This window comes from Caballeronia glathei (genome assembly GCF_000698595.1).
GTDB classification, from domain to species: Bacteria; Pseudomonadota; Gammaproteobacteria; order Burkholderiales; family Burkholderiaceae; genus Caballeronia; species Caballeronia glathei.
In genome coordinates this window covers 57,672-109,828 of the sequence record NZ_JFHC01000021.1, presented here as the reverse complement: position 1 = coordinate 109,828, position 52,157 = coordinate 57,672, and the positions used below count along the sequence as shown (strand labels likewise).

Below are 52,157 nucleotides of genomic sequence, written 5' to 3'. Positions count from 1 at the left end.
CGCGAAGAACAAGCTCGTCGACCAGTCGAGGAACTAAGGCATGAGCACGACAGCGGCGGAACCGGGCACCGTGACCGCATCCCGGGTATTGACGATAGAAGACGACCGGATGGCCGGCACCGAGATCATCGCGGAACTCGAAAAGTCCGGCTTCCTGGTGGACTGGGAAGACGACGGAAGCGAAGGACTCGCGCGCGCGGTCTCGGGCGGCTACGACGTGATCATTCTGGACAGGCTGCTGCCCGGCCTCGACGGACTCACCATTCTCACCACGATGCGCACCGTCGGCGTGCACACGCCCGTGCTGATGCTGAGCGCGCTCGGCGATGTCGATGAACGCATTCGCGGCCTGCGCGCGGGCGGCGACGACTATCTTACGAAGCCCTTCGATCCCGACGAGCTGACGGCGCGTCTCGAAGTGTTGCTCAGGCGCCGCCGCGAGCCCTCGGCACAGCCCAAGACCCGTCTGAGCGTCGGGCCGCTCACCGTGGACCTGCTCACGCGCAAGGTCACGCGCGACGGCGCGGACGTCGCCCTGCTGCCCACCGAATACCGCATCCTCGAATTCATGATGCGCCACGCGGGGCAGCTCATCACGCGCACGATGCTGTTCGAGGCCGTGTGGGGCTATCACTTCGATCCGGGCACGAACCTGATCGACGTGCACATCGGCCGGCTGCGCAAGAAGATCGACACGCCCGGCGTCGAACCGCTCCTCCAGACCGTTCGCGGCTCCGGATACATCCTGTCGTAGCGCCTTGACCGAAACGCGCTCCGCCCCGCCCCCGGCCGAACCGTCACGCCGCTGGCACACCACGGCCTTCAGATGGCTGTCGGTCTATGCGCTGATGTTCGCGCTCTCCGTGATGGCCCTGATGGGCTTCATCGGCTGGCTCGTGACGACGACGATGGAAGGCGACACCGACGTCGTCATGCAGTGGCAGCTGTTCTACTTCGACTCCGTCGCAGATGAAAAGCTGGCCGATGCCATCGAACGCCGCATCGATCTCGGGCAGATGCATGCGAACTTCTATGGCCTCTTCACCGCCGACGGCCGCCACATCGCGGGCAACATCCTCGCCGTCCCTCGCGGACTGCCGCCCGATCGCACCGGCCATACGTTCGACCGCACGCTCACGCTCGTGCCGGGCGAGCCCGTGCCCGTGGTGCGCGCCATGGCCGAGCTGCGCCGCAACGGCCAGGAACTCGTGCTCGCGCGCGACCTCACGCACGTGCTGCGGATTCGCCAGACGATGATTCACGCGCTCGTCGGCGCGGGCGTCTACTGCCTGTCGATCGGCATCGCGAGCGGCTTTCTGCTGAGCTTGCGGCAGATGCGCCGCGTGCGCGCGATTCGCCGCGTCACGCTGAAGATCGCACAGGGCGACCTGAATCAGCGGCTGCCCGTGGGCGACCGCGACGAGCTCGACATGCTCGCGCAACTCGTCAATCACATGCTGGACGAAGTCGAGCGTCTGATGAACGAAGTAAAGGGCGCATCCGACGGCATCGCCCACGACCTGCGCACGCCGCTCGCGCATATCCGCACGCTGCTCGCGCGCATCGCCGAGCGCACCGGCTCGCTCGACGACGCGAGCATCAAGGGCATGGTCGAGCAGGCCCGCACCGAAACCGACTCCCTCCTCGACCGCTTCCGCGCGATGCTGCGCATCTCCGAGATCGGCGCGCTGAAGCGCCGCGCGGGCTTCGGCACCGTCGACATGTGCTCGCTCATCGGCGAACTGTGCGAGCTGTACGAGCCGCTTGCGGAGCAGCGCTCGATCCAGTGGATCGTCCATCTCGATCCGGTGCAGCCGATCCAGGGCGACCGCGCGCTCCTGTTCGAAGCATGCAGCAACCTGCTCGACAACGCGATCAAGTTCTCCCCCGATGGCGGCATGGTGCACATCCAGCTTACCCAGGCCCCGTTCGGGCCGCGGCTCGGCATCACCGACAACGGCCCGGGCATTCCGGTGCACGAGCGCGAAGCCGTGCTGCAGCGGTTCTATCGGTCCGACCATACGCGGCACATCAGCGGTTCGGGGCTCGGCCTCGGCATCGTGACCGCGGTCATGCGCGTGCACGACTTCGTGCTGCGCATCTCCGGCGAGTTTCCCGGCACGACGATGACGGTGGAATGCTGGCCTCATACGCTTCAGTGACGGCGACGCATCGTCGCGCGTTCAACTCCCTGTAATTCCCGATGCGAGTTCTACTGGTATCCCGTTCACACGCCGACGAGGCGTATCTCCACAAGGCGCTGCGCGAAAACGCGCACAGCCTTCAGGCGACGCATGATCTGCACGACGCGCGCTACGTCGCCTCGCTGGATGCGTTCGACGCCATCGTCATCGTCGCTCTCGAACCGGATGCCGTCGCCACACTGTGCGCCCTGCTGCCCGAGTTCGGCCGGCAGCCGGGCATGCCCGCGATCATCGTGGTGCTCGCGCAGGCCACCGCGCCGGAGCGCGCATGCATCCTGCGCGCGGGCGCCGATGCGTGCCTCGTCCAGCCCTACTCGTTCATCGAACTGCACGAGCGCATGGTCGCGCTGCATCGGCTCGCCGCGCGCGAGGGCGCTGCAGGCGACGGCGCCGCTTCGATGTCGCTGCGGCTCGACGCGCTCACGCACGAACTCGTGGAGGACGGCAAGCGCGTAACCGCCACCTCGCGCGAGTATCTGCTCGTCGAATGCCTGCTGCGGCAGGCGAACTCGCCGGTCGCCCGCGATCAGCTCATCCGCTATGCGTGGCCCGATCGCGACGACGTGGATCCGTCGAGCGTGAACCTGCTCGTCTCGCGCCTGCGGCGCAAGCTCGCGGGCAAGTCGTTCGCCGCGCAGATCGAAACCGTCAGCCGCTATGGCTACCGCCTGACAACCTCGTCAGCAACGCGTTGAGCCTGCAGCGCGGGTCACTGCCCGAAGAACACGGTGCGGTTCAGGTCCCGCATCTCGCCGTCGTGCTCCGCGTGCACGAGTTCGCGATATACGTCCGCGCGGGTCTTCGCGGCGGGCGCCGCCGCGCTTCGCGCAGCGCCCTGGTCCGCCTGAGCGAACGAAGGCGCGGCGCCTGCAGCGGCCTCTGCGGTCGCTGCAGGCGCAGGGTCGTCCTGCGAAGCCGACTGGGCGAACGCAACGGGCGTGGCAAAAAGCGCGACGAGCACGCCGATGATGAGAGTCTTCATGTCGCTTTCCTCGATACTGACTGAACGGACCGCCGGGCGGCGGCACGCGAAGCACTGTCGATATGAGATTAGCCAGCGGGCCCTGTCGGAACGCTGGCACGCACATGAAAACTTATTCATCGGATGGGAAGCGGTGCCGCCCACAGCGTGCCGCGTCGGGACCATCGAGGGCGAAGCGCATCCGCGCGTCTAACACGCGCGCTACCCGAACATGAAGATTCTTTCAGACCACGCACCATAAAGGTGTGATTTACTGATTCGGCCCGTGCCCTCACGCACGGGGATCACGGGTGCAGCGACAGACCCTTGATCGCCTTGTCGACCCCGTTCTTCACGCCTCGTATCGCCAGACCGACAAGGTCGGGGGCGTCGGGCGGTTCGCGCCTGAATGCCTCCCGGTTCGCCTCGTCATGGCCGGTGGAGAACATCGCACGAACGTAGACGGCGCGGGTCAGCTCCCGCTCGATACTCTGACGATATGCCCGCAACAATCCAGATGCATTTGCCTTGTAGATCATCATCGGCTGCCCGAGCAGCCGGGCGTGGGTGCGCCCGCTCGCGTCCTCGTACGGCGCGCCGAGCGCATGCGGCGCCGCCCCTGCGATGCCCGTCGCGAGAAACGCCGTGACATTCAGCTTCTGCCATATCGCGAGATCCTCCAGCACGATGACCGCGACTTTCGTATCGAACTCCATGTTGCTCTCCATGCATTGCGTGCGCCTCGCCGCGTACGTCCGCAAAGGCGCCTGATTCAGGAACGACTCGAGCACGATGATATTGATGAACTGCCGGCCGATGCTTGTTTTCGGCGAAAAAACGAACGGCGTTAGCCGATTGGCCTCGGCTGATGCGCGCTCGCCTGCGCGGCGCCGAACGTTGCGCAAGCGGAATTGATCAGACCGCCAATGCTCCGGCGCGCGTTGCATGGCGCGCGTGCGCGAACGAGACCGGCATGCAAGCCCGCCTGCGGCCGGTTCCGCGCGGCGACGCCCGCGTCACTTTCAACTTCATTAGTTAACCCAACATTCCGGTGTCAGCAAACGTTTTCGATCGACGTTACACTGCGCTCGCTGCGAGTACCAGCAGACATATGCAGCACGTATCGGATCGAAACATCACGCGAGGATTTACGTCGATGAGCGCCGCAGACTTACCCAGCATGCTTCCCGATTTGCTGCCGAGATTGTGGGCGTTTGCGCTACGAATTTCTCGCGATCAGCACGACGCCGAGGATCTGGTGCAACGCGCCTGCCTGCGCGCGCTTGAACGTTCGCATCAGCTGAAGCCGGACACGTCGCCGCTCAGCTGGATGTTCTCGATCGTGCACTCGACATGGATCAACGAACTGCGCGCGCGCAACGTGCGCAACCGCACCAGCATGGAGTGGGACGACAGTTTTCTCGAGACCGTCGCGGACCCGGCCGCGCGCAATCCAGAGACCGACGTGATGAACCGGCAGGTCGTCTCAGCCGTAGAGCAATTGCCTGAAGCGCAGCGCGCCGTTATGCTATTGGTAGCCGTCGAAGGACTCAGTTACCACGAAGCAGCGGAAGTCCTCGATGTGCCGATCGGGACGGTCATGAGCCGTCTGTCACGTGCCCGGCAGGCCGTCGGGGCCCGATTCCTTACGAGAGAAGATCGGAAAGTGAAAACTGCTGCGAAAAGCAAGGACGCTGCGTCATGAACATAGACGATACGCTGCTGATGGCCTATGTCGACAATGCGCTGTCGCCTGACGAGCGCCAGTGTGTCGAAAAGAAGCTCGATGGGTCCGCCGAAGCCGCCTCGCACGTCGCGCTGCTTCGTGCGTCCCGGCTGCCGTATCAACAGGCTTTCGCGCACCAGAAGCTGCCGCCGGTGCCCGAAAACCTGAAACGAAAGATCGAACAGATGGTGCGCGCTTTCGCAAGCAACGACGAAACCATCGAGCAGTACGGCGGCGGCATCGCGGTCCCGATGCAGGGCCGCTGCACGCCGCGCGTCGCGCCCGCATGGCTTGCCGTCGCGTTCGTCGCGGGGGCCTTCGGCTGGGCCGGGCTATTGCGTCTCGGACCGGGCGCCACTCCGGACATCATGTCCGCTTCGGCGTCGCTCGAATCGCAGGGCGCATCGCCGTGGGTGCGGGCGGCGGCAAACTATCAGCAGCTCTATACGCGCGACACGCTTGCGCATCTCGACCCGGACCTCCGCTTATCGGAGCGCATCGTCGACGAGATTCGCCGCGACGACGGCATCGCGGTGAGCATCCCCGACCTGAGTTCAATGGGCCTCGAGTTCAAGCGCGTGCAGCGTCTGCGCTTTCACGACAAGCCGCTCGTGCAGATCGTTTACCTGCCGAAGAGCGGCGGTTCGCCCGTCGCGCTGTGCGTGACGAAGGAAGCGAAGCCCGACCACGCCATCGCGGCGCAGGATATCGACGACATGGACGTGGTCACCTGGCGACAGGCGCAGCAAGGCTATGCGCTGATCGGCAAGACGGATGGAATGGACCTGAACATGCTGGGCAAGCAGCTGTCCGAGGGCGGCGGCGAACAGTTGTATTGAAGGGCGCGTTGCGCTCTTTTTTCTTGTCGCTCGCCGCGGGGGAGCGCTGCACAATCTTCCTGCAAGCTCTTCCAGCAACGCCGTTTCGATTCGGGCGCCATTCGTTTCGACAGGGACGGCCACCCCGGCGTGGCATCCCTTCTGCGTGCCTGCGTACGCACGAACCGCCGCTTGCGCACGCACATTGGTGATACTCGATGCTCAGGCGCCGATGCTCTCCGCCAGATCGGCGCGCCACCGATGGCTCGCCTTGCGATCGCCTTCCAGCCAGCGGCGCACGGATACCGCCATCTCGCGCGCGATATCCGAAGCGTCTTCGTGATCGACCGTGAATTCGAGCGTCAGCCCGTTGGGGTCCTTCACATACAGCGACGTGCAGAAGCCGTGCCTCAGCGTGAACGGACGAAAGCCCGCATCGGTCAGGCGGCTCTCGATCTCGTCCTGCGTCGAACGCTCGACGAGCAGTGAAATGTGAATGAAGATCGAGCGCTGCTTCGCCTTCCACGCGGCCTGCTTTTCGGTGTCGGCGAAGTTGAAGAAGGCAAGCGCGCTGCCGTCGCCCAGTTCATAAAAGGCATGGCCGAGATCGACCCATTCGTCGTCGAGAAGCTCGCGTTCGATATCCATGTCCGCAAGCGGAAGGCCCAGGACCTCTTCGTAGAAGTAGCGGGTCTTCGCGTGATCGTCCGTCGTATAGGCGTGGTGATGCAGACGCATTGGAAGCTTCTTCAACGGCTTTGCTGCCTTGACTCTTGCCAACTGATTCATGCTTCAACTCCTTTCCTTTCCTTACCGCAATAAGCGCACATTGGGCGATAGCTGGAATCCTGCCGACCGGGCTTCCATGGCGGCCATGCCGAGCCTCGCGCTTCGACATTGCCACCACGGTAAAGCTGAGGGGCTTCCCCGTAAACACGCCGGTTGCTCGAATATTCCGCCTCTGTATACAAAGACGCGGACCGTTTCATCGATGCCCCGACTCATGCCGCGCGCTCGCGGATCGCGCACAGGAGTGTGCACAGCGCAGGGGAATATCTGCGTGGCTCGCACGTTATCCGAGTGACACATGCGAGGGGCAATCGGCCCGGCTTACGGATGGAGCGTCACATGAACTCGGATCAACGCATATTGATTTACTACGACGGCTCGGCCGAAGCGAAGTCGGCGCTGGTTCGCGCGGGCCGCATGGCCGTCGCGCTCGATGCGCACACGCATGTGCTGACGGTCGTCGACACGGGCACTTCTGTCGTATCGACTGCTGGCCTGCTGTGCGACCTCGCGTACGTCGGCATCGAGAACACCACGCGGGACCTGCTGAAGGAAGCGCTCGATCAGATGAGCGAAAGCGGCATCGTCGTGAGCGGGCATATCGCGGTGGGCAACGTCGTGGAGAGCATCGCAAGACATGCCGAGATGCTCGATGTGGACCTGCTCGTCGTCGGCTACCGCAACCGCCGCGGCTTCGCGCGCTGGCTGGGCGGTGCCGCGACATACACCGGACTGGTCGAGCGCGCGAAGGGCCGCACCGTCGTCACGGTGCCGCTGGAATGAACCGGCAGCCTGCGCTCGATGACGCATGGCGCCGCTCGCAGCGCTACGTTCATCGCTCGCATACGCGCGCGAGTGCACGATCGAGCGCAATGACGCTCAGCGTGTCCAGTCCGCGCTCTTTCGCGTAGGCCGCAACGGCCGTCGCGAGCATCGTCGCGCCTTCGGGGTCCTCGCGCAATGCGCGCGTCGCGGCGAGTTCCCGGACGAGTTCCTCTTGCAGACGATCCAGTTCCGGCCGCACATCGCGCTTCAGGTCCGGGCGCGGTTCGTCGGGCGCGGCGCCGCTGCGGCGCCATTGCGCAATCAACGTGTATTGCACGAGCTTGTTGGCTTCGATCTGGTCGGTGAAGAAATGCGTGGCGAACACGCGGGACAGACCATGCGACGCTCCGGCGAGCGCCGCGGCGGAGATCACGGCCGCTTCACGCGCGCCGTCCTCGACCACCTGCTGCGCATGCCACTTCGCGAGCGCGACTTCGCGCGCGAGGGCAAGCCGTGTCGCGGACATCTCGATCAGGGGAAAGAACTCGTCTCCATGCATGTGTTGCGCTCCGGAAGATAGGCGCGGCGAAGGCCGGCGCCGGTGCGAGCTTGCAACCCATCGGCACGCGCATGGCACTGTGCTATCGATCGGCACGCTCCGCGCGAAGCAGAAGCGCGGGAAAGGTGCCGCGCGTCGGATGATCGCGAGGGCTCGCCGAACGAACAACACCTGCGCGTGCCGATTATTCCCGTCCGGTTCGTGCAGCATGGCGGCGGCGAGCCGTTGGGCATGTCACTCGCACGCGCCGCCCTTGTCCGCGAGCGAGGGATGAAACAGCAGTTCCGGGCGCCCCTCGCGGTCCACGAACACGACCGCGTTCTGTTCGAACTCGACCATCAGTTGCGTGGCCACGTCGCTGTCCGCACCGAGCGCGAGCAGGCTCGCCTCGCCGGGCCACGCGCCCAGCGGGTCGAGGCCGGCGCCGGGGATCGTCGCGAGCGACAGGCCTTCGAGACGCACGGCGAGCGCCTGCTGGCGCGCAGCGTTGTCCGCGTCGCTCGACGGGTGGCTGAAGGGATTGAAGGCCGTCACGAAGACAGCTGTCTCCACGCCGTGGCGTGCAAGCAGTCGGGCGATCGCCGGGCTCGTCTCGCCGATGCGCATGTCGACGGGCGGGTCCGTGAAGACGCGATATCGCGCCGCCCTGTACGCCGCCAGTGTTTCGCCCTTCACGCGAACTCCGGTTTCATCGTTTGCCACCTATACTTTCAGAAGCGTTGCCGCGCGAGGCGCGCGCGTGCATGACAGGGTCTTGACGAACGGCTCGTGGCGCATCGATGCACGCAGATTCGATGACTCAATCGTATGAGGAGGACGTCATGACGCGCAAATACATCGATTGCCGCGAGGTGCCGAGCGACATGAACTGCTCGGTCGCGCTTTCCGCGGATTCCGACGACGAACTGCTGGAAGCAGCCGTGCAGCATGCGGTTTCGGTTCACAAGCATGCCGACTCGCCGGAACTGCGCTCGCAGCTGAAGACGTTTTTCCACGACGGCACGCCGCCCGCCGACGCGCCGCGCAAGGCCTGATGCATCGGCAGTCCCGGCCTCAGCCCAGCTCGAACGTCGTCACACCGTACACGCGCTCGACGGGCACACGGGGAGGCTCGCCCGTGTACATCCGCGCGGTTTCGAACACGCTTTTCATGTCGCGGCCCACCGCCAGCGCAACGGCCGCCGCGTTGACCTCGGGCACGTCGAGAAAGACCGTCTCGCCCGGCACCGCGGCGACGAGCGCGTCGTGGAGTGCTGCGGCGGTCGCGCTGTCGTCGGCGAATAGCGGACCGATCTTGTAGCCGCTGCGGCACGGCCGCAGCACGCCGTACCCGCGCAGCCCGCCGTCCTTCATCGCCGCCCGCGCCACCGCGCCGGGATGATCACACCAGGCCCGCAGAAACGCCGGGCGCGGCGCGGAAAACATCAGGCTGTCATAGTCCACCAACTGCCCGAAAGGCACCGCTGGCAATTCGACGATACCCGGCGGCACGCCTCCACCGGCGCTGCCCTGCGCCGTGCCCTCGAAGCGGATATTGCGGTAGGCCAGGCGAAAACCCGAGCGGCGGTAGTTGGCCTGCTGCGCGACGACGCCATCGAGCCCGATGTTGCGATCGCCGAGATACGCCATGCCGGCCTCCCACAGCCGCATGCCGAGCCCCTTGCCGCGAAACTCCGGCTTGACGATATAGAGGCCGATGAAGCCGAAGCCGTCGCCGTAGGCAACCGCCGACACGCACCCCACGGGCTCCCCGCCCTGCTCGCCGATAAAGAAGCCCTGAGGGTCGGCGGCGAAGAAGCAGCGCGCGTCGTGGCGGCCCGGATTCCAGCCTTCGGCGGCGGCCCATTCGAGCGCGAGTTCGACGTCGCCGGGCGTCATGCGGCGAATCGAGAACGCAGGGTCCGTGTTGCCGGTTTCTGTCATGCGGTCACCTCGGGCGCCGTTGGCAATGCGTCAAGTGTCGCTCCATTCGGCGGGCGGCAGCAAGGCGCCTGCGGACCGGCTCGAGAGCGGTGACCGCATCTCGCGCGATTCGCGCCGGCTCGAGTTTGGGCGGCCCGCGCAGCCATGTCCGCCCTGTCACGGAAATCGACGTTCTCATCCGGCGCAGCGTGCCGCGGCGTCGGCGCGGCAGCATCGGCTCGGGCTGACGGAGGGCAAACAGGCAGATCGGCGCCGGCGTGGCAAGGCGTGGCGGGCATCGGCGGCGCGGCATTGCCGGCTGTGGCCCCGTGAAGGTACGGAAAGGAAGGATGAGAGTGCGCGCCGGTGACTCCGGCATCACCGCGCGGGCGGCGTCACGCCGCGCAAGGACGGCTCAGAGGTAGCGCTGGGAGCGCTCGGTGCGGCGCCAGCTTTGTTTCGACTTCCAGTCCTCGGCGCGAAGTACGTATTCGCCGTCTTCGCGAGCTTCGGCTTCCGAGCCGAATCCTTCCTCGCTGAAGGCGACGACCTTCATTCCGATTCCGGTCGGCCTATCGATGGTGATACCCCAGTGCCACTCGCCCTCCTGCTCGAAGACGTGAAGCGTCGGGTCCGACGACTTGAGCGCTGCGTCCATGTTCAACTCCTTCCGACAAGCGGTTCCTCCGTGCGGCGTCCGCATGGCAACGGACGAAAAACCAGGGTGGCCGAAAGCCCTCTTCGCCTCGAACCGAGGCCCGGGATCCCGCCCAGCCGATACAGCATACGCGGGAGGATGTTGCGTTGCAACAATGGCCATGATTGCTGCGTGGCAAGAATCCTACGAACGGAGGGTCCGCTCACGCGGATGAGCCCGCGAAGCCCCGCGATACGGGCATTTCAGCCAAATAGACGCATGTTCGTGAAACTTTTTTTATCCGGCGGGATCGTGTCCGGCCGTGCGTCCGAACTACAAGGGTAGTCGCGCGTTGCGCGGCGTCAAGGCGCTGAGCGATCCACGGCCGCGAGCCAGTCGCCGATCGCCTGGCTCGTCCAGTCGGGGTCGTCGTGAGGCAGGTCGTGGCCGGCCCAGGGATGCGCGGCGTGCGACGCATGCCACTGCGACGCGATGCGCACAGAGCACACCGGATCGACCAGCCGGTCCGCCGCCGACGACAGCAGAAGCGTCGGACAGCGCGGCGCCGCAGCGTCGGCTCGAAAGCGCGCCGCCGCCAGCAGCTGGCGCACGCCGTTCGCCGCATTCACGCGCGCACTGCGGCGGATGTCGGCCCAATGGGCGATATCGGCGGCGGCGGTATCGCGCCGGTTGCAGGTCAGCGCGTGGATGATCGCCTCGCTTCGCGGCGCGTCGGGCCACGCCGCCGCGACCCGCACGAGCGCCGGCCACGCCGCGGGCCGCAGGCGCTCGGTGACGCGCGCGAACGGCCGCATGCTCGTGTTGATCAGCACCAGCCGTTCGATTTCGTCCGGATGCCGCTGCGCCCACTCGGTCGCGACCATGCCGCCGAGCGACATCGCGATCAGCCGGTACGGCGGCGCAACGCCCCTGTCAGCCGCCCGCGCACGCACGAATGCGGTCATCGCGCGCACGTCGAGCGGCGCCTTCTGCATCCATTCGGCGCCGTTTCCCGGCAGGTCGATGAGCGTGACGCGGTCCGCGAACGCGCCGCCCATGCCGCGAAGGCGCTCTGCGAACGCGCCCCAGTGGCGCGCCTCGCGCGTGAGGCCGCGCAGCAGGATCCACCGGCTCATTGCGCGGGCTTGCGGCACCAGTGCTCGGCCGCGCGCCGCTGAAGTTCGTGCCGGAACTCGCCGCGCGGCAGCCATCGATGCGACGAGAAGGCCGCGCGCGTCAGGAAGTCGAAGAAGCTCGGATGCCGGCGCAGCACCCGCCTCGTGCGATGCGCCTTGATCGGGTTGTAGATGCCGAGCCGCGAGAAAAGCTGCAGCGGGTTCTTCCTGATCCAGCGCCACGAACCCAGTTCGAGCGTCATCGGCAGGAAGATGCTGGGCGCACGCGCCTGGTCGTAGGCCCAGTCCCAGAGATCGCCGTGCAGCAGATATTGGTGGCTTTGCGGCTCGAACGCGTAGCCGTGATGCGGATGCGACTGCTCGAACATCGTCTTCAGCAGGAACATTTCGGGGAGATGGGCCATCTCGCGCGCGGTCCGGGCGTAGGGAAACCAGATGCTGTCGTCCCAGCCGAAGCCCGAATGGCAATCGACCGCAAGGCTGAACGGCCGCGAGATCAGCTCGTCCGTGACGACCGAGAGGAGCGCGGTGCTTTCGAGTTCCATCGATTCCGTGGGGCTGCCGCGATACCACGGCAGCCAGGGGCCGATGCGCTGCCCGCCGGCGAGAAACGGCACGCGTCCTTCGGCGTTTTGCGGCGCGTTGCGCATCAGGTCGACGCCGTTCGGATTCGAGCGCGTGCGCGCCCACATGCCGCCCGGATTCACGATCGGCATGAAGACGAGCCGGATCGAGCGCAACTGCTCGCCGAGCAGATCGTCCCATTCGAGGCGGCGCAGCAGCGCGCGCATGTAGTCGAGGATGAGCTGCGTGCCGATGCACTCGAGCCCGTGCACGCCGCCGAAAAAGCCGATGGCCGGGGCGTTGGGGTCGCTCGATCCGATCGCGGCGGTGACGACGGGAAACGCCCGCGTGCCGCTTCGCACTTCGCACACCGTGCGCCGCTCGAACCGGGTGCCGCCCGCCGCCAGGATGTCTTCGAGTTCGTCGAACTCGGCGAAGCTGTCTGCTGCAACGCGTAACGTGCTCATGGCCACGCCCTGTCGTCTGGTTGTTTTCTGGTTGTTTTTTTCGACGGATCGAGGTCGCCTGATCCGACCGTCCGGTCGATTTTCCCGCTAACGGGACGACGAGTATAGGGCCGATCGGCCGATCGACATACGCGGATTTGTACGGCTCACCGGCGCGCCCGCGCAGGACACGAGACGCGGCGGCGAGCGCGGCGGCACGAAGAGACGATGCGGTCGAGCTACGGCGCGGGCCGCCGCGAACCTTGATCCGGCTCGACCGCGAGCGGCGGATTGGGCACGTAGATCCGGTCGGGATCGCTCGCCGGAGCCTGCGGCATGCCGGCTTCGACGCCGCGCGCGGCGCCTGCGTGCGCCTCCTGCCGCACGACCAGCACCGGAATCATGCTGTGCGTGAGCACCTTCTGGGTCTCGCTGCCGATCAGGAGCGCGCGCATGCCGCCGCGTCCATGCGACGCCATCACGATGAGATCGCAATGACGATGCGTCGCGATGTCGATGATTGCTTCATACGGGTGGGCGCGCACCGTCGCGACGGTGTCGCACTCGACGCCCGCCTCCGTCGCCGTCTCCCCGACGGCCCTGAGGTAACTGTCCGCGTGCTCCCTGGCGGAGCGCATGAAGCGCTCCTCGGTGTCGATGAGCATTTCCGATCCGTATGCGAGCACGTGGAACTCGGGCATCACGTGAAGCGCCGTCAGGCTGGCGCCGTTTTCCTTCGCGACGGTCACCGCCATCTGAACGGCGGCGCCGGAGAGTGCCGAACCGTCCGTCGGCACCAATAGATGCTTGAACATGAGTTCCTCCCGTGCGGGCGTCCTCGTATGTTTCCGGCGGTATCCGGGGTGTCCGGGGTCCGGTCTATGGCCTTCTTGCCGACGCGCGAGGTCCGTGCGGCGGGCGCAGAAGACTGTTTACATACTGCTTACAGTATAGGCGTTGATGCGCTCACCGGTGACGCAAGGCCTCGTGCGGCGTGTCGCCTAGAATGGAAAGACCGTCCTCACTGACGGTTCGAGGTTCCTGTCATGAAAATCCTTTCCCGCCTCTTTCCGGGCGCCGTCGCGATCGCCATCGCCGGCGCCTGGTGTGCCACCAGCGCGTTCGCGCAGCCTCCTTCGCGCTACTACGATCCGTCCGCGCCCATGACGCGCGCCGAGGTGAAGGCGGATCTCGTCGCATGGATCAAGGCCGGCTACGATCCGAACGACTGGCTGAACTACCCTGAAAACGCGCAACGCGCAGGACGGATCGTCGCGGCACAGCGGGCGCAGGCGGCCGGCTCCGGCATTCAGTAGCCGGCCGGCAAGGCGCGCGAGCACCCGCGCGCCGGATGCCGCGGCCAATTCAGAAGTATTACGGGCATCGGCTTGCAGCGGGGCGTTCGCGTCTTCAAACGGCACGCTCGGCACATGCGCGCAGCCCGGCCGGCGCGCAACGCACGCGCCGTCCATCGCCTAGAATCGGAAGGCAGTCCGAGTCTCGCTCCCGAAGCCCGCCGTCCCGGATCACCACCCATGAACGACGACCAGCCCATCGGCGGCGCCCGCCCGCATTCCGATCCGCGCACGCGACGCGTCCTGCATGCATTCACGGCCGCGATCGCGTGGATCAACCGGGTCGACCCCGGCACGCACCGGCGCATCAAGGGGCTGCGGCTCATCACCGCGTTCGGCATCGCGGCTTCGCTCGGCACGCTGCAGGACATCACGAGCGAGCTGCCCGGCTCGGCGTCGCTCGGTACGCTCGCGGGGAGTTGCGCGCTCTGGGCAAGCGTCTCGGAAGCGCGCACGACCCGCCCCGAGTCGAGCCGCGACCTCGCGCTGCTGTGCGCGGCGGGCGCCCTCGGCGCGGCCGTGTTCATCCTGCTCGCGCCGCTCCTGCAGCCGGCCGGCCGCGCGGGTCCGGAACTGACGCTCGTCACAGGCGCCTTCCTGGTCGGCTATCTGAAGCGTTTCGGCGTGCTCGGCGCGGGCATCGGTTCGCAGTTTTTCATCGGACAATTGCTCGCCTATGCGCTGCGGCTCGTGCCCGCCGATCTGCCCGTGGTGGCTGTCGCCGGCATGATCGCGGCGGTGGCGTCGATCGTACCGCGCATGCTGAGCGGCCCCGCCGAGCATCCCGCGTCGGTCGCCGCGCTCGCGCCCGCCGCGGTGCAGAGCCGCTGGAAGCTCGCGCCGGAACTCGTCATGGGCGTGCAGGCCGCAAGCGGCGCGCTCGTCGTGATCGCGCTGAACGCGACGGTCGGCCTGGAGGAATCCGCCTGGGCGATCACGGCCTGCACGTATGTCGTCGCGGGCTCCGCGACCGGCACGGCCGAGCGCGTGCGGCGGCGGATCATCGGCACGCTGATCGGCGTTCCGCTCGGCCTCGCCTGCCTGCCCGTCGCCGTGCATGCGCCGCTGCTGATCTGGGCGGTGGCCGCGCTCGCGATGATCGTCTACTCGATGGCGCTGCCCGAGCGCTACGACATCGCATGCGCGGCCTTTGCCTTCACGCTGATCGTGACGCTGGCGGTGAGCGGCGAGCATTCGATTACGCTGCTCGCGGCGCGCGCATGGGAGACGCTGCTTGGCGGCGCGCTCGGACTCGCGGCCGCGCTGTTCATTTTTCCGCTGCGCCCGCCGCGCACCGCGCAGTAGGCGCACCGGAGCAGGGAGTCGTCCGGTCATGACCGGAGCGCTCGATTCGATTCGCCGCGGCGCCTCCGCGCGCAGGAAGGCGTCCGCCCGATGCAACCGATCCATGCCGTTCATCCGCGGTACAGATCGGCGCGGCGGGCAGGCGTTGCCGTGTTCACGGCGCGCACCGTCTGGCGCGTCTTCAGGCGCAGCACCGGTTCCTCGATATACCGCCACGACAGCTTCGCGAGCACCAGCGCGACGACGAACGACGCCGCGACGCCCAGCGCCTGAACCCACCACGGCACCGCCTGGCCGCCGAACATCGCCTTCACGCGGGCGAGGCGCGCGAAATTCGGCACGAAGTTGTGATAGAGGTAGAACCCGTAGCTGATGCGCCCGAGCGACGCGAGCCAGCGCGTTTCGAGCAGGCCGACCAGCCGCGCGCTGCCGCTGCACGCGATCGAGCAGACGGTCGCGGCAATGCAGACGCCATACAGCATGCAGATGCCCGTGTAGACGACCGGACTCGCCGCAAGCTTCCAGAGCGGCTGGGTCGCGGCGAGCGCCGCGACGCCGCACACGAGCGCGATGAACGTCTGCGGCCGGGACAGGATCTGCCGGGCGACGGACTGTTCCCGGCGCAGCCACGCTGCGCCGATGCCGCCGAGCGCGAACAGCCAGAAATTGCCGAGCGGATTCGTATACGCAACGATAGCCGGCTCGTTTTCAATGCGCATGAGCATTATCGATGCCACGCCGGCCGCGAATACCACATAACAGAATTTCAGATGCCAGCGGGCAGGCGCAATCAACAGGAGCGGTGCAAAAAAAATATAAAACTGCTCTTCAATCGAGAGACTCCATAAATGCGAATAAGGGCCGGGCCAGTAATGCAGCACATCGCCGATCCATATGTTCGATAAATAGGCGAAATGAAAGAGTAATCCCGGGGCGAGCCACGGGCTTGCGAAACCCAGGCCCATCAAGGCCGCCATCACGGCGAGCAGAAGGTAGTAGACAGGGAATATCCGCAGCGTCCGCCTGAAGAGAAAGCGCTTGAGCTCCGCGAAAAAATGACTGGTTTCATCATCGATTTTCTCGCGCTGACCGGTCAATATGCCCGTTATCAGAAAGCCGCTGAGCGCGAAGAATATCCATACGCCGAGATGCCCGATTTCGTTGCCGGGGCCCGTGATGCGATGCTGGGTGAATACCATCAGCACGGCAATTGCGCGCAGGCCGTCCAGGCCGCGAATCCTGTTTTCCATGAATGCCATCGTCCGAATCGGTGTACGCAAACACACCTGGATTGGTGAAGGCCGCGGCGAAGAAGTGGAAACGAGTATCCGTGAAACTTGCGACGCCGCGCCCGAGTGCGAGGACGAAGCAACCGTGGCAACGCGCGCAAGGGCGCGCTGCCTTCGACGTCCCGGGGCGGCGCAGCAGCGAGAACAGGTATGTTCGTTCGCCCGATCCGTGATCGGCACCGTCAGTGCGCCGGTTCCGCCCCATGCGTGCCGTGTGCCGTCGCGACGATGGGCGGATGGGTCCGCACAAACGATGGCACACGCGTTCGGACCATCTTAGGACGGTCGCGGAGGAAAAAAAATCGCCAATGCACGGTTCGCCGGAGAAAAATAAATCCGCAGCGGGTTGCGCGGATTTATTTTCCCGCCGGCAACGCGCCGCGCATTGCCGGCTTCCGTGCTTCGTTCAGTGCCGCGTTCAGTGCTCCTGCGGGCGCGGCTTGTCGCCGCGCAGGATGCGCCGCGCAATGCTCCAGCGGTGCACCTCCGACGGGCCGTCGTAGATGCGAAAGGCGCGCATGTCCGCGAAGATCCGCGCGACCACCGTCTCATGCGTGACGCCCTGCCCGCCCAGCACCTGCACCGAACGATCCACCACGCGCCACAGCGCCTCCGACGAAATCACCTTCGCAATGCTCGACTCGTGCTTGCCGAGCACACCCTGGTCCAGCACCCACGCGCAGTGCCAGATTGCGAGCCGCGTGACGTGGAGATCCATTTCGTTGTCGGCGAGCATGAAGCCGACGCCCTCGTGCTCGCCGAGCGGCTTGCCGAACGCGTGACGCGCGCGTGCATGCGCGCACGCGATGTCGTGCGCCCGGCGCGCCGCGCCCAGCCAGCGCATGCAATGCGTGAGACGCGCGGGCGACAGCCGCACCTGCGCATAGCGAAAGCCTTCGCCCGCCTCGCCGAGCACGTTTTCCGCGGGCACGCGCAGGCCCTCGAAGCGCACCACGCCGTGGCCGCCCGGAAAGCACGAATCGAGCGAGCCCATCGCCCGCTCGATCACGATGCCGGGACTCGTCATGTCGGCGAGGAACATGGTCGCGGGGCCGTCCGAGAGCTTCGCCATGATGATCGCGACGGCCGCGCCCTCGGCGCCCGTGATGAACCACTTGCGGCCGTCGATCACGTAGTCGTCGCCGTCGCGTATCGCGACGGTCTGCAGCATGCCCGGGTCCGCGCCCGCGCCCGGCGGCGGCTCGGTCATGCAGAAGCACGAACGGATCTCGCCCGCCGCGAGGGGGCGCAGCCACCGCTCCTTCTGCGCGGGCGTCGCGATCGCTTCGAGCAGATGCATGTTGCCCTCGTCCGGCGCCGCGATGTTCAGCGCAACCGGGCCGAGCGGCGAATAGCCCGCTTCCTCGAAGAACACCGCCTTGGCCATGTGCCCGAGCCCGAGGCCGCCAAATTCAGGCGACACGTGGCTCGACAGCAGCCCCGCCTTGCGCCCCTTCGCGATCAGTTCGGCGCGCAGGTCCTCGTCCGGACCGTGCGGCGTGCAGCGCGGATCGTGCTCGAAGGGAACGATCTCGTCGGCGACAAACGCGCGCACGCGCGCCTGCAGGTCGCTCAGTTCGGGGGAAAGCGTGAAGTCCATCGGAGATCCTTTGATTGGAAGAGAGACCGTGTCGCGGCAGCATAGCCGGCGCGCGGCGCGCGGCGCCATTGCGTCTTTCCCGATTGCCCTGGCGCACGGGCCGGTTCGGCCGTCGCGGCCGCGCGGCTTCAGTCGTCGTACTCGGAGTATTTCCGCCGGTCGCCCCGCACCTTCTCCGCGGGATATTTCGCGCGATTAAGGGCCATCTTTTCGAGCATCGCCTGATAGAGATCGACATCGAGCCTGTCGGCGAGAAGGATCAGATAGGCGAGCACGTCGGCCATCTCGTGGCGGATGCCGGTCAGCCGGGCGTCGCCCAGCTCGGGCTTGTCGCCCGTCGCAAGCCACTGGAAAGGTTCGAGCAGTTCGCTCGCCTCCACGCTGATCGCGATGGCGACGTTCTTCGGGGTGTGAAATTTTTGCCACTCCCGCTCGCTGACAAATTCGCGGACGAGATCGCGCAACTCGGCGAGCTCGCTTCGCATTTCGGGTCTTTCCATACCGGTGCTTCCTCCGATGTTCCGAATCGACGCGCGCGGCGCGTGCGGTCTGGTTCCGCGGCGGGCGCTTCGATGCCGATGATAGTGGATGCGGGCGGCGGGCACCGCGGCTTGCGGCGGATAGCCCGCAGGATGGCAGGCGTTCCCACCGCCCCTACTACGCATGGACAACTCGTAGTAGCCGCATTCATCGCATCCATCCGATCCCGAGAAGCGTCTGCCTGTTGCACTGAGGCCTCCCTTGCGATCATTACTTGCTTCAACAAACGGTAGTTATTTCCTTATTTACCAATTATTAGAGAACTTTACTATCGAATATGTAACTTCTCAAACTAAGTTTGCTTTTATACCGGCACTGCACGCAAAACCCCACGACAACTACATTCGCCTTGCAAAGAGCCTTCTTGTCTTTTTTAACTACGCCTCATAGAATCGTAGTTAAGCAATGAGCGATGCAAACAACCGCTCGGAGCACACAAACATCCATCCAAGGAGATTCAGATGACGAAACGTATTCTGGTAATCGAGGCCGGATTTGCCGGCATGTGGAGTGCGCTGAGCGCGGCGCGTCTGGTCGACGAACAGGACGCGGCTGACGTGGAGATCGCGCTGATCGCGCCCGAGCCGCATCTGCACGTGCGCCCGCGCCTCTACGAAACCGGAGCCGCGGGCATGAAGGCGCCGCTCAGGGACATCTTCGACGCGGTCGGCGTGAAGTTCATCCAGGGAACCGTCGAGCGGATCGACGTGGAGCGCAACGAGGTGGAAGGTACCGGCACAGAAGGCGACACGTTCACGCTCGGCTACGACCGGCTCGTGCTCGCCACCGGCAGCCGGCTCTTTCGCCCCGGGATTCCGGGCCTGAGCGAACATGCGTTCAGCGTGGACCAGGTCGACGAAGCGGCCGAGCTCGAAGCGCACATCGCCCGCCTCGCCGAGCGGCCCGATACGCCGGCGCGCAACACCGTGGTGGTCGCGGGCGGCGGTTTCACCGGCATCGAAACGGCGGCGGAGATGCCGGCGCGCCTGCGCGCGGCGCTTGGCGAGCGCACCGATGTCAACGTGATCGTCGTCGATCGCAACAGGGAACTCGGCGCAGATCTGGGCCGCGGCCCGCGGCCGGTGATCACCCAGGCTCTCGATGAACTCGGCGTGACGTGGCGGCTCGGGTCGGCGGTGTCGGCGGTCGACGCAGGCGGCCTCACCACGTCGGACGGCCACCGGATCGACGCAAGCACCGTGATCTGGACCGCGGGCGTGCGCGCCAGCTCGCTGACCGCGCAGATTCCGGCGCAGCGCGACCCGCTCGGCCGCCTGCACGTGGACCGCAACCTGCGCGTGAAGGGCGTGGACAACGTGTTCGCGACCGGCGACGTCGCGTACGCCGCCACCGACGACGAGGGCAACTACGCCATGATGTCGTGCCAGCACGCGATGAACCTTGGCCGCTCGGCGGGCCACAACGTCGCGGCCGACCTGCTCGGGCTCGCGAGCGTGCCGTACAGCCAGCCGAAGTACGTGACGTGTCTCGATCTGGGCCCGTGGGGCGCCGTCTACACGGAAGGCTGGGAGCGCGAAGTCCGGCTCGTGGGCGCCGAAGCGAAGGAGCTCAAGCAGCGAATCAACACCGAGTGGATCTATCCGCCGAGCGCCGATCGCGCCGAAGCGCTCGCCGCAGCCGATCCGCGCCGCATCGTGGTCGCGTAACGGACGAAATCGCCAGGAACGCCGTGCACCTGCTTAGTGAATGAACGCTGCACCACGCAAGGCGAATGCAAATGAAAGAAAAGAAGCCGTCCGGCGCAGCACGCCGGACGGCTTCCTTCATTCCCGCCAGCCGAGCGCGGTCAGGTCTGCGGATAGAGCCCGAGCGTGCGCGCCTGCAGCCGCGCGATGCCGAACAGCGCGTCCGTGAACGGCGTCGGCACGCCCGTCATCTGACCGAGTTCGCGCACGGCGCCGACGAGCGCATCGAGTTCGACCGGCCTCTTCGCTTCGACGTCCTGCAGCATCGAGGTCTTGATCGCACCGAGCCGCAGCGTGACCGCGTGGCGATCGGCGGGCGCCTGGTCGATCGGGATGCCGAAGCGCGCGCCGATCGCCTTCGCTTCCAGCATCACGTTCGTGACGAACCCGCACACGAGCTCGTCGCCGAGAATGCGGTCGGTCGTCGCGCCGGTGATCGCGCTGACCGGGTTCATCGTCATGTTGCCCCACAGCTTGAACCAGACGTCTCGCTGGATCTTGTCGGACATCGACGCGTCGAAGCCCGCCTGGGCGAGCATCGCGCACAGCGACTTCACGCGCTCGCTCGGCTTGCCCGCCGCCTCGCCGAGGATGAGGCCCGTGCCCTGATGGTGCCGCACCACGCCGGGGCCGTCGAGCGTGCAGCTCGCGTGCACGACGCAGCCGACCGTCTGTGCGGCGGGAATGGCGGCGGCGATCGCGCCGTCGGGATCGATCGACGCGAGGCGCTTGCCGGCGAACGCGTCGCCCAGGCCGTCGCAGAACCACCACGGCACGCCATTCATCGCGGTCACGACGACGGTGTCAGCGTTCATCAGCGGGGCGATCTGTGCCGCGACCGACGCCATCGCGGGCGCCTTCACCGCGACGATCACGAGATCCTGCACGCCGAGTTCCGCGGGCTGCTCGCTCGCGCGCACGCTCACCGCGTGCGTCTCGCCGCCGTCCACGAGCCGCAACCCGTGCTGCCGGAGCGCGGCGAGCGTCGCGCCCCGCGCGACGACGCTGACCTCGCACCCCGCCTGCGTCAGTTTCACGCCGATCCATCCGCCGATGGCGCCAGCGCCGTAGATGCATGCTTTCATCGTCTCGTTCCTCTCGTCCTCACGACTGTTATCGATTCGTCCCGCCCCGCCTTCCATGGGGCCGCATCGGAGATGCCCCCCGGCTCGTCCAGGCAGGCCGCATTCGCATAGGATACCCGTCCGCCCGTTCCCCCTCGCCCGCACGCTGCGAGTTTCGCGACCCGCGGCATACACTTCAGAAGCCAGATTATTCCGTTAGCATTCGAAAATGTTCAAATATGACATGACGCCTATAATGGGGCTTCGCAGGTTGCCCTGACCCGCATTGTCGTCGAGATGAAGTCCAAGCACACGCAAGCACGCCCGGCCACTTCACCACGTGGTACACACCTGATGCTCCGATACGCGTTCATCGCCGCCACGCTCGCCTGCGTGGTGGGCGCGTTCGCGTGGACGGCCGGCTGGTTCTCGCAGCGGCTCACGCCGCAGCGGATCGTCGACGGCTTCGAAGGCATGAGCGGCGTGCATCCCGGCTTTCGCCGCAATCATGCGAAGGGCATCTGCGTGACCGGGCGCTTCGAGAGCAACGGCGCCGGTGCGGCGCTTTCGAAGGCGAGCGTGTTCAAGGCGGGCGTGTATCCGGTGATGGGCCGCCTGTCGGCGCCGGGCAGCGACCCGACCGAGGCGGACGAGCGCGCGATGGTGCGCAGCTTCGCGCTCAGCTTCTCGCTGCCGGACGGCGAGCAATGGCGCACCGCGATGAATTCGGCGCCGATCTTCGCAGTGCGAACGCCCGAAGCGCTGTACGAGCAACTTGCCGCAAGCGAGCGCGACGCACGCACCGGCCGTCTGAATCCCCTCAAGATGGACGCATTCCTGAAGAAACATCCGGAAACGAGAGCCTTTCATTCCTATATCGAGACGCATCCGCCTGCATCCGGTTTCGACAACGCAACGTATTATTCGATCAACGCGTTTCGCTTCACCGACGCGAACGGGAACGCGCGATACGTGCGCTGGAGCGTCGTGCCCGAAACGCCGTATGAGCCGGTCAGGGAAGACGCGGCACGCGATGCGGATTTTCTCGCGCACGACCTGGTGAGCCGCCTCGCGCGCTGGCCGATCCGCTGGCATCTGATGATCTCGGTGGCGCAGCCGGGCGATCCGGTCGACGATTCCACGCGCCTGTGGCCCGCGGAGCGCGACCGCGAGCGCGTGGATGCGGGCACGGTCGTGATCGATCACGCGCAGTCGCAGATCGACGGGCCGTGCCGCAACATCAGCTTCGATCCGCTGATCCTTCCCGCCGGCATCGCGCCGTCGAGCGATCCGCTGCTTGCAGCCCGTTCGTCGACCTATGCGGTTTCGTTCAACAGGCGCACGCGCGAGGAAGCGCGTTTTACGGCCGGAAGGAATTAGTTCCCACGCATCCGCTTGGGCAAAGCTTTATGAACAACGCTAAGATTCGTGATTGCGGTTTAGCAACGGCGCCGCGCGCCTGCACTTTTCTTGCAGTATCACCCGACCATAGCTATGCGACTCCACGCGAGGAACTCCGTCGATGACCGGCGCAGACTTGTCCAGCATGCTCCCTGAAATGTTGCCGAGATTGTGGGCGTTCGCGCTACGCATCTCCGGCGATCAGCACGACGCAGAAGACCTCGTGCAGCGTGCCTGCGTGCGCGCGCTGGAACGCGCGCATCAGTTGCGGCCCGACACGGCCCCGCTCAGCTGGATGTTCTCGATCGTCCATTCAACGTGGATCAACGAACTGCGCGCGCGCAGCGTGCGCAACCGCTCCAGCATGGACTGGGACGACGATTTCCTCGAAACGGTGGCCGATCCCGCCGCGCGCACTCCTGAGGAAGACGTCATGAATCAGCAGATCGTGAGCGCCGTACAGCGATTGCCGGAAGCGCAACGCGTGGTTATGCTATTGGTAGCCGTCGAGGGACTGAGCTATAACGAAGCTGCCGAGGCGTTGAACGTGCCTATCGGCACGATCATGAGCCGCCTGTCGCGCGCGCGGCAGGCGATCGGCGCACTGTTTGACGGGCGAGAAGACCATAAAATGAAATCAAGGGCTAAAGACAAGGGTTCCGTCTCATGAAAACGGACGATATCCAGCTAATGGCGTACGTGGACGGAGAGCTGCCGCCGCAGGAGCGTGAGGAAGTCGAGCGAGAGATCGACGTCTCACCCGAGCTGGCGGAACGCGTGGCGCTGCTGAAGGCCTCGCGCTTACCGTATCGCCAGGCATTCGCGAACCAGACGCTGCCTCCGGTTCCTGAAAGCCTGACGAAAAAAATTGAGGAACTGGCGCGCGCGGCACAGGCGGGTCAACCGTCGCCGGCGAGCGCCAACGACGCCGTGCTGAAGCACGGCGTGCACCTGCCCCCTTCCGCACCGATTCGCTCGCGCCTGCGCAACGCGCCGGCATGGCTCGCGGTCGCGTTCGTGGCGGGCGTGGTATGCGGAGGCGCGATTCTGCGGCTCGCGCCGGGCGTCGCGCCCGGCATCGGCGCGAACGGTGCAACGCTCGCATCGGCCACGATGGGCGCATCGCCCTGGGTGCGCGCGGCGGCGAACTATCAGCAGCTCTATACGCGCGACACCGTCGCGCAGATCGAGCCCGACACCGACCTCTCCGCGAAGACCGTCGACCAGATCCGCCGCACCGACGGCCTCGCGCTGCGGATTCCCGATCTGCGCGCGGCGGGCCTCACGTTCAAGGGCGTGCAGCGGTTGCGTTTCAACAACAAGCCGCTCGTGCAGATCGTCTACTTGCCGGCCCAGGGCGACCCCGTCGCGCTTTGCGTGATGAAGGACGTCAAGCCGGATCAGACCATCGCGCAGCAGCGCGTCGACAAGATGGACGTCGTGACCTGGCGGCAGGCCGAGCTGAGCTATGCGCTCATCGGCGCGCCCGGCAACGTCGATCTGCCCGCCCTCGCGAAGCAGATTTCCGACAGCCGCGTCGGTTCGATCTTCAGCGAGGCAACCCTCGCGCGCAAGGCTTTCTCGGGCTGAGCTTCCGCTCTCTCGCGGCATTAAGGAATAAATCCTCGTGCCGGGCTGTTGTGTCAATTGAGCGTGCCGTGTTCAACGCGGCCCGCCTGACACTTCAGCCAAGAGCATGACATCACGCATCCGATCCGTCCGGCAAACGCCGCGCCCGCCCTCGTGGCTCGTCGCGCTGTGCATCACCATCGTGTCCTCCCTCGCGCCTTCGTTCGCGCACGCGGACTGGTCCGTGGTGCAGGCCGACGCGCCCGTCACCGTCATTCACGACGCGAGCCTCTATCAGGCGGGCGCCGGGCAGCGCCTCGGCAATGCGGATATCGTCGAAACGGCTTCGCATGGCATCGTGCAGATTCAGGACGACGCGGGCAACCTCCTCGCGCTCGGCGCGCAAACGCGCGTGCTGCTCGAGCGCAATGCGCGCGTATCGCTGCTCGACGGCTGGGTCAAGCTCGCGCACGCGTGCAGCGGCGCGCCATGCCTCAAGCCTGTCGTCGAGACGTCGCTCGGCGTGACGCTGCTCGGCGACGACGCCTCGATCATCGTCGCCGCCCTGCGCTCCAGTGCGCCATCCACGCAGGGCGACACCGACATGATCTTCAGCGAAAGCGGCACGAGCCAGTTGCTGTCACGCGTGAGCGGCGGCCCCGCGCCGGTGCGCACGGGCCTCCCGCAGGGCCAGTTCGCCTCGCAGAGTGCGGGCGCAGCGGTCAAGGTGGCGCCGCGTCCGTCGAGTGCGTTTCTTGCCGACATGCCGGTCGCGTTTCGCGACGCGCTGCGCCCGCTTCCCGCCGCGCAGCGGGCGCCCGTTCAAGACAAGCCCGCGAACCCGCCGCGCGCCGTGACCTACGACGACGTCTCGGCATGGCTTGCGAGCGCACTGCCCGTGCGCACGCGGGCCGACACGCGCTTTGCCACGCGCTTTCGTTCCCGTCTTTCCGATGCCGCGTTTCGCCGCGACATCGACCGCAACCTCGCGGCGCTCACCGAGTGGCGCGTGCTTCTGTATCCGCCGCGTCCGCGCATGCAGCGCGCGTCGCACTTCACCGCCAGATAGCCATGAAACTGTCAGTCGCCGTCAAGTTCAACCTCGTGTTCCTTGCCATCTTCGCCATCGGGCTGACGGCTGCGGGCATCGTCGCCGATCGCGTGCTGCAACAGGAAGCGCTCGAGCAGACGCGCCACGACGCCGACGTGCTGATCACCGCAGCCGGATCGATGCAGCGCTACACGGCGCAGCACATCACGCCGCTGCTCGCCACGCAGATCAAGTACGAGTTTGTGCCCGAATCGATACCCGCGTTCTCCGCGATCGAGATGCTGAACATGCTGCAGACGCAGTTTCCGAACTTCTCGTACAAGTCGACGATGGTGAATCCGACCAACCCGCGTGATCGCCCGACCGACTGGGAAGCCGATGTGATCGCGCATCTGCACGACAACCCGCAGTTGAAGGAGATGACGGGCCAGCGTGATGCTCCTGCGGGCCGCACGCTCTTTCTCGCGCGCCCGAGCCGCATCACCGATGCCGCGTGCATGCAGTGCCACAGCACGCCGGCGGCTGCCCCGCGCACGATGATCGACAAGTACGGTTCCGCGAACGGCTTCGGCTGGACGATGAACGAGGTGATCGGGGCGGAGTTCGTATCGGTGCCGATGGCGCAGCCGATCGAGCGCGGGCGCGCCGTGTGGCGCACGTTCATGATTTCGTTGACGGCGGTGTTTGCTGTGGTGCTCGTGGTGCTGAACGTGATGGTGCATTTTCTGATCACGCGGCGGATTCAGTCGCTCTCGCGCGCAGCCGACGAGATGAGTCTCGGCAAGCTCGACGGGACTGCGTTGCCCACGCAGGGTGGCGATGAGATCGCTTCACTCGCTGTTTCGTTCGGGCGCATGCGGACGAGTCTCGTCGAGGCGTTCAAGATTCTTGATGAAGCGCGGTAAGGGGGGGTTTTCACTACGTCGTGGGATGTCGCTGGCGCTTGGGTTTAGTGTTTTTTGAACCGTTTGATGCGCTTGCGCTTCTATGGAACTTGTTTTCTTGTCGGTCTATTAGCTTCGCCCCTGTGCGGGGCGGCAGTCACTTTCTTTGCACAGGCATGCCGCTGGCGCTTGGGTTGGGCGGTTGTTCGTTGAACCGTCTGATGTGCTTGCGCTTCTATGAAACTTGTATTGGCTTTGGTTTATAAGCTTCGCCCCTGTGCGGGGCGGCAGTCACTTTCTTTGCACAGGCATGCCGCTGGCGCTTGGGTTGGGCGGTTGTTCGTTGAACCGTCTGATGCGCTTGCGCTTCTATGAAACTTGTATTGGCTTTGGTTTATAAGCTTCGCCCCTGTGCGGGGCGGCAGTCACTTTCTTTGCACAGGCATGCCGCTGGCGCTTGGGTTGGGCGGTTGTTCGTTGAACCGTCTGATGCGCTTGCGCTTCTATGAAACTTGTATTGGCTTTGGTTTATAAGCTTCGCCCCTGTGCGGGGCGGCAGTCACTTTCTTTGCACAGGCATGCCGCTGGCGCTTGGGTTGGGCGGTTGTTCGTTGAACCGTCTGATGCGCTTGCGCTTCTATGAAACTTGCATTGTTCTTGGTCTATTAGCTTCGCCCCTGTGCGGGGCAGCAGTCACTTTCTTTGCTGCTGCAAAGAAAGTAACCAAAGAAAGCAGCTATGGGCTCAGCGGTGTCAGGACGTGACCACGTTTGAGTCTTTCAGAGTGGCTCGGCCGTTGGAGTGTCCACCTCTGTGGGTCGGGCGAATTGGTACGCGGACCCACTGCGTCCTCGCACCTTCGAACGAAGTGGTAAGGCAGTCATTCATCCGTCTTGGCACTGCGTGCCCGACGAATGGTAAGTCGGGTGGCAAGGCATGGTCGGCGAAATTGCAAAGCATCTTACGTAGCGAAGCGCTTTGGATGCACGCCGCCGCAAGCGAAGAGATTGGGTTGTGTTGAACCGCGCGTCGGAGCGAAGCGAGGACGGATGAATGACTGCCTTACCACTTCGTTTAGCGGCGCGACGACGCAGTGGGTCCGCGTACCAAGCCCCTTAACTATGCGAGGGCGACACTCCTACGGTCGGGCCACTCGGAAGGAATCAAGCGTGGTCACGTCCTAACACCGCATGACTGAAAAGCTGCTTTCTTTGGTTACTTTCTTTGCAGCAGCAAAGAAAGTGACTGCTGCCCCGCACAGGGGCGAAGCTAATAAACCAAAGCCAATACAAGTTTCATAGGAGCGCAAGCGCATCAGACGGTTCTACAACCGCCCAACCCAAGCGCTAGCGACATCCCTGTGTGACTGCTGCCCCGCACAGGGGCGAAGCAAATAAACCAATATCAATGCAAGTTTCATAGAAGCGCAAAAACATCAAACGCTGTAAATCCACAAACCCGAGCAGCGACGCAAGGAGCGCCCCCGTGCTGAAGAACGAAGAAACACCGCAAACGCTAGGCCGTTACCGCATCGACCGCGTGCTCGGCCGCGGCGCCATGGGCGTGGTCTATCTGGCGTTCGATCCACACATCCAGCGCGAGGTCGCGCTCAAAACGATCCGCTCCGAGCTGCTGAACGCAAACCCCGACGAAGCGGCCGCCGCCCCCGCCCACGACCTGACCTCGCGCTTTCTCAACGAGGCGCGCGCAGCGGGAAGACTCGTCCATCCGCACATCGTGTCCGTCTACGACTACGGCGACACCGGCGACACCGCCTACATCACGATGGAGTACGTGCGCGGCGAAAGCCTCGCCGCGCGTCTCGCGCAGCACCGCCGCGCGGCCACGCGCATGGCGCCCGCACGCGTACTCGGCTGGTTCGCGCAACTGCTCGACGCACTCAGCTACGCGCACGACGCAGGCGTCATCCACCGCGACATCAAACCCGCCAACCTGCTGATCGCGCAACGCGGCGAATGCAAGATCACCGACTTCGGCATCGCGCAGCTCGACACGTCGCACCACACGCAGGCCGGCACGCTGATCGGCACGCCGAGCTACATGTCGCCGGAACAGTTCACCGGCGAGGCCGTCGACGCCCGCGCCGACCTGTTCTCGGCAGGCGTCGTCCTATATGAAATGCTGACGGGCGCGTGTCCGTTCACCGGCACGCCGGCCGTCGTCATGCGCCAGGTGCTGAACGACATGCCGGGCGCGCCGTCCGGACTCGCGCCCGACCTCCCGCCCGCGCTCGACGCGATGGTACTGAAAGCGCTCGCCAAGCGCCGCGAAGACCGCTTCGCTTCAGCGTCGCAATGGCGCGCGGCGCTCATCGCCCTCATCGATACGATGCAACACGCCGACGACGCCGACGACATCGACCGCACCATCGTCACGATGACCGAGCCGGCCCCGGCCTTCGAACTGCCGCAGGCGGATGCGCAAGCAGCCTCGATGCAATGGCCGCCCGAACTGCTCGCGCGGCTGGAGCAGCGCCTCGCGAGCCACGTCGGCCCGATGGCGACGGTGCTCGTGCGACGCGCGGCCGCCCAGGCGGGCGACTCGCAGGCGCTTTCGGCGCAGCTCGCCGCGCACTTTCCCGACGACGTCGCCCGCCGCGAGTTCGACGCGCTGCTCGCGGGCCACGCGGGGCCGGTCGAAGGCGGCGCGTCCGCTGTCACGCTCGACACGGCGCTCGTCGACGACGCCACGCGGCGGCTCGCGGCCTACGTCGGCCCGATCGCACGCATCGTCGCGTCGCGCGCGGCGAGCAGGACGAACGACGCGGGCACCTTCTACCTGCGCCTCGTGGACGCCGTGCCCGACGAGAAGGACAAGGCAGCCCTGCGCCGCGAGCTGGGACTCTCAGCCGACTGAATCCGTCTCGACGAGCAGCCGCGCGAACAGTTCCGAATCGAGCCGGTCGCAAGAGAGCCGCTGCGACGCGTCGAGCCGCCACCATTGAGCAGCGTACCGCGGCTTTGCGCGATCACCCTCCACGGGATCGCACGCAAACTGCTCGATCCGCGCATCGAATCCGGCGAGCGCGAACTCGCCTCGCAGCGTGGACAGCGCGAGGTCTGCGGCCGCCCCGTACCACGCGCGCGAAGGCACGGCACCGTCGTCGATGCGCGCGGCGATCGCAAACGGAAAGTAGCGCCCGACCGCATCGAGCCCCGGGCTCAGCACACCGGCATACGCGTGCTCGTCGACGACACCCGCGCCGAGCGCGAAACACCACACCGGCATCACGAGGTAATGCGAGAGCCACGCGTCGCCGAGCCGCCCGCGCGCCGCGACCATGCCGCGCTGAAGCCAGTCGTCCCAGCGCGCGACGAAGGCCGGCGAAAAGCCGCGCGTGACGAAATCCCCATGCGTGCGCACCTTGCCGTAGTAGCCCATCTTCGCTCCTGCGCTCACAGTTGCAGCGGACAGCGAAAGCGGTCGAGGAGCCCCGGGCGGAACGGGTTCACGACGCTGTTGGCGTCGATCTCGATCAACGCCTCACCGCCGCCGAACGACACGCGAAAGCGGTCCGGCTGGCCGGTCTGCTCGAGGCGCGCGGAGTCAATGAGACGCAGCAGCGCCCACGGACCGCTCGCTGCGGGCGTTCCACCCGCTGCGAGAGGCGGATCGATCTCGACATGCGCCTGCCCGGCGCCCTTGCCGCCCTGCCACTGGAACGCGGTGGCGGCGGCCGTCGCGTCGCGGGTCGCGACGAGCTGCTGGCCGTCGATATCGAGCACGAAGCGCTTCACCGAAGGATCGAGCGTCAGCATCTTCGCGGAGAAGCGCACCGAGATGTCGCGTCCGCCGTCGCGAAACATCGCGTCGCGAATCTGCGCGGCACGCTGGAACTGCGCGAGCACGTCGTCGGAAATGCCGAGCGAACGCCCCTCCGGACGCCAGCGCCATTGCGCGCCGGTCATGTCGACACTGTTCTGCAGGTTCTTCTGGAAGAAGTCGTCGATCAGGCCGCCGGGCGCGAGGACGCGGGCAAAGTCGTCGGCCGTGGCGTCGCGCGCCGACGCGCGCACGAACGGATAGCGGCCGTCGAGCGCCTGCCGGCACAGCGGCGCGACGCTCGCGGCCCACATCGCGGAAAGGCGCGCGTGCTCGCCTCGAACGCGCGACGAATCCGCGTTGCCCGCGACGCCGTCGAGCACCGATGCGAGCGGCGCGGGTGCGCCCTGCGCGAGCAGCTTCAGCTTGTCGAGCGAGGCGGTGGGCGGCGGCGGCAGCGACTGCTTGCGCGCGGAGTCAGTGGCTTCGAGCGTGGCGGCGGCGTCCTTGAGCGCGGCGATCGGCTCGTCGAGCGACGCGCCCGCGAGATCGTGCAGCGCCTGAAAATGCACGTCGACAGGATCGGTGTCCGGCGCCGCCTGCGCGGCAGCCGCCGGCTGCCCGAGCTTCGCGCCGAGGCTCTTCTTCAGCTCGTCGAGCTTGCCGGTATCGGCGGGGGTGGCCGGTGCGAGCGTCGTCTCGCGCGCGGCCGCCTGGATCAGGTCGCGCAGCGGCGACTTCGCGGCGCCAAGCAGGTTCGCGATGCGCGCGCCCTGATCGGGCGCCGAGAACGGCACCACGCCGACGTCGTTGAGAAGTGCGTCCCACTGCCGGATCATCTCGTCGGCATAGAGCTGCGTGAGCGCGCCGCGCAACTCGTCGGTCGCGGCGGCGCCCGGCTTCGTCTGCGCGCGGCCGAGCACCCAGTCGTCCTTGCTCACGTTGGCAAGCGCGATCTCGCGCAGCCGCACGAACTCCTGAAAGCCGGCCCGCGTGTACGCGCCGTCCACGCCGCGCGTGAGCGGCTGTCCGCTCTTGCGCACGAACACGAGCACGCCGTTGGGCCCGGCGGCCTTTGCCACCGAGAACGCCGGCAGCTTCAACTGAAACAGCTGCTCCTGGATGCGGCCCGAGAGGCGCTGCGCGAGCGGCACGCGGTCGAGCGCGGCGCGCGCCTTCGCGATCAGGCTCTGGTCGAGCGGCAGGTTCGAATCGAATTCGCCGGGCTCCAACAGCGCGGCGAGATGCTGGTTCAGCTCGGCGCGCTGGATGTCGCTCGCGCTCTGCAACGGGCCGCGCAGCCAGTCACGCATGGTCCAGCCGATGAGCGCGCCGGCGTCGAAGTGAGCGGGCTCGCCGAGCATCAGGTACGCGCGCAGCACCTCGTATTCGTGCGCGGCATCGCTCGCGTCGCCGCGGCGCAGCTCGTCCTCGATGCGCTCGACGACGATCGGCAGCAAGGTCTGCTGAAGCAGCCGCCGGTACACCCGCCGCGACTCGCCGCCGAGCTTCTCGCGCTGATCGAGGCCGAACTTCGCCCACCACGGCGAGCCGTGCGCGCGCTGATCCGCCTCGCCGCCGGGCAGGTCGCGGGCGGCGTCGAGCAGCGGCAGCAGCGCGAGCGGATCGTCGTTGCGCGGAATCTGCGCGGCGAGCTTCTGCACGACCGCGATCTGCTGGCGGCTCTCCTCGACGAAGCGCCGGTTCGCGCGGTCGCTCACGAAGAGCCCGATGAGCCCCGCCACGAGCAGCACGCCGACCGCCGCGATCGCGATCTTCTGGAACCGCGCGCGCCGCCGCTCGACACGCTGGTTGCCGAGCGCGAGCCCCGCTTCCTCGAAGATCACGTCGCGCATCAGCCGCTTGACGAAGTACGCGCGGCCGCTCGCGGCGTCCTGCAGGAGCACTTCGCGCTGCAGGCCGAGCGCCGCGGCCACCGAGCTCATCATGCGGTCGAGCGGGCGGCCGTTCTGCGTGCCGCTCGTGAAGTACACGCCGCGCAGGAGCGACGCGCTGTCGAAGCGCGAGTCGCTGAAGGCGTCTTCGAGAAAGCGCGCGAGCGGCGCCTCCAGGCCCGCGAACTGCTGGGGGAACGAATAGATCAGCGAGCGGCGGCGCACGTCGGTTTCCTGCTGCATGCGCTGCATCACGCGGTTCTGCAACTGCTCGTGCAGAAGGCCGAACTCGGCGGGAAAGCGCCCGAGCGGCGTCCAGCGTTCGTCCGATGCGACGTCCTCGCCGTACGGAAACGTCACGCCCCAGACCTGCTCGCGCTCGTCGCGGCCGAGGTCGTCGAAGAATTCGGTGAAGCCCGCCAGCATGTCGCTCTTCGTCACGATCATGTAGACCGGCAGCCGCATGCCGAGCTGCGTGTTCAGCTCGCGCAGCCGCTCGCGCACGGCCGCGGCATGCGCGGCGCGGGCGGCGTCGTTCTGCTGGAGCAGGTCCAGCGCGGAGACCACGACCATCACGCCGTTCAGCGGCCGGCGCCTGCGGTACTTGCGCAGCATCTGAAGGAAGCCGAGCCACGCGCTGCGGTCGGCCGCTCGATGGCTGTCCTGCGTCGTGAAGCGCCCGGCGGTGTCGAGCAGCACGGCGTCGTCGGTGAACCACCAGTCGCAGTGGCGCGTTCCGCCGACGCCGCCGACCGCCTGCGCGCCGAGCCGGTCCGCGAGCGGAAAGTTCAGCCCCGAATGCACGAGCGCCGTCGTCTTCCCGGCGCCCGGCGCGCCGACGAACATGTACCACGGCAGGTCGTAGATGGTCTGCCGGCCGAAGTCGAGCCAGCGCGACCTGAAATCCTTCTTGCCGTCCCTCGCCGGGTCCTTCACCGCGCCCGCGCGGCGCAGCGTCTTCAGCGCCTCCTCGAAACGCGTGCGCAGGATCGCGAGATCGCCTTCCGCGGCCTTCTGCCCTTCGTCCGGCTCGCGGCTTCCCGCTGCCGCATTCGCGACGAGACTGCGCACGAAGTTCGAACTCGCGAGCCGCGTCCTAAGCCAGCGCCCGCCCCAGTAGAGCCCCCAGACGGCGAAGACGAGCGCGATCAGCACCCAGCGGCTCGCCTCGCTCGCGAGCGGCGCGTGGCCGTCGAACGCGAGCAGCGGCCCTTCGAACCACAGCACGAACGCAAGCGCGAGCGCGCCGTAGAAGGTCATCGCGACCGGTCTTCTCAATGCACTGATCCACTTCATGACGCCGCTCCAGGCGAGAGAATGACAATGTCCACGCGACGGTTCTTCGCGCGGTCCTGCGGCGTGTCGTTCGGCGCGATCGGCTCGGTGTCGCCGCGTCCTTCGGAACTCAGGCGCGCGGGCGACGCGAGCCGCGCCGCGAGAAACGCGCGCACGGTGTCGGCGCGCGCCTGCGACAGCACCACGTTCGACGGAAACCGCGCCGAGAGAATGCGCTGGTTGTCGGTGTGCCCGACCACCACGATGTTGCCGGGCTTGTCCTGCAGCGCCTCTGCGATGCGCTGCATCAGCGGATTGAAGCGCGGATCGATGTCCGCGCTGCCCGAGGCGAAGAACTGCGCGCCGTTGGCCGTGCTGTTGATCGTGACGGTGGTGCGGTCCGGCGCCTCCGTGACCGTCACGAGCCCCTGCGCCACCTCCGGGGCGAGAAAGCCCGCGAGCGACGCCGCGAGCTTGGGCGCCGCATTCACCTTCGACGCCAGCGCCTCTCCCGGCGCGACGCGAATCTGCCGCAGCGAGGCGAACACCGGATCGGAGAAGTCGTTGATGCGCAGGCTCAGCACGAGGCTCGCCGTCACCAGCAGGAACGCCGCGGCGGCGAGCGCGACCCACAGCGGCACGAACTGGAACAGGCGCTTGCGCTCGCGCGGCGCGGGCTGCCAGTGCGGCGAGAGCGCACGCTCGAGCGGCGTGCGCTGCGCGCGGATCAGCTGCTCGAGCCGCTCGCGGATCGTTTCGAGCTGCGTGCGCCCGCCGTCGATCAGCCGGTAGCGCCCGTCGAAACCGAGCGACAGCATCACGTAGATCAGTTCGAGCAGATCGACGTCGGCGGCGGGCGTCTGCGCGAGACGCTGCAGCAGGCCGAACACGCGCTCCCCGCCCGAGGCCTCGTTGTGAAACGTGACGAGCAGGCTGCGCCGGCCCCACACGCCCGCGCCCCACGGCGTCGCGGCGATCGCCTCGTCGATGAACGTGCAGAGGCAGTAGCGCGCGGGGCCGAGCTGCGCATCGGGCACGCCGAGCGCGCGGCCGTTGCGCTCGAACGTGCGCACCATCTGCACGAGCTGCTCGCGCAGCGAATCGAGGTCGGGATGGCTCGTGAGGCGCCGCAGCGGCAGTGCGATTTCAAGCAGCGGATTGGCCGCGCGCAGGAGCCGGTTGCGCCCCGGCAGGTTCGCGTCGAGCGGCGGCAGCGCGGCGGCGGCCGGACTCGCGCGCGCGCTCTCCTCGCGGCGCGCGCCGGGCGTCGGGATGCGGATGGTCTGCGCGGCGTCGAGAAATTCCGGCTCGCGGCTGGCTTCGTTGGTATCGTTGGTCATTTGGCTTGAGCCTCAGGCGGGTCAGCGGCGAATCGCCCAGCACTCCATGACGAGCCCCGGGAATTCGCCGGCGACGTGCAGCGCCATGCCCGCCGAAGCCTGCAATGCCTGCCAGCCCTCGTTGCGGTCATCGAGTTCGAAATAGACGTAGCCGGCATAGAACGGCAACTGGCGCGGCGCGACCGGCAGCGCGCGCAGGCCGATGCCCGGCAGCTGCAGGTTCACGAGATCGCGGATGCGCTCGATCGCGCCGATCTTCACCTGCGCGCCGAACGCGGACAGGATCGTCTCGGTGGGCACCTGCGCGCGCACGGCGAGCACAAAGGTGGCGTTGGTGAAGAGCGAACGGTCGCCCACCTGCGCGACGCGCAGCCCGTAGCGGCGCTCCTCCAGCGGAATCGGCACGACGGTCGGATCGGCGACGCGGGCAAGCGCCGCGCGCAACGCGTCGATGACGGGCATGAACGTCTCCTTCAGCCGGTCGTGGCGATACACCGGAAAGACCGGCGCGCGCCGCTCGCGCTGGCTGAACGTCGAGAGATCGCCGGCCAGCTGAATCGCCGACTGGAAGAACGTCTCGGGATGGCAGCCCGTCATCGCTTCGAAATGCGCGACGAGCGGCTGCGCGCGGTTCACCGTCTGAAGCAGGAGAAAGTCCGCGATTTCGGCCGTGCCCGCCGCCTCGGGCTGCGCGAGGCGCGCGGCGAGCGCTTCGCCGCGCTGCTGAAGCAGGCCGTTGAGTTCCGTGGCGAAGCGCGCGAGCCGGTCCGCGACCTTGTAGTCGAGACACGGCGGGCAATAGTCCTCGTCGAGCACGACGCGCGAGTCGGCGAGCCGCTCGACCACGCGCGCGACGCCGGCTGTCGCATGCGCATGCGCGACATCCGGTTCGAGCGCAAGCGAGAGGCGCAGCTTGCCGACCTGCAGGAGCGCGCCCGCGGCATCGGGGTCGTTGCTGTCGTGCGCCTCGAAATCGGCCGCACGATAGCGCGCGAGATTGTCGCGCGTCTCCTGCCCGCCCGACTCGGGCGCGCCCGGGCGGCGCAGCGGCAGCGCGAGCACGACGAGCAGGTTCGCGGTGCCTTCGGGAATGTCTAGCGGCGCGGGCAGATCGTCGTCGGCGGGGAGATCGAACGGCGTGCCGTCGGGCAGCACCCCGCTTGCGCGGCGCAGGCCGAGCTTGCCGAGCTTGAGCAGCGCGTCGTCGATCTCGATCGACGTGAAACCCCAGCCATACGGGCGCAGACCCGCGGCGCGCGCTTCGAGCTGCGTCTCAAGGTGGCGGTCGTGCTGCTGCAGATGCTGCGGCTGCAAGAACATGCCTTCCGACCAGATGACCTTGCTGTTCCAGTACATGATTCCTTCGCTTCTTTGTGCGTGGCATTGGCGCGACGGCGCGCGTGGGGGTGTGCTTGCTCTGGTGGCGTGCGGACGGCGCGTCAGCGCTCGGGCTCGTTCAGCGCGCCGCTCAACGCGTCGAGCTGCGCCTGATACGCGCGGCTGAACGGCTCGCCGAAGACCTGCTGGAAGTCGTCGCCCGCGTGGCGCAGCGTGTCCTCCCAGGTCGCGACGAACTGGTTCCAGAGCCGCGCGTGACGGTTCGACAGCACCGCTTCGAGGCGCCCCGCGGGCGGCAGCTTCTGTTCGATGCGCCCGGGCGCGATATCCGCGAGCGCGTGCGCAAGCGCCGCGCGCATCCCGGCGAGGACCGCCAGCTCGTGGGCCTGCAGATCGCGAAACGCGCCGCGCAGCGCTTCCTCGGGCGCAAGGTAGCCCGCGCTCGGGCGGCCCAGCATCTGCGCGAGCGCGCTGCCGGCGTCGGGGAAAAACTTGAGCGGGTTGTTGTCGCGCGACTCGATCATCGTCATCGCGATGCGCGTCTCGTGCTTCGCCGTCGAGCGCGAGCGCAGCGCCGTCATCGCGCCCTGCGTAGCCTCGCGCAGCATCGCGCCGATCAGGCGGGCAAGCTCCGGCGCGGGGCGCGGATCGACCTGCCTCGGGTCGAGGCCCAGCCCTTCGAGCAGCGCGGCCAGGACGGGGTCGAGGGTAGCTGTCGTGTTGGTGTTGGCGTTGGCGCTGCCATCGCGTGCGGGTTTCGCGGGCGGCTCCTGCGGCGTCGCTGCAACGTGCGGTTGCGAGGGCGCAAACGACGGTTCCGGCGCGGCATCGACAGGATGTTGCGGCGCTTGCGGCCATACCGCTTCGCTCGTCTCATGCGGTGGCTCCTGCCGCGTCTCGTGCGCGCCTTCATCATCCGCTTGCGGCGATCGCTCGACGGAAGCCTTGCGCGACGGTCCGCGAATCGCGCCCTGCATGCCTTCGCCAAAAGCCGCGGGCGACGACGGTTCCACCGCCGTGAACTGCGCTTGCGGCCCCGGGCCGTCCGCCGCCGTCTTCCCCGCCGCGCGAACCTCGACGGTGTCCGCATGATCCGGCGCTGCCTGCGCATGCGATGCGAGCGCGTCGTAGTCGTCGGGGATGAAGGCCTGCGGACGCGGCGGCGCCGCGGATGCGGGTTGCGCCGGCGCGGATTTCATCTGCGGCATGGCGGAAAACGCGCGCTCCGGCGACAGGTGATCGAACGCGGACTGCCCCTCGCGCGACGACACCGCCGGGCGCGGCATGCCGAGCGGCCCGTCGCCGCTGCCGAGCGCGGCGATGAGCGCCTGATTCGCGTCGATGCCCGAGGGCGGCGCATCGCGCAGCAGCGGGACCGCGGCGAGCGGATCGGGCAGGAAACGCGCATCGCCCTGCGGCGCATTTTGCAGCGCGTTCTGCGCCACGTTTCGCGGCGGCTCGGGATCGGCGTCCCAGTCGGGCGGGATGAGCGGGGGGATCAGCGGCGCGTCGGCGGGCGTGGCGGCTCCTGGCGGCTGCATCGCGGGGCTCGCGCGCGGTTGACGTTCGGGCGCCTTGCGCATGTATTCGGCAGCCGTGTCGCCCGACGAGAGCGGCAAGGCAAACGCATCGGCCGGACGCTGCGCGTCATGCCCGGCGGACGCGCCCGCGAGCACGTCTTCCGCGCCCTCGAACGCCACGTCGATCGAATACGCGCCGATCGTGATGCGATCGCCGTCGCGCAGCACCGCCTCGCGCGACGCATCGAGCACGCGAGCGTTCACGAGCGTCGGATTGCTGCCGAGATCGACGAGCACGCACGCCCCTTCCCGCCACTCGATGCGCGCCTGCACGCGCGAGATCGCGCGCTGCCCGTCCGGCAGCGCGACCGTGCAGTCCGCCGCGCGGCCGAGCGTCGCGCCCCCGGCGCCCACGGCGATGCGGCGCGGCGCGGCTTCTCCGTTGACCATGAGGGTCAGGGAACGATTCACTGACATGCGTTGCTCCTCGACATCAAAACGTTAGGTGGCTTACTTCGCGACATGGCGCGTGCCGTCGTCGGCATCGCGCGGCGGCTTCGGCGGCGCGGGCGGGACATTGACGGGCACCACCGGCGGGCCGGGCACGAGCGGGATCGGAAAGCTCGACATCTCGATGGTCTCCGGCCCGATCAGGATGTACGACGTGCCCGCGCGCAGCGCGATGCTCACGCCCGCCTCGATCACCACGGTCATGCCCGCCTTGACGTGCGCGGCCATCCCGACGCCGAGCGAATACTCCGTGCCGACGTACTGGTCGTGATTGCGCATCGTCGCGTTCGACACGCTGCCCGCCACGCTCTGCGTGCTGCTGCCCCTGACGGTGTCGTTGCGCGCGCCCTTCGTCTCGACGAACTCGTCGCCCTCGACGCTCAAGTGCCGCTCGTGGCCGACGTTCATCAGCGCGTCGTGCCTGACCCACGTTTCGTGATCGCGCTCGGCGTGGAAGAACAGTTGCTCGTCGCCCTTGCGGTCGTCGAAGCGCATTTCGTTGTAGCCGTTGCCGCCCTTGGTCGAATTGCTCTTCACCGTCGATACCGCCGCGTTGGCGGGCAGCTCGTACGGCGGCATGTTGGTGGAGTTGTAGACCGCGCCCGTGATCACCGGGCGGTCCGGATCGCCTTCGATGAACTCCACGAGCACTTCCTGGCCGATGCGCGGCAGGTGCATCGCGCCCCAGCGCTTGTTCGCCCAGCTCTGCGCGACGCGCACCCAGCAGCGGTTCAGCCGCTCGCCCGCCGCCGACGGCGCGAGCTGCTCCCAATGGAACTGCACCTTCACGCGGCCGTACTTGTCGGTGAGGATCTCGTCGCCGTCGGGACCGACCACCACGGCGGTCTGCGGACCGGCCACGCGCGGCACCGGCGTCGTGCGCTCGGGGCGGAAGCTGTTGTCGGAGCGAATCGCGGTGAACGAGCAGTCGAAGAGGCGCCGCGACGGATCGCTCGACGAAACGTACGCATCCGAGAACACCTCGAAGCGTGCCGCGGTCACGAGGTATTGCCGGCTCTGCGCCGCGGCCGGATGATCGGCGAGCCGGAACAGGCCGCCCGCCGCGATGCCGCGCGCGGTCGCAAAGCCGTCGATCGTCTCGTTGCGCGTCTGGCTGATCTCGACGCCCGCGCGCGCGAACCGCTCGCCGTCGGCCGCCTTGACGTGGCCCGTCAGATGCTCCTGCATCACGTAGCGCGGCGCGTCGTACGGCGCGGCACGCGTCGCGCGGGCGACGAGCCCCTGCTGGTTGCTCACCGACGCCTTCTCGAAGTCGTAGTCGTTCACTTCGTAGCGGCCCGTCTGCAGCGTCGCGCCCGACACCCACCGGTAGACGCACTCCTCGTCCTGATCGGGCTCGTCCCACGCCTGATAGGGCACGCTCTCGTAGTGCTCGATGGGCCGGTGCGCCGCGTTCGAATCGGCGAGCACGAGCGTGTGCTTGCCGAGCGAATACTCGAACAGATAGTGGATGCCCTCGCGTTCGAGCAGGCGGCTCACGAAATCGAAATCGGTCTCGCGATGCTGCGCGCAATGCTCGATCGCGGCATAGGTCGCGGTGCACGCGTTGCGAAAATCGATGCCGTAGTCTTCGAATACGCTCGCGACGATCTGCGGCACCGTGCGCTGATAGAAGAAGCGCCGGTGCGACGCCTGCGTAAGCAGCCAGAGGCGCGGATGCACGGTCGCCTGATAGCGCGCGAGGCGGTTGCGGGTCGTGTCGCCGGGCACGATGAGGCGCAGTGTCGTGACGATGCCGTTGAACTGGCGCTCACCGCCCGCCGGATAGTCGAGCGTGACCGACGCCTCCTGGCCGAGCACCGCTGCCGGATCGATGTCGTTGCGCGGGCTCAGGAACGCGATCTCGAACTCGCTCATGCGGCCGAGCGCCTCGCTGCCCGTGAGGGTGAGCAGCACGGCCGTGTCGCCGAGCGCCGCGCAGTCGAGCCGGACATGCCGCGTGTTACTCGAAGGCATACGTGAACTCCTCGCCCTCTACGCCGACATGCACCTTCGACATCGTCGTTCCCGCCATCACGCGCGTGAGGAACTCCGTGCTCACGCGCGGCAGGAGGCTGTTGGTCAGGATCGCGTCGATCATGCGGGCGCCGCTGTCGAGCCGCGTGCAGCGCGCGGCGATCAGGCCGACCGCTTCCTCGTCGTAGGTGAACGGCACACGGTGCGAGCGCGTAACGCGCGCCTGGATGCGGCCGAGCTGCAGGCGGATGATCGCGCGCAGCATCGCGTCCGAGAGCGGATAGTACGGAATGGTCACCATGCGCCCGAGCAGCGCCGGCGGGAAGGTGTCGAGGAGCGCCGCGTGCAGTTCGCGCTCGATGGTTTCCATCGGCGGCATGTTCTGCGGATCGCGGCAGAGCGCCGCGATGCAGTCAGTGCCCGCGTTCGTCGTGAGCAGGATCAGCGTGTTGCGAAAGTCGATCGAGCGGCCTTCGCTGTCCTCCATCCAGCCCTTGTCGAAGACCTGGAAGAAGAGTTCGTGCACGTCCGGGTGCGCCTTCTCCACCTCGTCCAGCAGCACGACGCTGTAGGGCCGCCGCCGCACCGCCTCGGTCAGCACGCCGCCCTCGCCGAAGCCCACGTATCCCGGCGGCGCGCCCTTGAGCAGCGACACCGTATGCGCCTCCTGATACTCGCTCATGTTGATCGTGATGAGGTTCTGCTCGCCGCCGTAAAGCTGCTCGGCGAGCGCGAGCGCGGTCTCCGTCTTGCCGACGCCCGAGGTGCCCGCGAGCAGGAACACGCCGACCGGCTTGTCGGGATTGTCGAGGCCCGCGCGCGAAGTCTGGATGCGCCGCGCGATCATCGCGGTGGCGTGGCCCTGGCCGACGATGCGCCTGTCGAGGTTCTCCGCGAGCCGCAGCACGCTGTCGGCTTCGTTCTTCACCATCCGCAGGACGGGGACGCCCGTCCAGTCCTGCACGACCGCCGCGACCGCCTGCCGGTCGACGCCCGCGAGGATCAGCGGCGCGTCGCCCTGCGCGTCGGCGAGTTCCTGCTGCAGCGCGCGCAACGCGTCGAGGTCCGGGTTGACGTCCGCGGCCGGCGTGTCATGCATCAGCTTCGCGCGGTGCTCCAGCACGGCCTTCACCAGCTCGCGCTCGCGCGTCCAGCGCGCCTCGAGCGCGGCGAGCCGCTGCGTTTCCTCGTCGAGCGCCTTCGACGCCGCCTCGTGGCGCGCCGCCGTGTCGACGCCGATCGCATGCTCGCGGCCGATCACGTCGAGTTCGATGCGAAGCGCCGCGATCCGCTTTTGCGCGTCGTCGACGGCGGGCGGCGTGGCGTGCTGGCTCACCGCGACGCGCGCGCACGCCGTATCGAGCAGGCTCACCGACTTGTCCGGCAACTGCCGCGCCGGGATATAGCGATGCGAGAGCCGCACGGCCGCCTCGATCGCCTCGTCGAAGACCTGCACGCCATGATGCTTCTCCAGCGCCGCGACGATGCCGCGCATCATCGTGATCGCCCGCGCCTCGTCGGGCTCGCTCACCTGCACCACCTGAAAGCGCCGCGTGAGCGCCGGGTCCTTCTCGATGTGCCGCCGGTACTCCGACCACGTCGTGGCCGCCACCGTGCGCACCGTGCCGCGCGCGAGCGCCGGCTTGAGCAGGTTCGCGGCATCGCCCGTGCCCGCGTTGCCGCCCGCGCCGACGAGCGTATGCGCTTCGTCGATGAAAAGGATCACCGGGCGCTCCGCGTTCTGCACTTCCTCCAGCACCTGGCGCAGCCGCGTCTCGAACTCGCCCTTCACGCCCGCGCCCGCCTGCAGCAGCGCGACGTCGAGCGTGCGCAGCGTGACGTTGCGCAACGCGGGCGGCACCTCGCCCGCGACGATGCGCTGCGCGAGCCCTTCCACCACGGCTGTCTTGCCGACGCCCGCTTCGCCCGTGAGCAGCGGGTTGTTCTGGCGGCGGCGCATGAGGATGTCGATCACCTGGCGGATCTCCTCGTCGCGTCCGACGATCGGATCGAGCGCGCCCGAGCGCGCCTGTTCAGTGAGATCGACGGTGAAGCGTTCGAGTGCGGCCTGCGTGGAAGGCGGCGCGGACGCCGCTTCGGCCTTCGCGCCCGGCTGCGGTTCCTCGGGCGAGCCCTTCGTCAGCGTTGCGAATGCATCGACGAGTTCATCCACGGCGATCTTGTCGAACTCGCGCGAAATGCCGCGCCACGCGTTGCGCAACGCCGTCGTCTTCAGCACGCCGACCAGCACGTGCGCGGTACGCACGCGCGGCGCGTCGAACAGCAATGACCCGTACACGTAGCCGCGTTCCACGGCTTCTTCGAGCTGCGAGGAGATGTCCGTGATCGACGTCGAGCCACGCGGCAGGCGATCGAGCGCTTCGGTCAGATCGCGCGCGAGCCTCGCTGGCTCGATCTCGAAATGCCGGATCACGCGATGCAGGTCCGAATCCGGCAACTGGAGCAACTGATGCAGCCAGTGCGCGATCTCCACGTAGGGATTGCCGCGCAGGCGGCAGAACGTCGTGGCGCTTTCCATCGCGCGAAAGGCGAGCGTATCGAGCTTGCCGAACATCACGGCACGGCTGACTTCGGCCATGGTCGATCCTTATGGTTTGAGACGGCCCGTCGGGCCGATGGGGTTGAGCACGAGCTGTTTCGCGTCCGCGGTCGCGGCGCGCGCATGCAGCCAGGTCGTGTAGCCGAGGCGCTGAGTGCGCCCGAGCGCGAGACGCGGCACGTCCGCGCGGCGCAGTTGCAGGTTGAGGTCCCACGCGAGCGGATCGCGCATGTAGTTGCGGATCCAGTCGGCGAGCTTTTCGAGACTCGCGCCGCCGGGCAGAAAGCGCGTGTAGTCCGCGATCGTGAGCGGGCCGAGCACCACGCGAAAACGATGCTGGCGATCCCACGTGCGCGCCCCGACGAGCGTCCCGACACCGAGCGCCGCGCTTTCGTCGTGCGCGCCGAGCCGGGTGAGCGATGCCTTCGGCAGCGCGAGCCAGTGCCCGACGTTCTCGATGACATCGGCGGGCACCGCGAAGTAGCGCGACAGAATGAGGCGCAGGCCGGCCGCATGGCGCGTGGGCCCCGAGAGCAGCCCCGCAAAATGCAGCTTCGCAAAATCGTGCACGCTGTCGGCCTCGCGCAGCGCGGGCTCCGCGAGACCGAACGTGCTGCCCACGTACACCGAGAAACGGTCGCCGTTGTCGCGATCGAGGCTCACGACCGGCTGCGCCGCCGCCCAGCCGCGATAGAACAGCGACACCATGCGGTGATGGAAGACGTCGAGAAAGCGCGCGAAGGTCGGGTCGCCCGCGTTGCGGCTGCGATCGCGCACGTACTCGGTGAGATAGGTCGGCATCGGGCCGTTCGGTCCGAGCAGGCCGAAGAAGTTGACCGTGAGCCGCGCGGGCGCGTCGCCGTTCCTTGCGAAGGCGCGCAGCGTGGTCGGGAAGAACAGCAGCTCCGGCTCCTGTCCGAAGCGCACGGCATCGTCGCGGGGACGCAGCGACGCCCCGACGCGCGGCAGCTCCGGATGCGCGCATTCGATGAGGCGCACCGCCTGATAGAAGTCGAAGCGGTGCGCGTCGCCCGACAGGTGCGCGAGCAGTGTCACAGCGTCCGGCATTGCCCGCTCCCCGGCGCCCAGCGCATGATCTCGCCGCGCGACGTGCTGTTCACCACGGTCTCGGCAAACGAATTCATCGACACGTATTGCGTGAAGAACTTCGCGAGCACCGCGCCGAACAGAAACGCGCTCGCGCCTGCGAAGCCGCTCTCGTCGATGTGCACGGTCACTTCGAGCCCCCGGCCGAACACGATCGGCCCGCGCGACGGCAGGCGGCGCGTCACGGCGAGCGACCCGATCGACACGAGCGACTCGATCTGGCGCACCGCCGCGCCGTCGCCAAGGGGCGCGTAGAGCGCGAGCAGGTCGCGCATCGCGCGCGCGCCCTCGCCGTTCGCGCCGTCGACGAGCGACGCGTAGTTGAGTGACAGGTGGCTCAGGAGACGCCATGCCACCGAGCCGTGCGCATACGACGGCAACGGCCGGCTCGGCCCGCCGACGCAGCGCGCGCTCAGCACGGGCGCTTCCATGTCCACGATGAAGTCGGTGCCCGCGAGGCCGAGCGGCATCGAAAGCGGCAGGTCGCGGTTGGTGCACAGCACGCTCACGCCGAGCTGATGAAGGTCGCCGGGATAGGGCGCGTCGGTTACATCGACGAGCGAGATGAACGTCTCGCTGCCGATATAGCTCGAGCGCGCGCCGCGCTCCTGCTGGCGCGCAGACGGCAGCCGCTGCTCGCGGCGCACCTGGTAGTACGCGCCGCCGCCCTGCGGCACGCCCAGATCGCGTGCGCGATAGAACGGCTGGAACGGCACTTCCTCGACGCTGCCCGAACGGTATCCCGTCACGCCTTCCAGCTGATAGATCTCGAAGTCCATCGGCCGCGTGCGGTCCGCGACCACGTGATACTCGAACTGCTCGCCGGTGACCGCGATGCGGTCGGCGCGGCGCGCGAACAGGTTGATCGCGGGCGTGCAGTGAAGCGCGAAATGCGACGCGTCGAGCGATTGCTCGAGCGCCTGATCGCCGCGCGAGAGCAGCACGATGATCTCGACCTCGTGCGCGCTGCACCGGGCGAGATGCGCGCGCAAGCCCTCGATGCCGACGAACATGAAGCGCGGCGCGAACGCGAAATACTCCTGCAGCAGCCGATAGCCCGGAAACGACTGCGCACTGACCGGCAGGAGCGCTTCGCCGTCGCTCATGCCGAGCGGACGCACGGCCGATGCCGGCAGCACGGGCTGCGGCCCCGCCGCGCCTGCCCCCTTGCCCGGTACGACGAGCACGCCGAGCGACGCGCCGAGCAGCAGCTCGTACAGACGCCCCGGCAGGCCGTCGCCGCCTCGCAGATGAAGCGGCAGCGTGTCGAGCGCAAGCGTGTCGAAGGCGGCGCCGTTGACGGTGCGCAGCGTGAGGCGCAGGCCCGCCTTCACGCCGCGCGGCAGCTTCACGTCGACGCCGGGCAGCGAGCCGGTGTGCGTGAACAGGCGCGCCTGCGCAAGCTCGATCGGCCAGAGCTCCACCGGATGCGCCGTGCGAAATTCGCAGCGCGTCGAGCCGTCGCCGTCGAGCGCGCCGTGCAGCGCGGTGCCGCGCGGAATCTTCGCGCCCTCGGTGAGCGAAGGGTGCGTCATGTCCGGCTGGAATTCGACGATGGTCATCGAAGGCGTCGGCGCGAGGTAGTGCGGATAGACCAGTTCAAACAGATGCTGCGTGAAGCGCGGAAACTCGGCGTCGATCTTCATCTGCACGCGCGCCGCAAGAAAGCTGAAGCCTTCGAGCAGGCGCTCGACATACGGATCGGCGCATTCGAAACTTTCGAGCCCGAGGCGCCCCGCGACCTTCGGAAACGCCTTCGCGAATTCGCTGCCCGTCTCGCGAACGTGCTGAAGCTCCTGGCTGTAGTACTTGATCAGTTCGGGGTTCATCGTCGGGCCATGGTGAGTTTGAAGGCAGCGGCGCCGCCAGGTCTCGCAGGAGATCGCAGAAAAGCGCGCCACCTGTCGAATACAACAGGCGGCAATCGCCTTTATTCCATCCGCTTTGTCGCTTCTCGCGGGCGCGGGCTCATGCCTCGCCCGCGCGCTCGCTCACGCTCACCTGCCCCGCTTCGAGGTCGAGCTCGGTGCGCAGATAGAGGCGCTCGGGCACCGGATGCGAGTGCAGGTCGCCTTCCACGATGAAGGCGAGCGCGTTGGGATGGCTCGCGGACGCTTCGTCGCGCACCGCCTGCACGCGCAGCGTGCCCGGCAGGATGCGCGGCTCGAAGGCGCGGATGGTGTCGTGCATCAGCCGCTCGACCTTCGCGATGTCGATGCCCGAGGCGCTCTTTCCCGCGATATCGGAGAAGCCGAAGTTCAGCACCGAACCCGCGACGTGCGGATAGCGCGCGATGTCCTGCGCCGACGCGATGCCCTGCGCGTTGAGCAGCCACGCGAGGTCACGCATCACGCTCTGGCGAAGCGCGCGTGGCGACGAGACGCGCCGCTCGCGCGCCTCGCGCGACGCGCCGGGTTCGTGGTCGGTAAGCCGTTCGAGGAGCGACGGCTGCAACCTGCCGGTCTGATCCATGAGGGCATCAGGCCTCGGCGTTCGCCGGGATGTTCCACTTGCTCTCGACGACACCGCCGTCCTTCGAGCCGTCCGGGCTTTGCGGCTGATACTCGACGTGGTACTTCTCGAAGTTCAGCGACACGACTTCGGTGAAGCGGTCTTCGCCGCCCGAGCCGCCCGTCGCGTAGTTCGTCACCAGCGCCTTTTCCATCGTGATCTTGTAGTACTCGAGCGGCGCGTTGCCCGCGGCCTTGCGCACGGTCAGGACCACGGTCGGATAGTGCGATCCCTTCGCGCAGGCGGTGATGATGGCGGGCGTCGCCTTGTCCGTGTACTTCGTGATCGACAGGTCCTGCACGGCCACCTTGCCGCCGCCGCCGCCCGTCCCGAGATGCATCGTGCCGGACTGGCTCATGCCCCAGTTCCACGAGAGCACGTCGATCTCGCCCTGGTGCGTCTTGTCGAGCGATTCGCCTTTCACGTCGCCGAGCTTCAAGAAAATATCGACTGCCATGTATTACTCCTTTGTTTGAAATGATTTGAACGACACGGTGAATTCAGGCCGCCTTGGCGGAAGGCAGCTTTGAAACGAGGCGCAGCGACACCGTCAGCCCTTCGAGCTGATAGTGCGGGCGCAGGAAGAACTTGGACGTGTAGTAGCCGGGATTGCCTTCCACCTCCTCGACCACGACTTCAGCCGCCGCGAGCGGACGGCGCGCCTTGGTGGCTTCCGTCGAATGCGCGGGGTCTCCGTCGACGTACTGGAGAATCCAGTCCTGCAGCCAGCGCTGCATGTCCGCCTTCTCCTTGAAGCTGCCGATCTTGTCGCGCGCGATGCACTTCAGGTAGTGCGCGAAGCGGCTGCACGCGAAGAGATACGGCAGGCGCGCGGCCAGGTTGGCATTGGCGGTCGCGTCGGGATCTTCGTATTCGGCGGGCTTGTTGAGCGACTGCGCGCCAATGAACGCCGCGAAGTCGGAGTTCTTCTTGTGCACGAGCGGCATGAAGCCGTTCTTCGCCAGTTCGGCCTCGCGCCGGTCGCTGATCGCGATCTCGGTCGGGCATTTCATGTCGACGCCGCCATCGTCGGTCGGGAATGCATGGACCGGCAGGCCCTCCACCGCCCCGCCCGACTCGATGCCGCGAATGCGCGAACACCAGCCGTAGACCTTGAACGAGCGGTTGATGTTGGTCGCCATCGCGTAGGCCGCGTTCGCCCATGCGTACTTGTTCGCGTCGGCGCCGGCGGTGTCTTCCTCGAAGTCGAACTCCTCGACGGGGCTCGTCTTCGCGCCGTACGGCGCGCGCGCGAGAAAGCGCGGCATCGCGAGGCCGATATAGCGCGAGTCCTCCGATTCGCGCAGGCTGCGCCATGCGGCGTGCTCCGGCGTCTGGAAGATCTTCGTCAGGTCGCGCGGATTGGCGAGTTCCTGCCACGATTCCATCAGCATGACGGAGGGGTCCGCGCCGGCGATGAACGGCGCGTGGGCCGCCGCCGAAATCTTGCTGATCTGCGTGAGCAGATCGACGTCGGGCGCGCTGTGATCGAAGTAGTAATCCGCCACCAGCGCGCCGTAGGGCTCGCCGCCGAACTGGCCGTATTCCTCTTCGTAGAGCTTCTTGAAGATCGGGCTCTGATCCCACGCGACGCCCTTGTACTTGCGCAGCGTGCGATGCAGTTCCTCCTTCGAGATGTCCATCACGCGCAGCTTGAGCGACTCGTCGCTCTCGGTGTTCGTGACGAGATAGTGCAGTCCGCGCCAGGCGCTCTCGACTTTCTGGAACTGCTCGGAATGCAGGATCACGTTGATCTGCGTGCTGAGCTTCTCGTCGATCTTCGCGATCAGCGATTCGATGGTGGCGAGCACGTCGTCGGATACGAGCTGCGTGTCGAGCAGCGCCTGTTCGGCGAGCGTGCGCACCGCGCTTTCCACGGCGTCCTTGGCGCGCTCCGTCTTCGGCTTGAATGCCTTCTGCAGTAGCCGGTCGAACTCGCTCGTTGCATCCGCCTGCACGGACTGTGCGGACGCTTCCTGCTGCTGCGGGTCGGGGGTGAGGTCTGCCATTGCTGTTCCTGAATGTGTCTGTGAATGAAGGGCGGCCGTCAGGGCCTCATGCTTCGTCGGCGGGCTTGGGCGCGGCGGCGAGCGACTGAAGGAGCGCGGGGTCCTCGAGCAGCTTCGCGACCAGTTGCTCGGCATCCGTCTTGCCGTCCATGTAGGTGAGCAGGTTGCGCAACTGGCTGCGTGCCTCGAGCAGCCTTGCGAGCGGCTCGACCTTCCGCGCCACGGCGCCGGGCGAGAAGTCGTCCATGCTCTCGAAGGTCATGTCCACGCCGAGCCGGCCCTCGCCCGTCAGCGTGTTCTGCACCTGCAGCGCGACGCGCGGCTTCATCGCGCGCAGACGGTCGTCGAAATTGTCGATGTCGATTTCGAGGAACTTGCGCTCTGCGACGGGCGGCAGCGGCTCGGCAGGCTGGCCGGACAGATCCGACACGACGCCCATCACGAACGGCAGATGCACCTTCTTCTCCGAGCCGTACACTTCGACGTCGTACTCGATCTGCACACGCGGCGCACGATTGCGTGCGATGAATTTCTGACTGCTTTCCTTGGCCATGCTGGTTGCTCTCCGGTTGGTGGGGTTCGCTTCAGTCGGGGCTTGCGCCGGTCACGACGGTGACCTGCGCGAGCCCGTCGGGTGCGAGGTCCCGCATGATGTCGATGAAGGTTTTGTCGACGAGTCCGCGCGCCCGCATCAGAATGAGCGGCACGGGGCTCGACGGCTCCTGGCGCGCGTAGTAGTCGCAGATGCGGTCGATCATCGCGGTGACGTCGCCGCGCGATGCGATCCGTGACGGGTCCGGTGCCGCTGCGTGCGCCGCGGCCGTTGCATTACTAGCGTCGTTCGTGGCGTTGGCGTCGGTCGCATCAGCCGCGCTTGCGTTCGCCGCCGCGCCGAGCTTCGCGAGCCGCTCGCCGAGGAACGCGCCGATGCGTTGAAGCGGCAGCTTGAGCGGTGCGAGATCGATCGCACCCGCCACGCCGACATGCTCCGTGAGCACGGCCTCGATGCGCTCCACGCTCGCGAGTGCCGCCACCGCCGCCGCGTGCGACGTTTGCGCGGTCCCGATCGATGCAGCGATCGCGGCATCGATCTCGGCTGCGCTCAGCGCAACCTGCTGGTTCGGCACCGCAGCCTCACCGGAGGCCCACATCCACTGGCGCAGTGTCACCGCGGCCGGCTGCGTCGGCATCTGCGGTACCAGCGCGATATCGGCGAGATCGTTGGCGATGCCGGTCGGGTCCGCGAACGGCGCGAGCGCATTCACGCGCGCCGTGGAGTCGTTGCCCTCGCTCACGTCGAGTTGCGGATGCACGGCGTCCCACTGCCTCTCGAGCAGGCCCTCGATCAGCGCGAGCCCTTCTGCGAGCCCTTCGATACCGCGACGCGCGAGGCGCGCCCTCGACAGATAGGCGACGACGCGCAGGTCGCGGCTTCGTGCAAGCAACTCGATGCACAGCGTCTCGGTTTCATTCCAGTCGGGCGGCACCGCCGCGACGAGCGTATCGCCGTATTCGGCATCGGGACGGCCGCTCGCGGCGCGTTCCAGCGCGAGGAAGGACGGGTCGTACTCCAGGTCCGGGCCGCATGGCGCATCGCCCGCGATATCGGCGAGCCATTCGGTGACGGGTAGTGACGTCGGATTCATCGGCATGTCGTGCAGGAGGAGCGAGAGGAGGTCGGTGCGTATCTCATGTCACACAGAACAATCACGCAACGCGCTTTATTCCGGGATTCGAAGAGATATCGGCTTGAAGGTCCAGCGGACCGTGCGAATATGAAAGAGCAATGAGGGACCGATGAGGCGTGCTTGAGGCGTGCATGAAGCGGGCGCGCGCGGCCGGGGCGGCCGCGCCGCATGCCGCCTGCGTGCTATTTGAGGAATACGTAGCGCGCAACATAAGGCGAACTGCCGGTCTGATGCTCGGCCGTGCACGCTTCGCGCGGCATCATGCCGCCGACCGTATCGAGGCGCTCGACGTAGCGCACTTCCGACAGCGTCCCCGCACCCGCGACACTCTTCGTCTCGAGCAGCAGTTGAGCAATGCTCTCCGCCGCCGCAGCGGGCGCCTGCGCGATCACGTGTCCCACGATGCGGCTGCCGTCGTCGGCCTCCCACGACGGCCCGGCCCCATGCCGGATGGACGCGCGGCCGCTCCCGTCATACAGCGTCGCCTGCGGATGCTTGAACACCCAGCCGAGCCGATGCCCCTCGCCGTATTCGCACGAATAGACCTGAACGCCGGAAGCGTTCATCGAGGCAACCTGCTGCGACTGCGGCGGCACGGGCAACAAGGGCGCGGTCTCGGCATGCGCGGGCGCCCAGAGAGCGGCGAGCGCGAGGCCCAGCGAGCCGGCGGTACCAGCCGCGGCAAGGCGGCGGAGTGAAGTGGGCGAGGTGTTCATTTGGCGTATCCGGGGATGTCTGATGATGCGGGTGCCCGACGAAGCGGGACGGTCGTGAATGCAGGCGCGTTGCGAACAATTCGGCGGGTCTGCGCTTTCATAACGGACGACATGCCGCGGATATTCCATGTCGCGCGCGTGGACGCGCCGCAATTCAACCTTCTTGCGGACAAACAGTCGGCAATGGAATAGAACACCTCGCTCGGCTGTTGTTCAGGAATGGTCCGCAATCGGTGGCCCATTCAATCACTCAAGGATCGTCCTGGACCCGTCCATGAAATTCGCAGATCTCTCGTCGCCTGAATTTTTCGCCAATCCCTATACGCTCTATGAAGAAGTTCGCGCCGCCGGCCCCTTCACGCAGATCGCACCCGGTGCCGTGCTCACGGGGCAGTACGCGGTCGTCGAGGAGGTTCTGCACGAGCGGCGGATGGGCAAGGATTACATGAGGAGTGTTCGCGCGCGTTACGGCGACGATGGACCGAACCAGCCCGTCTTCCAGGCCATCGCGCGCATGCTGCTGATGATGAACCCGCCCGCGCACACGCGCCTGCGCGCGCTGCTGATGAAAGCGTTCAACGCGCGGCAGATCGAGAACCTGCGCGAGATCGCAGCCAACGCGGCGAACCAACTGGTCGACGGGTTCGCTTCGCGCGAGCGCGTCGATCTCATCGAGGACTTCGCGCTGCCGCTGCCGATCAGGATCATCTGCGGGCTTCTCGACGTGCCCCTGGAAGAAGCGGCGCAGCTCAGCAGGACGACCAACAGGATCTCCGCCGCGCTCGATGCCGCACCGCTCGACGGCGAGCGTCTAAAGGCCGCGAACGACTCGATCCACGTGCTTCAGGAGTATTTCGCCGGTCTCGTCGAGCGCCGCCGCTCGAAGCCCGGCAGCGATCTCATCTCGTCTCTGACGACACTCGAAGAGGAAGGCGAATCACTCACCGACGAGGAGATCGTCTCCAACGTGATCCTGCTGTTCGCGGCCGGCCACGAGACCACCTCGAGCATGATCGGCAATGCGCTGATCTCCCTGCACCGGCATCCCGCGCAACTGGCGAAGCTCGGGCGCGATCTCTCGCTGATGCCGAAGGCCGTCGCGGAATGCATGCGCTACGACGGGTCGGTGCAGATGGTCACGCGCGCGGTGACGGAGGACATGGAAATAGCCGGGGTCGCGCTGCCCCGCGATACGGTGGTCTTCATGCTGCTCGGCAGCGCCAATCGCGATCCCGCGCGCTTTGCCGATGCCGACACGCTCGATATCGAGCGCGGCGATCATGGCCGCATCGTGACCTTCGGCGGCGGCATTCATTACTGCCTCGGCGCGCGGCTCGCGCTGCTCGAAATCGAAATCGCGCTCTCGACGCTCTTCACGCGGATGCCGGACCTGCAGATCGCCAATCTCGGCGACCTGCGCTGGCACCCGCGCAACAGCATCCGCGGCGTGGAGTCGCTGATCGCTGCATAGCGTTCGTAGCTTGACGCTGCATGTCGCCGTGGCACCGGATCAGTGGCCGAAGTAGATCGGCTTCGTGCCGTCTCTCGGCATCGGCCGCGCGCCCATGCCCGCGGCGGACGAGCCGCTGTTGCTGCCGCCATAGCCCTGCTGCATCTGACCGCTCTGCGGATGCAGCTGTTGCTCTGCGGCCTGAGC

47 protein-coding genes (1 of these 47 only partly in view) are annotated in these 52,157 nt (G+C 67.0%); 17 read left to right on the top strand and 30 right to left on the bottom strand.

What is annotated here, in order from left to right; translation table 11 throughout:
* The first annotated feature begins 40 nt into the window (after nt 1-40).
* The 3 genes from BG61_RS15415 to BG61_RS15405 all read left to right on the top strand — a co-directional run bounded on the left by BG61_RS15415 (nt 41) and on the right by BG61_RS15405 (nt 2,899).
* Nucleotides 41-754 (top strand): response regulator transcription factor, encoded by a 714-nt coding sequence (locus BG61_RS15415; RefSeq protein ID WP_051672552.1) that lies wholly within the window; start codon nt 41-43, stop codon nt 752-754.
* A 94-nt stretch (nt 755-848) separates the two neighbouring features.
* Nucleotides 849-2,162, top strand: coding sequence for a sensor histidine kinase (locus BG61_RS15410; protein ID WP_051672556.1), 1,314 nt, complete (start codon nt 849-851; stop codon nt 2,160-2,162).
* 41 nt (nt 2,163-2,203) lie between these two features.
* On the top strand, nt 2,204-2,899 hold the full coding sequence (locus BG61_RS15405; RefSeq protein ID WP_035938863.1) for a winged helix-turn-helix transcriptional regulator: 696 nt from the start codon (nt 2,204-2,206) through the stop codon (nt 2,897-2,899).
* 14 nt (nt 2,900-2,913) lie between these two features.
* Here BG61_RS15405 and BG61_RS15400 read toward each other — a convergent pair whose 3' ends face one another.
* Nucleotides 2,914-3,186: a DUF4148 domain-containing protein gene (locus BG61_RS15400; protein WP_035938866.1), complete on the bottom strand. Its 273-nt coding sequence runs from the start codon at nt 3,184-3,186 to the stop codon at nt 2,914-2,916.
* Nucleotides 3,187-3,470: 284 nt separating this feature from the next.
* A complete protein-coding gene (locus BG61_RS15395) occupies nt 3,471-3,881 on the bottom strand; it encodes a DUF2000 domain-containing protein (RefSeq protein WP_035939009.1) in 411 nt (136 codons plus the stop codon).
* A gap of 440 nt (nt 3,882-4,321) precedes the next feature.
* On the opposite strand from BG61_RS15395, the gene BG61_RS15390 reads away from it, so the two are divergent.
* Together BG61_RS15390 and BG61_RS15385 are read left to right on the top strand one after the other, a co-directional pair.
* Nucleotides 4,322-4,870 (top strand): RNA polymerase sigma factor, encoded by a 549-nt coding sequence (locus tag BG61_RS15390; protein WP_035938867.1) that lies wholly within the window; start codon nt 4,322-4,324, stop codon nt 4,868-4,870.
* Nucleotides 4,867-5,730 (top strand): anti-sigma factor, encoded by an 864-nt coding sequence (locus BG61_RS15385; protein ID WP_035938870.1) that lies wholly within the window; start codon nt 4,867-4,869, stop codon nt 5,728-5,730. The genes BG61_RS15390 and BG61_RS15385 overlap by 4 nt, the downstream gene beginning before the upstream one ends.
* A 201-nt stretch (nt 5,731-5,931) precedes the next feature.
* Here BG61_RS15385 and BG61_RS15380 read toward each other — a convergent pair whose 3' ends face one another.
* On the bottom strand, nt 5,932-6,498 hold the full coding sequence (locus BG61_RS15380; RefSeq protein ID WP_051672551.1) for a VOC family protein: 567 nt from the start codon (nt 6,496-6,498) through the stop codon (nt 5,932-5,934).
* A gap of 339 nt (nt 6,499-6,837) precedes the next feature.
* On the opposite strand from BG61_RS15380, the gene BG61_RS15375 reads away from it, so the two are divergent.
* Nucleotides 6,838-7,281: a universal stress protein gene (locus BG61_RS15375; protein WP_035939012.1), complete on the top strand. Its 444-nt coding sequence runs from the start codon at nt 6,838-6,840 to the stop codon at nt 7,279-7,281.
* A 49-nt stretch (nt 7,282-7,330) separates the two neighbouring features.
* Here BG61_RS15375 and BG61_RS15370 read toward each other — a convergent pair whose 3' ends face one another.
* Together BG61_RS15370 and BG61_RS15365 are read right to left on the bottom strand one after the other, a co-directional pair.
* A complete protein-coding gene (locus BG61_RS15370; RefSeq protein WP_051672550.1) occupies nt 7,331-7,822 on the bottom strand; it encodes a chorismate mutase in 492 nt (163 codons plus the stop codon).
* 234 nt (nt 7,823-8,056) lie between these two features.
* A complete protein-coding gene (locus BG61_RS15365) occupies nt 8,057-8,497 on the bottom strand; it encodes a DUF3293 domain-containing protein (protein WP_051672549.1) in 441 nt (146 codons plus the stop codon).
* 146 nt (nt 8,498-8,643) lie between these two features.
* On the opposite strand from BG61_RS15365, the gene BG61_RS15360 reads away from it, so the two are divergent.
* Entirely contained in the window at nt 8,644-8,856 is a 213-nt protein-coding gene (locus BG61_RS15360; protein WP_035938872.1) for a DUF1059 domain-containing protein, read from the top strand.
* Between the two features lie 19 nt (nt 8,857-8,875).
* Here BG61_RS15360 and BG61_RS15355 read toward each other — a convergent pair whose 3' ends face one another.
* The 5 genes from BG61_RS15355 to BG61_RS15335 form a co-directional block, all read right to left on the bottom strand.
* Nucleotides 8,876-9,745, bottom strand: coding sequence for a GNAT family N-acetyltransferase (locus BG61_RS15355; RefSeq protein ID WP_035938874.1), 870 nt, complete (start codon nt 9,743-9,745; stop codon nt 8,876-8,878).
* 394 nt (nt 9,746-10,139) lie between these two features.
* Nucleotides 10,140-10,382, bottom strand: coding sequence for a hypothetical protein (locus tag BG61_RS15350; RefSeq protein ID WP_035938875.1), 243 nt, complete (start codon nt 10,380-10,382; stop codon nt 10,140-10,142).
* 341 nt (nt 10,383-10,723) lie between these two features.
* Complete coding sequence (locus BG61_RS15345; RefSeq protein WP_035939018.1) at nt 10,724-11,497, bottom strand: alpha/beta fold hydrolase; 774 nt, start codon at nt 11,495-11,497, stop codon at nt 10,724-10,726.
* Nucleotides 11,494-12,528, bottom strand: a complete 1,035-nt coding sequence (locus BG61_RS15340; protein ID WP_035938877.1) for a M14 family zinc carboxypeptidase — start codon at nt 12,526-12,528, stop codon at nt 11,494-11,496. Before BG61_RS15340 ends, BG61_RS15345 begins: the two co-directional genes overlap by 4 nt.
* A gap of 218 nt (nt 12,529-12,746) precedes the next feature.
* The gene (locus BG61_RS15335; protein ID WP_081868077.1) at nt 12,747-13,322 is read right to left on the bottom strand and encodes a universal stress protein; all 576 of its coding nucleotides are present in this window, start codon (nt 13,320-13,322) and stop codon (nt 12,747-12,749) included.
* A 231-nt stretch (nt 13,323-13,553) separates the two neighbouring features.
* Here BG61_RS15335 and BG61_RS15330 point away from each other — a divergent pair, with 231 nt between their 5' ends.
* Entirely contained in the window at nt 13,554-13,823 is a 270-nt protein-coding gene (locus BG61_RS15330; protein ID WP_035938879.1) for a DUF4148 domain-containing protein, read from the top strand.
* A 219-nt stretch (nt 13,824-14,042) separates the two neighbouring features.
* The gene (locus BG61_RS15325; protein WP_035938881.1) at nt 14,043-15,167 is read left to right on the top strand and encodes an FUSC family protein; all 1,125 of its coding nucleotides are present in this window, start codon (nt 14,043-14,045) and stop codon (nt 15,165-15,167) included.
* Between the two features lie 110 nt (nt 15,168-15,277).
* Here the strand turns inward: BG61_RS15325 and BG61_RS15320 are convergent, their stop codons facing one another.
* The 3 genes from BG61_RS15320 to BG61_RS15310 form a co-directional block, all read right to left on the bottom strand.
* Nucleotides 15,278-16,417, bottom strand: a complete 1,140-nt coding sequence (locus BG61_RS15320; protein WP_035939024.1) for an acyltransferase family protein — start codon at nt 16,415-16,417, stop codon at nt 15,278-15,280.
* A gap of 457 nt (nt 16,418-16,874) precedes the next feature.
* Nucleotides 16,875-18,056 (bottom strand): acyl-CoA dehydrogenase family protein, encoded by a 1,182-nt coding sequence (locus BG61_RS15315; protein WP_035938884.1) that lies wholly within the window; start codon nt 18,054-18,056, stop codon nt 16,875-16,877.
* A 128-nt stretch (nt 18,057-18,184) separates the two neighbouring features.
* Nucleotides 18,185-18,556, bottom strand: a complete 372-nt coding sequence (locus BG61_RS15310; protein ID WP_035938886.1) for a nucleotide pyrophosphohydrolase — start codon at nt 18,554-18,556, stop codon at nt 18,185-18,187.
* Between the two features lie 501 nt (nt 18,557-19,057).
* Here BG61_RS15310 and BG61_RS15305 point away from each other — a divergent pair.
* Complete coding sequence (locus BG61_RS15305; protein ID WP_035938888.1) at nt 19,058-20,263, top strand: NAD(P)/FAD-dependent oxidoreductase; 1,206 nt, start codon at nt 19,058-19,060, stop codon at nt 20,261-20,263.
* A gap of 140 nt (nt 20,264-20,403) precedes the next feature.
* On the opposite strand, the gene BG61_RS15300 is transcribed toward BG61_RS15305, so the two are convergent.
* The gene (locus BG61_RS15300) at nt 20,404-21,387 is read right to left on the bottom strand and encodes a 2-dehydropantoate 2-reductase (RefSeq protein WP_035938890.1); all 984 of its coding nucleotides are present in this window, start codon (nt 21,385-21,387) and stop codon (nt 20,404-20,406) included.
* Nucleotides 21,388-21,720: 333 nt separating this feature from the next.
* Here BG61_RS15300 and BG61_RS15295 point away from each other — a divergent pair, with 333 nt between their 5' ends.
* The 6 genes from BG61_RS15295 to BG61_RS15270 all read left to right on the top strand — a co-directional run bounded on the left by BG61_RS15295 (nt 21,721) and on the right by BG61_RS15270 (nt 29,148).
* A complete protein-coding gene (locus tag BG61_RS15295) occupies nt 21,721-22,746 on the top strand; it encodes a catalase family peroxidase (protein WP_169743304.1) in 1,026 nt (341 codons plus the stop codon).
* 142 nt (nt 22,747-22,888) lie between these two features.
* Nucleotides 22,889-23,437: an RNA polymerase sigma factor gene (locus tag BG61_RS15290; protein ID WP_035938894.1), complete on the top strand. Its 549-nt coding sequence runs from the start codon at nt 22,889-22,891 to the stop codon at nt 23,435-23,437.
* Nucleotides 23,434-24,357, top strand: coding sequence for an anti-sigma factor family protein (locus BG61_RS15285; RefSeq protein WP_035938897.1), 924 nt, complete (start codon nt 23,434-23,436; stop codon nt 24,355-24,357). Before BG61_RS15290 ends, BG61_RS15285 begins: the two co-directional genes overlap by 4 nt.
* Before the next feature lie 106 nt (nt 24,358-24,463).
* The gene (locus BG61_RS15280) at nt 24,464-25,405 is read left to right on the top strand and encodes a hypothetical protein (RefSeq protein ID WP_035938899.1); all 942 of its coding nucleotides are present in this window, start codon (nt 24,464-24,466) and stop codon (nt 25,403-25,405) included.
* Between the two features lie 2 nt (nt 25,406-25,407).
* Nucleotides 25,408-26,292: a c-type heme family protein gene (locus BG61_RS15275; RefSeq protein ID WP_035938901.1), complete on the top strand. Its 885-nt coding sequence runs from the start codon at nt 25,408-25,410 to the stop codon at nt 26,290-26,292.
* Between the two features lie 1,464 nt (nt 26,293-27,756).
* Nucleotides 27,757-29,148, top strand: a complete 1,392-nt coding sequence (locus BG61_RS15270) for a serine/threonine-protein kinase (RefSeq protein ID WP_051672548.1) — start codon at nt 27,757-27,759, stop codon at nt 29,146-29,148.
* On the opposite strand, the gene tagF is transcribed toward BG61_RS15270, so the two are convergent.
* The 15 genes from tagF to BG61_RS15195 form a co-directional block, all read right to left on the bottom strand.
* Nucleotides 29,137-29,673, bottom strand: coding sequence for a type VI secretion system-associated protein TagF (gene tagF / locus BG61_RS15265; RefSeq protein ID WP_051672547.1), 537 nt, complete (start codon nt 29,671-29,673; stop codon nt 29,137-29,139). The two genes, BG61_RS15270 and tagF, sit on opposite strands and share 12 nt — an antisense overlap.
* 14 nt (nt 29,674-29,687) lie before the next feature.
* Nucleotides 29,688-33,245 carry a type VI secretion system membrane subunit TssM gene (tssM, locus tag BG61_RS15260; RefSeq protein ID WP_035938904.1) on the bottom strand — a complete coding sequence of 1,186 codons (3,558 nt, stop codon included), beginning with the start codon at nt 33,243-33,245 and terminating at the stop codon, nt 29,688-29,690.
* On the bottom strand, nt 33,242-34,564 hold the full coding sequence (gene tssL, locus BG61_RS15255) for a type VI secretion system protein TssL, long form (protein ID WP_035938906.1): 1,323 nt from the start codon (nt 34,562-34,564) through the stop codon (nt 33,242-33,244). The genes tssM and tssL overlap by 4 nt, the downstream gene beginning before the upstream one ends.
* A gap of 21 nt (nt 34,565-34,585) precedes the next feature.
* Complete coding sequence (gene tssK, locus BG61_RS15250; RefSeq protein WP_035938907.1) at nt 34,586-35,920, bottom strand: type VI secretion system baseplate subunit TssK; 1,335 nt, start codon at nt 35,918-35,920, stop codon at nt 34,586-34,588.
* An 83-nt stretch (nt 35,921-36,003) separates the two neighbouring features.
* Nucleotides 36,004-37,899 (bottom strand): type VI secretion system-associated FHA domain protein TagH, encoded by a 1,896-nt coding sequence (gene tagH, locus BG61_RS15245; protein ID WP_081868076.1) that lies wholly within the window; start codon nt 37,897-37,899, stop codon nt 36,004-36,006.
* Between the two features lie 33 nt (nt 37,900-37,932).
* The gene (locus tag BG61_RS15240; RefSeq protein WP_035938912.1) at nt 37,933-39,909 is read right to left on the bottom strand and encodes a type VI secretion system Vgr family protein; all 1,977 of its coding nucleotides are present in this window, start codon (nt 39,907-39,909) and stop codon (nt 37,933-37,935) included.
* A complete protein-coding gene (tssH, locus tag BG61_RS15235; RefSeq protein ID WP_035938914.1) occupies nt 39,896-42,508 on the bottom strand; it encodes a type VI secretion system ATPase TssH in 2,613 nt (870 codons plus the stop codon). The genes BG61_RS15240 and tssH overlap by 14 nt, the downstream gene beginning before the upstream one ends.
* Nucleotides 42,509-42,517: 9 nt before the next feature.
* A complete protein-coding gene (gene tssG, locus BG61_RS15230; protein ID WP_035938916.1) occupies nt 42,518-43,537 on the bottom strand; it encodes a type VI secretion system baseplate subunit TssG in 1,020 nt (339 codons plus the stop codon).
* The gene (tssF, locus tag BG61_RS15225; RefSeq protein WP_035938919.1) at nt 43,522-45,405 is read right to left on the bottom strand and encodes a type VI secretion system baseplate subunit TssF; all 1,884 of its coding nucleotides are present in this window, start codon (nt 45,403-45,405) and stop codon (nt 43,522-43,524) included. The genes tssG and tssF overlap by 16 nt, the downstream gene beginning before the upstream one ends.
* 139 nt (nt 45,406-45,544) lie before the next feature.
* Nucleotides 45,545-46,048, bottom strand: a complete 504-nt coding sequence (tssE, locus tag BG61_RS15220) for a type VI secretion system baseplate subunit TssE (protein WP_035938921.1) — start codon at nt 46,046-46,048, stop codon at nt 45,545-45,547.
* A 7-nt stretch (nt 46,049-46,055) separates the two neighbouring features.
* Nucleotides 46,056-46,544 (bottom strand): Hcp family type VI secretion system effector, encoded by a 489-nt coding sequence (locus BG61_RS15215; RefSeq protein ID WP_035938924.1) that lies wholly within the window; start codon nt 46,542-46,544, stop codon nt 46,056-46,058.
* A 43-nt stretch (nt 46,545-46,587) separates the two neighbouring features.
* The gene (gene tssC / locus BG61_RS15210) at nt 46,588-48,096 is read right to left on the bottom strand and encodes a type VI secretion system contractile sheath large subunit (protein WP_035938926.1); all 1,509 of its coding nucleotides are present in this window, start codon (nt 48,094-48,096) and stop codon (nt 46,588-46,590) included.
* A gap of 46 nt (nt 48,097-48,142) precedes the next feature.
* Nucleotides 48,143-48,649 carry a type VI secretion system contractile sheath small subunit gene (gene tssB, locus BG61_RS15205; RefSeq protein ID WP_035938930.1) on the bottom strand — a complete coding sequence of 169 codons (507 nt, stop codon included), beginning with the start codon at nt 48,647-48,649 and terminating at the stop codon, nt 48,143-48,145.
* 31 nt (nt 48,650-48,680) lie between these two features.
* Nucleotides 48,681-49,742, bottom strand: a complete 1,062-nt coding sequence (gene tssA, locus BG61_RS15200) for a type VI secretion system protein TssA (protein ID WP_035939030.1) — start codon at nt 49,740-49,742, stop codon at nt 48,681-48,683.
* A gap of 224 nt (nt 49,743-49,966) precedes the next feature.
* Nucleotides 49,967-50,500, bottom strand: coding sequence for a DUF3455 domain-containing protein (locus BG61_RS15195; protein ID WP_081868075.1), 534 nt, complete (start codon nt 50,498-50,500; stop codon nt 49,967-49,969).
* A gap of 274 nt (nt 50,501-50,774) precedes the next feature.
* On the opposite strand from BG61_RS15195, the gene BG61_RS15190 reads away from it, so the two are divergent.
* The gene (locus tag BG61_RS15190; protein ID WP_035938933.1) at nt 50,775-51,971 is read left to right on the top strand and encodes a cytochrome P450; all 1,197 of its coding nucleotides are present in this window, start codon (nt 50,775-50,777) and stop codon (nt 51,969-51,971) included.
* 39 nt (nt 51,972-52,010) lie between these two features.
* Here BG61_RS15190 and BG61_RS15185 read toward each other — a convergent pair whose 3' ends face one another.
* Nucleotides 52,011-52,157 carry the 3' portion of a DUF4148 domain-containing protein gene (locus BG61_RS15185; protein WP_035938936.1) on the bottom strand. Its footprint extends 174 nt past the window's final position, so 147 of the gene's 321 nt are visible here — the last part of the coding sequence; its start codon lies beyond the right edge, outside the window; its stop codon occupies nt 52,011-52,013.

Bases quoted from the DNA above. Each gene is read 5' to 3' on its own strand.
- BG61_RS15190 (WP_035938933.1), top strand. From the start codon at position 50,775: ATGAAATTCGCAGATCTCTCGTCGCCTGAATTTTTCGCCAATCCCTAT.
- BG61_RS15415 (WP_051672552.1), top strand. From the start codon at position 41: ATGAGCACGACAGCGGCGGAACCGGGCACCGTGACCGCATCCCGGGTA.
- BG61_RS15215 (WP_035938924.1), bottom strand. From the start codon at position 46,544: ATGGCAGTCGATATTTTCTTGAAGCTCGGCGACGTGAAAGGCGAATCG.
- BG61_RS15335 (WP_081868077.1), bottom strand. From the start codon at position 13,322: ATGTTCAAGCATCTATTGGTGCCGACGGACGGTTCGGCACTCTCCGGC.
- BG61_RS15375 (WP_035939012.1), top strand. From the start codon at position 6,838: ATGAACTCGGATCAACGCATATTGATTTACTACGACGGCTCGGCCGAA.
- tssB (WP_035938930.1), bottom strand. From the start codon at position 48,649: ATGGCCAAGGAAAGCAGTCAGAAATTCATCGCACGCAATCGTGCGCCG.
- BG61_RS15325 (WP_035938881.1), top strand. From the start codon at position 14,043: ATGAACGACGACCAGCCCATCGGCGGCGCCCGCCCGCATTCCGATCCG.
- tssA (WP_035939030.1), bottom strand. From the start codon at position 49,742: ATGAATCCGACGTCACTACCCGTCACCGAATGGCTCGCCGATATCGCG.
- BG61_RS15340 (WP_035938877.1), bottom strand. From the start codon at position 12,528: ATGAGCACGTTACGCGTTGCAGCAGACAGCTTCGCCGAGTTCGACGAA.
- BG61_RS15405 (WP_035938863.1), top strand. From the start codon at position 2,204: ATGCGAGTTCTACTGGTATCCCGTTCACACGCCGACGAGGCGTATCTC.
- BG61_RS15350 (WP_035938875.1), bottom strand. From the start codon at position 10,382: ATGGACGCAGCGCTCAAGTCGTCGGACCCGACGCTTCACGTCTTCGAG.
- BG61_RS15410 (WP_051672556.1), top strand. From the start codon at position 849: ATGTTCGCGCTCTCCGTGATGGCCCTGATGGGCTTCATCGGCTGGCTC.
- tssF (WP_035938919.1), bottom strand. From the start codon at position 45,405: ATGAACCCCGAACTGATCAAGTACTACAGCCAGGAGCTTCAGCACGTT.
- BG61_RS15305 (WP_035938888.1), top strand. From the start codon at position 19,058: ATGACGAAACGTATTCTGGTAATCGAGGCCGGATTTGCCGGCATGTGG.
- BG61_RS15355 (WP_035938874.1), bottom strand. From the start codon at position 9,745: ATGACAGAAACCGGCAACACGGACCCTGCGTTCTCGATTCGCCGCATG.
- BG61_RS15395 (WP_035939009.1), bottom strand. From the start codon at position 3,881: ATGGAGTTCGATACGAAAGTCGCGGTCATCGTGCTGGAGGATCTCGCG.
- BG61_RS15295 (WP_169743304.1), top strand. From the start codon at position 21,721: ATGCTCCGATACGCGTTCATCGCCGCCACGCTCGCCTGCGTGGTGGGC.
- tssG (WP_035938916.1), bottom strand. From the start codon at position 43,537: ATGCCGGACGCTGTGACACTGCTCGCGCACCTGTCGGGCGACGCGCAC.
- BG61_RS15285 (WP_035938897.1), top strand. From the start codon at position 23,434: ATGAAAACGGACGATATCCAGCTAATGGCGTACGTGGACGGAGAGCTG.
- tssK (WP_035938907.1), bottom strand. From the start codon at position 35,920: ATGTACTGGAACAGCAAGGTCATCTGGTCGGAAGGCATGTTCTTGCAG.
- BG61_RS15275 (WP_035938901.1), top strand. From the start codon at position 25,408: ATGAAACTGTCAGTCGCCGTCAAGTTCAACCTCGTGTTCCTTGCCATC.
- BG61_RS15345 (WP_035939018.1), bottom strand. From the start codon at position 11,497: ATGAGCCGGTGGATCCTGCTGCGCGGCCTCACGCGCGAGGCGCGCCAC.
- BG61_RS15360 (WP_035938872.1), top strand. From the start codon at position 8,644: ATGACGCGCAAATACATCGATTGCCGCGAGGTGCCGAGCGACATGAAC.
- BG61_RS15290 (WP_035938894.1), top strand. From the start codon at position 22,889: ATGACCGGCGCAGACTTGTCCAGCATGCTCCCTGAAATGTTGCCGAGA.
- tagH (WP_081868076.1), bottom strand. From the start codon at position 37,899: ATGTCAGTGAATCGTTCCCTGACCCTCATGGTCAACGGAGAAGCCGCG.
- BG61_RS15385 (WP_035938870.1), top strand. From the start codon at position 4,867: ATGAACATAGACGATACGCTGCTGATGGCCTATGTCGACAATGCGCTG.
- BG61_RS15300 (WP_035938890.1), bottom strand. From the start codon at position 21,387: ATGAAAGCATGCATCTACGGCGCTGGCGCCATCGGCGGATGGATCGGC.
- BG61_RS15315 (WP_035938884.1), bottom strand. From the start codon at position 18,056: ATGGACTTCACGCTTTCCCCCGAACTGAGCGACCTGCAGGCGCGCGTG.
- tssL (WP_035938906.1), bottom strand. From the start codon at position 34,564: ATGACCAACGATACCAACGAAGCCAGCCGCGAGCCGGAATTTCTCGAC.
- BG61_RS15380 (WP_051672551.1), bottom strand. From the start codon at position 6,498: ATGAATCAGTTGGCAAGAGTCAAGGCAGCAAAGCCGTTGAAGAAGCTT.
- BG61_RS15280 (WP_035938899.1), top strand. From the start codon at position 24,464: ATGACATCACGCATCCGATCCGTCCGGCAAACGCCGCGCCCGCCCTCG.
- BG61_RS15240 (WP_035938912.1), bottom strand. From the start codon at position 39,909: ATGCCTTCGAGTAACACGCGGCATGTCCGGCTCGACTGCGCGGCGCTC.
- tssM (WP_035938904.1), bottom strand. From the start codon at position 33,245: ATGAAGTGGATCAGTGCATTGAGAAGACCGGTCGCGATGACCTTCTAC.
- BG61_RS15400 (WP_035938866.1), bottom strand. From the start codon at position 3,186: ATGAAGACTCTCATCATCGGCGTGCTCGTCGCGCTTTTTGCCACGCCC.
- BG61_RS15195 (WP_081868075.1), bottom strand. From the start codon at position 50,500: ATGAACACCTCGCCCACTTCACTCCGCCGCCTTGCCGCGGCTGGTACC.
- BG61_RS15320 (WP_035939024.1), bottom strand. From the start codon at position 16,417: ATGGAAAACAGGATTCGCGGCCTGGACGGCCTGCGCGCAATTGCCGTG.
- BG61_RS15390 (WP_035938867.1), top strand. From the start codon at position 4,322: ATGAGCGCCGCAGACTTACCCAGCATGCTTCCCGATTTGCTGCCGAGA.
- BG61_RS15310 (WP_035938886.1), bottom strand. From the start codon at position 18,556: ATGGAAAGACCCGAAATGCGAAGCGAGCTCGCCGAGTTGCGCGATCTC.
- tssH (WP_035938914.1), bottom strand. From the start codon at position 42,508: ATGGCCGAAGTCAGCCGTGCCGTGATGTTCGGCAAGCTCGATACGCTC.
- tagF (WP_051672547.1), bottom strand. From the start codon at position 29,673: ATGGGCTACTACGGCAAGGTGCGCACGCATGGGGATTTCGTCACGCGC.
- BG61_RS15370 (WP_051672550.1), bottom strand. From the start codon at position 7,822: ATGCATGGAGACGAGTTCTTTCCCCTGATCGAGATGTCCGCGACACGG.
- tssC (WP_035938926.1), bottom strand. From the start codon at position 48,096: ATGGCAGACCTCACCCCCGACCCGCAGCAGCAGGAAGCGTCCGCACAG.
- tssE (WP_035938921.1), bottom strand. From the start codon at position 46,048: ATGGATCAGACCGGCAGGTTGCAGCCGTCGCTCCTCGAACGGCTTACC.
- BG61_RS15330 (WP_035938879.1), top strand. From the start codon at position 13,554: ATGAAAATCCTTTCCCGCCTCTTTCCGGGCGCCGTCGCGATCGCCATC.